The following is a 57,671-nucleotide window of genomic DNA, read 5'->3' as shown; positions in this document are numbered from 1 at the left end:
TGACGCGCACCGCACCGTCCGATGCCGGGCGGACGGACGCGAGTCGAACGGGCCTGGAATACCAAGGGCCGCGTTCCCGGCGCCCTTCCGTGTGAGGAAGAGCCCCAGGCACGCGGCCCTGAGGGCACTGCGGCGCGGCGGGAAGGCGCTTTAGGCCTGGCCCAGCGTCTTGGCGACCTCGGCGGCCAGGTCGTCCTTCTTCTTCTCGATGCCCTCACCCACCTCGTAGCGGACGAAGCGGCGCACGGAGACCTTCTCGCCAATCTTGGCGGCGCGCTCGTTGATCATCTCGCCGACCTTCTTCTTGTCGTCCTTCACCCAGAGCTGGTCCACCAAGCAGACGCCCTCGTAGTACTTCTCCATCTTGCCCACGAGGATCTTCTCCAGCATCGCCTCGGGCTTGCCCTGCTGCTTGAGCAGCTCGCGCTGGATCTCCTTCTCCTTGTCCATCGCGTCGGAGGGGACTTCCTCGCGGCGGACGTACTTGGGGTTGGCCGCGGCGATCTGCATCGCCACTTCCTTCGCCAGGTCCTGGAAGTCCGGGTTGCGCGCGACGAAGTCCGTCTCGCAGTTGACCTCCACGATGACGCCGATGCGGCCGCCGTGGATGTAGGAGGTCACGATGCCTTCGGCGGCGACGCGGCCGGCCTTGCCCTCGGCCTTGGAGATGCCCTTCTTGCGCAGCCACTCGGCGGCCTTCTCGAAGTCGCCACCGGACTCGGCCAGCGCCTTCTTGCAGTCCATCATGCCCGCGTTGGTGCGCTCGCGGAGGTCCTTCACCATCTGGGCAGTGATCTCAGCCATGTCGTATCTCTTTCTTCATCGGCTCCGAGCCTGGCGGCGTGCGCCGGGGGCGGAGGACTGGGGTTCTCTGGGTACTGATGCCTGGAACGTAGAAAACGGAGACGGCCGGACAGCGGGCCTTGAGAGGTGCCGCCCGGCCGAACTCCGGATACCGCGATGGGGAAGCGAAGAGGCGCGGGCGGTTACTCCGCCGGCGTGGCCTCGCCGCCACCCTCGGGCGCCTGCTCGGTGGAGGAGGCCGCGCCGCCCTTCATCTCCACGACGGGGCCGCGGCGGTCACCGCCACGGTCACCGCCGCCCCGGCGGTCGTCGCGGCGGTCGTCACGGCGGTCGCCACGGCGCGGGCCACGACGGTCGTCACGGCGGTCGCCGCGGTCGTCACGGCCCTCACGCTCCTCCTGCTCGTCGCGCTCGGCGGCGCCAGACGCACGGTAGCGCGCCGCACCCTCGAGGCACGCGTCCGCGATCTTGGACGTGAAGAGCTTGATGGAGCGGATGGCGTCGTCGTTGCCCGGGATGACGAAGTCGATGCCGTCCGGATCGCAGTTGGTGTCCACCAGGCCAATCACCGGGATGCCCAGGCGGGTGGCCTCGTGGATGGCGATGTGCTCCTTCTTCGGGTCGATGACGAACACGCAGCGGGGCAGCTTCGCCATGTTCTTCACGCCGCCCAGGTTCTTCTCCAGCTTCTCGCGCTCGCGCTCGAGCTGGGCGACTTCCTTCTTGGGCAGCACCTCGAAGGTGCCGTCCTCGGCCATCTTCTCCAGGGTCTTCAGGCGGTCGATGCCCTGCTTGATGGTCTTGAAGTTCGTCAGCGTGCCGCCCAGCCAGCGGCTGGTCACGAAGAACTGACCGGCGCGGCCGGCCTCCTCGTGGATGACGTCCTGGGCCTGCTTCTTGGTGCCCACGAAGAGCACGGACCCGCCGCGCGCCGTGATGTCCGCCACGAAGCGGAAGGCCGCGCGGGCCATGGTCACGGTCTTCTGCAGGTCGATGATGTAGATGCCGTTGCGGGCGCCGAAGATGTAGGGCTTCATCTTCGGGTTCCAGCGCTTGGTCTGGTGGCCGAAGTGAACGCCGGCCTCGAGGAGCTGGCGCATCGTGATGCCGCTCGCGGCGGCCATCGCCTGGGCCTGGGTCTGCGTATCCTGCTGGGTGTCCATGGTGCGTGTACCTTCCGGTTGTTCCGCCACGCGCGTTGAGAAAGCTGCCAGTCCTGGCCCTTCCACCGTGGAGGGGCACCGGGGACCGGTGACACGCGTGTGAGTAGTGGGTGTCGCGGACTGCCTCGGGCGGTGAAGCCCGGCCCCTCTACATAACGGGGCGCGGCGTCCTTAGCAGAACGCTTGAGAGGGGCGCAAGCTTCGGCACACCCTCCGTCCGGCTCCCACCGTCCCGGGGCCGCTCCCCTCCCCTCCAGCCGGCCAGGAAGGCGACCGGCGCGGCCCCCGCTCCCCTTTCCAGGGAGGGCGACCGCGCCGGAGGGCGCTTCCATCAGGTGTTCAGCGGCCTACGGGTTGGCTTCGTTGGCGCCGTGGCACTTCTTGTACTTGCGGCCGCTGCCGCAGGGGCAGGGCTCGTTGCGGCCCACGGGCTTGGGGCCGGCCGCGGCCTCGCGCTGGGCGACCGGGGTGGCGGTGGCCTCCTCGAGCTTCCCCTCCGCGTCCGCGCGGCCCTCCACGGCCTTCTTCTGCTGCTGGGCGAGCTGGCGCTGGATGCGGGCAGTCTCCTCCGCCGCGTTGGAGGCGGAGCGGGCCTGGACGCGCATCATCTGGCTGACGAACTGCGTCTTGATGGCGTCCAGCATCTGCATGAAGCCCGTGTAGCCTTCCTTCTTGTACTCCTGCTTCGGGTCCTTCTGGCCGTAGCCGCGCAGGCCGATGCCCTGGCGCAGGTGGTCCATGGCCAGCAGGTGGTCCTTCCACAACTGGTCGATGGTGGCCAGGTACCGGTACTGCAGGAAGCGCATGAAGTCTTCGCCGAACTCCTGCTCGCGGGCGGTGAAGACCTTCTCCGCCGCCGCGTAGATCTGCTCCTGGAGCTCGTCCCGGTTGCCGACGCCCTCGAAGGACATCTCCAGGTTGAGCGACTCCTTCACGGAGTTGGACAGCGAGGCGATGTCCCACGTGTCCGAGCTGCGCGTGGGGGCGTAGGTGTCCGTCAGGGACACGACGACGTCCTCCACGGCGTCCAGCACCATCTCCCGGAAGTCCGCCCAGGAGATGACGCGCTCGGAGCGCGTCTTCACGCGGGTCTTCAGGTCCTCCTCGTACTCCACGAGCGGGATGCCCGCGCCCGACGCGAGCACCTGGCGGCGCAGCTTGTAGATGGTGCGCCGCTGCTGGTTCATCACGTCGTCGTACTCGAGCAGGTTCTTGCGGATGTCGAAGTTGTGGCCTTCGACCCGCTTCTGCGCGCTCTCGATGGCGCGCGAGAGCCAGATGTGCTCGATGACCTCGCCCTCCTCCATGCCCAGGCGCTCCATCAGCATCTGGATGCGCTCCGACCCGAAGATGCGCATCAGGTCGTCTTCCAGGGACAGGAAGAAGCGGCTGGCGCCCGGGTCACCCTGGCGGCCGGCGCGGCCACGCAACTGGTTGTCCACGCGGCGGGACTCGTGGCGCTCCGTGCCGATGATGAAGAGGCCGCCGGCGGCCATGACCTCTTCACGCTCGCGCTTGGTGAGCGCCTCGTTGTTCGCCTTCGTCTCCGCGAAGCGCTTCTCGTAGTCCGCCAGCGCCGCCTGGTAGCCGGTGAGGTCCAGGGGCTGACCGTCCACCGCCTCGGGCGGCTCCGGCGGCGGGCCCATCTCGCCCTTGGTCATGACCTCCGCGTTGCCGCCCAGGAGGATGTCCGTGCCGCGGCCGGCCATGTTGGTGGAGATGGTGACCGCGCCCTTGCGGCCCGCCTGCGCGACGATGTCCGCCTCGCGCTGGTGCGCCTTGGCGTTGAGGACGCTGTGGGCCACGCCGCGCTTCTTGAGGAAGTTGGACACCACCTCGCTCTTGGCGATGGACACCGTGCCCACGAGCACCGGCTGACCGGCCTTGTGCAGCTCTTCAATCTGGGCGGCGACGGCCTCGAACTTCTCGCGCTCCGTCTTGTAGACCACGTCCTGCTCGTCGCGGCGCTGCGCCTGACGGTTGGTCGGGATGACGCGCACGTCCAGGTTGTAGATCTTCGCGAACTCCTCGGCCTCCGTGTCCGCGGTGCCCGTCATGCCGGACAGCTTGGAGTACATGCGGAAGTAGTTCTGGAACGAGACCGTGGCGAGCGTCTGGTTCTCGTTTTCAATCTTCACGCCCTCCTTGGCCTCGATGGCCTGGTGGAGGCCGTCGGACCAGCGGCGGCCCGGCATGAGGCGGCCGGTGAACTCGTCGACGATCTGCACCTCGCCGTCCTTCACCACGTAGTCCTTGTCGCGCTTGTAGAGCGTGTGCGCGCGCAGGGCCTGCTCGACGTGGTGGAGGGTCTCGATTTCGCCCGGGTCGTAGAGGTTGCCGACGTTGAGGCGCTTCTGGAGCTTGTCGATGCCGTCGTCGGTGAGGGCGACCGAGCGGTGCTTCTCATCCAGGGTGTAGTCCTGGTCCGGCACGAGGCCCGGGATGACCTGATCCACCCGGTAGTACTTGTCGGTGCTGTCCTCGGTGGGACCGGAGATGATGAGCGGCGTGCGGGCCTCGTCGATGAGGATGGAGTCCACCTCGTCGACGATGGCGTAGTTGAGCTCGCGCTGGACGTAGTCCTGCAGACGGAACTTCATGTTGTCGCGCAGGTAGTCGAAGCCGAACTCGTTGTTCTGGCCGTACGTGATGTCCGAGCGGTACGCCTCCTGGCGCTGCTTGTCGGACAGCTCGTGGAGCACGCAGCCCGTCGTCATGCCCAGGAACTTGTAGACCCGGCCCATCCACTCCGCGTCGCGGCGGGCGAGGTAGTCGTTCACGGTGACGACGTGGACGCCGCGGCCGGACAGGGCGTTGAGGTAGGAGGGCAGCGTCGCGGTGAGCGTCTTGCCTTCACCGGTGCGCATCTCCGCGATGCAGCCCTCGTGCAGGAACATGCCGCCGATGAGCTGCACGTCGTAGTGGCGCTGGCCGATGACCCGGCTCGCCGCTTCACGGGTGAGGGCGAAGGCCTCGAACAACAGGTCGTCGAGCGGCTTGCCGTTCGCGATCTCCTGCTTCATCCGGGCGGTTTCGCGCGCGAAGTCCTCGTCCTTGAGGGCCTTCATGCGGCCCTCCAGTTCGTTGATGCGGGCGACCTTCAGGCGGGCTTTCTTGAGCTCGCGCTCATTCTTGGTCCCGATGAGCTTCTTTAGCGTCCATTCAATCATGTTGGCTCTCTCGCCGGAGGATCCTCGAAGGAGCGCGGCGAGTGAAGGGAATTCCCAGGAGATGTAAGGGAGAACCAGACCAAAACCACGCGCGCCCCCCGAAACTTCCTCTCGGCTGGCCGCCCGGCGCGCGGTGGCCCAGAGTAAAGCGGAACCGAGTCCACGCAATGTCCCCTAAGCAGAATCACCGTCCCCGCGCCGCGAAGACTTCTTCCGGTCGCTCCTCCCCGGGCCCCCGCCGGCCAGGCGCCCCCTCCCGGCCCGGCAAGCCCGGCCATGCCGGTTCTCCCTCTGGTGGCAAGGGGGGCCCGAAGCCCGGCCCCCGCGCGGGCGGCAAGCCCGGCCCCCGTGCAGGAGGCAAGCCCGGCTCCAAGCCAGGCGCGAAGCCCGCCCCCACACCCCGTGCCGGTGGCCCCGGACGCTCCGCCCCAGCGCCCATCGCCTCTCCCGCGCCGCGCATCCCACCTCGGGCGCGGGTGCCGTCCATGCCCGCACAGACGCTGGCGGCCCAACCGGGCCGGTGGCTGTGGACGTGCCGGGAGGGCTTCGAGTCGCACCTGTTCGAGGAGCTGACCTGGGCGGGAGCGGGTCCCCGCCTCCTGGGCCCCGCCCTGGTGGAGTCCGAGCAGCGGCCGGAGGTCCCCCCTGCCTTTGGCCGGGCGGTGGAGAAGGTCGTCTCCACCTGGGCGCCCCCGGGTGGGGCGCAGGTGCCGGTGGAGGACATCGTGGCGGCGATGTCCGGGCTGCCCTCTCGCGTGCCCTGGCTCCTCAGGGCCTACACGCCGGACAGCGCGAAGGGCAACACGCAGGCGGGCCGCGCGGAGGCCCTGGAGGCGGCGGTGCGCGCCGCGCTCCCCGCGGGACGCGTGCTGGAGGACGACGGCCGGGCGCGCGAGGCGGGGGCCCTGCTGGTGGGCCTGTGCGTCACGCCGGACGGGGTGCTGAGCCTGGGCGCGGTGAGCGCCCGTGAGGCCCTGTCCCTGGCCCCGGGCGGGCGGCGGCGGATGAAGCGCGCGGGCGAGTCCCCCTCCCGCGCGGCCATGAAGCTGGAGGAGGCGCTGGACGGGCTGGCGCATGAGCCCGGGCGCGGCGACGTCTGCGTGGACCTGGGCGCGGCGCCGGGCGGCTGGACGCAGCGGCTGGTGGCGCGCGGGGCGCGGGTGGTGGCGGTGGACCCCGCGAAGCTGATGCCGGAGCTGGCGAAGAACCCGCGCGTCCAGCACGTGCAGGAGAGCGCCTTCGCCTACGCCCCCGAGGAGCCCGCGGACTGGCTCTTCTGCGACATGGCGTGGCGCCCCCTGGAGGTGGCGCAGTTGCTGGCCAAGTGGGGCCGGCGCCGCTGGGCGCGCAACCTGGTGGCCAACATCAAGCTGCCCATGAAGGACAAGAACCCGCTGCTGCTGCGGGTGCGCCAGATACTCGTGGACGACGGGGGCTGGGAGGGCCTCACCGTCCGCCAGCTCTACCATGACCGGGACGAGGTCACCGTGACGGCCCACCGGATGCGCTAGCGGGCGACGGAGCGGGCGCGGGGAGGAAGCTTTCCTGCGCCCGGGGCCGGTCCGCGCTACACACGCGGACACGATGCCCTACACACTCGACGACGCCACCGCCACCGCCCTCGTCGCCCTCCACCCCCGGGCCGCGCGCCCGGGGCACGCGCAGGAGGCGCCCCAGGCCGCCGCCCGGGAGCTCATCGCCGCCGAGCAGCGCCGGCGCGGCCAGCCGGACGCCACCGGGGCCCTGCACGTGCTGGCGCTCACCCAGGGCACGCTCCTCAAGGAGGAGTTCGACCTGTCCACGCACGCGCACCACGACGGCTGGCGCGTGGGGGCGCTGATGGTGGACGTGAAGGAGATGATCCACTTCAACGCGCGCTTCGGCTTCCCCGCCGGGGACGCGCTGCTCCAGGGCGTCGTGGCGTCGCTCGGCGCGCAGTACCCGGGCGCGCGCATCGTGCGCTTCCAGCCGGACGGCTTCGCGGTGCTGCTGCTGCCCACGTCCCAGCTCACCGTGCGCGAGGACAGCGCGGAGGCGACGCGCGCCAGGCTGGCGGAGGACCTGCGCCCCGCGCTGCCTCCGGGCGCCTCCGACACCGACGTGCCGGGCTTCACCGTGGCGCTGCTGGAGCTGACGGTGCACCAGCCGTCACACTGGCAGGTGCTGGGGCCGCTCCTATGGGCGGAGGTGGAGCGGGCCTACATCATGGAGCGCACCGGGCGGACGCACGGCCTGCAGCGGCGGCGCCTGCGCCTGGACGCGTTCCTCCCGGAGCCGGAAGGAACCTGACGGCGTCCCCTACTCCTCGAGGATGAACTTGCGCGGGTTCTGCGGCACGCCGTTCACGCGCACCTCGTAGTGCAGGTGCGGGCCGGTGGAGCGGCCGGTGTTGCCCACCGCCGCGATGGTCGCACCGCGCTTCACCCGGTCCCCGGCCTTCACGAGGATCTTGGACAGGTGGCCGTAGCGCGTCTTGATGCCGTAGCCGTGGTCGATGACGAGCACGTTGCCGTACCCGCCCTCCAGGCCCGCGAACACCACCGTGCCGTCAGACGGCGCGGTGACCTCCTTGCCGTGCGGCGCCGCGATGTCCAGGCCCGCGTGCGTCACGCGATCCGCCGTGTACGGGTCCAGGCGCTGACCGAAGTCGCTGGTCACCCAGCCGCGCGCCGGCCACACCGACGGCGTGGAGGCCAGGAGCGACTTCTGGTCCTGGAAGTAGGCCTGCAGGTCCTGGAGGCTCAGCTCCTGGCGGGTCGCCTCCGCGGAGAGCCGGTCCAGGCGGCCCAGCATCATCTTGGGCGTGTCCGTGGTGGTGAGCTGGGTGAACTGCGTGTCCGTCGCGGGCGCCGTGGTGCCGGCCTCCGGCTCCGTGGGGCCCATGGCCAGGTTGCGCTGCGGGTCCGACAGCAACGTCACCGCGCGCAGCTTCTGGTCGAAACGCTCCACGCGGTCCAGCGTCGAACCGATGTGCTCGATGCGCTCACGCACCGACTTGAGCTGCGAGCGCAGCGTGAGGTTCTCCTCACGCAGGATGCGGTTCTCCGACGCGTCCGCCGCCACCTGGAGGTAGTGGATGCTCGCACCGGCGCCCAGGCCCGCCACCAGCATCAGGCCCATGCCCACCTGAACGAGCCAGGAGCGCTGGATGGTGTAGCGCTTCACCGGAGCGTCGTGGTCCGGGATGACCATCAGCGTGAAGGACTTTTTGGCCACGGACCACTCCTGGGGAAACTCTTTCGCAACGTGGGACTTCCGGCGCCAGAAGCTAAGTCGCTCCCCGCGCTCGCAACACCTCCCCCACCCGCCGCCCCTCCCGCACCGTCACCCACTGGCGATTCTCAGTGGATGGAAAGGTTGGGGCAGCTATCATCCGCATTTGAAGAGTGTCAAGGTCAACAGACCCCGGGGCACGCCCCATCGCGCCCCGAGTCCGGGCCTTCTTCACCCGCCCTGCATGCGCACGACGATGACGCTGATGTTGTCGTCGCCGCCGCGCTCATTGGCCAGGTCGATGAGGTGCTTGGGCACCTCCTCCAGGCTCGCATGGCGCGCGACGGTGTCGTGGATCTCCCGGTCCTCGAGCATGTTGGCGAGGCCGTCCGAGCAGAGCAGGAACACGTCACCGGGCTCGGACACGAGCCCCATGACGTCCACCTGGACCTCCTCCTCGAAGCCGACGGAGCGGGTGATGATGTTCTTGTACCGGGAGTGCTTGGCCTCCTCCGGTGTGATCATCCCCGCTTTGATCTGCTCGTTGACCAGCGAGTGGTCCTCGGAGATCTGCTGGATGAGGTCCCCGCGGATGAGGTACGCGCGACTGTCGCCCACGTGGGCGAAGAAGGCGTGCTCGTCGCGGACCACCAGGGAGATGACCGTCGTGCCCATGCCGGACAGGCGCGCGTCATCCTGGGCGGTGAGGTAGATGGCCTGACAGGCCTTCTCCACCGCGCCCCGGAGCGCTTCCGGAATGGGCGAATCCTGGAGGTTGGGAACGCTGACGAAGGGGTTGTCCCGCCCTTCACGCGCGCGCCGCAGCTCCTTGTCGATGGTCTCGACGGCGATGCGCGACGCGGTACCGCCACCCGCGTGCCCACCCATGCCGTCCGCCACGACGTAGAGCTGGAGCTCATCGTCAATGAGGAAGCTGTCCTCGTTGTGATTGCGCTTGCGCCCGACGTCCGTCAGGCCAGCGGAGATGACTTTATGGCGGGGGGCCGCGGTCTGCCCTGCGGTGCTGGACACGCGCCGGATGCTATGTGAGCCCATAAGTCGGGGCAAGGACGCGCACGAAAACTCGCGGTGCGTCATGCCCCTCCCCCTGGGTCACCCCTACCTTGTAGGCCCCCATTTCAGGCCGTCCGGCGCAGCCGGCCCCGGGGGCTGCCCTCCGGTCCGGACTCCCGGCGCGCCCGGGGCGTGGCCCGGTGGGCCGAGCGCACCAGCGCCTCCGCCGCGCCCAGCGCCTCCCGGGTGACCTCCACGCCGGACATCATGCGCGCCAGCTCCTGGGTGCGCTCGGCGCCCGCCGAGAGCGGCAGCACCTGGGACACGGTGCGCTCGCCCTTCACGCTCTTCCTGATGAGCAGGTGCGCGTCCGCGTAGGCGGCCACCTGGGGCAGGTGCGTGATGCACAGCACCTGGCGGTGGGTGCTGACCTCCCGAATCATCCGGCCCACCACGTCCGCGATGGCGCCGCTGACGCCCGCGTCGGCCTCGTCCAGGATGTAACACCCGCACGCGTCACTGTCCGCCAGTGCACGTTTGAGCGCGAGCAGGAGCCGGCTCGCCTCACCGCCCGAGGCCACCTTGGCCAGGGGCCGCGCCGGTTCACCCGGGTTGGCGCTGAAGAAGAACTCCACTTCATCCAGGCCGTCCGGACGCAGCGCCTCTCCGGCGGTGACGCGCACCTCGAAGGCGGCCTTGCCCATGGCCAGCCCGCCCAGACCGTCACGCACCTGCTGGGAGAAGGCCCCCGCGGAGGCCTTCCGGGCGCGGGACAGCGCCAGCGCCGCCTTGCGCGCCCGCTCCTCCACGCGTTTGCGCTCCTGGTTGAGCTCCTCCAGGATTTCGCGCCGGTTCTCCAGCGTGCCCAGCTCCGTCTCCAGCTCGCCGCGCTTCTTGAGGACGCCGTCCAGCGTCGTGCCGTGCTTGCGGCACAGCCGCTTGAGCGCGTCCAGCCGCTCCTCCACCTCGCCCAGCCGCCCGGGGTCGGACTCCAGCCCCTCCACGTAGCGGTTGAGCCGGCGCGCGGCCTCCTCCAGCTCCGACAGCGCCGTGGAGAGCGACTGCGCTACCGGCGCGAGCGTCGCGTCGCACTTGACGCCCTCGTGCACGAGCCCCAGCGCGCGCCCCACGATTTCGACCGCGGACGGGGCCTCGCCCGCCACCAGCAGCTCGGCCTCCGCGCCCTGGCGCTTGAGCTTCTGCGCGCTGCCCAGCCGCCGGCGCTCCGCGTCCAGCTTCACGTCCTCGCCGGACTCCGGGTCCAGGCGCGTGATTTCGTCCAGTTGGAAGCGCAGGAACTCCGCGCGCTCGCGCACCTTGGCGTCGTCCCCGCCCAGCGCGTCCATGCGCGAATCCACCTCGCGCAGGTTCGCCCACTCGCGGCCGTACGCGGCCAGCGTCTCCTCCAGGCCGCCGTACTTGTCCAGGAGCACCCGGTGCAGGCCGGAGTCGAAGAGGCTCACGTGCTCATGCTGGCCGGCGATGTCCACCGCGCCCCGGGTGAGCTTCCCCAGCACGCCCAGCGTCACCAGCGCGCCGTTGACGTAGACCTTGCCGCGCCCGGTGCGCCCGAGCACGCGGCGCACGAGCACCTCCTCTCCCAGGTCCGGGAGGCCCAGTTCCTCCAGGCGCGCGGCCAGCACCGGTGTCCGGGCGAACACGCCCTCCACCGCCGCGTCCTCGCAGCCCGCACGGATGACGTCCGCATCCGCCCTGCCCCCGAGCAGCAGGCCCAGCGCGTCCACCAGAATGGACTTGCCGGCCCCCGTCTCACCCGTGAGGACGGTGAGGCCCGCGCCGAACGCGACCTCCACCTCCTCAATCACCGCTACGTTCGAAATCCGAAGACCCAGCAGCACGCGCGCCCTCCGCGGTCCGTACGACGCCCCAACACCTGAACACCCTAGCAGGTCTTGGCGACACTGCACAGGTGTTCGGGTCGGGCGGACGGTGGGAGGGCGAGTGGGAGGGCGTGGCCTGTTGGCGCCACAACCATCTCCCACCCTTCCCGCTGGCTTCAGATTTCGGTGAACAGCTCCTGGATGTCCTGTTCCGTGAGGGTGCGGCCCATGTCGTCCCCGTCCGTGCCCAGCACGCCGGCGGCGAGGTCGCGCTTGCGGCGCTGGAGGCTGAGGATCTTCTCCTCCACCGTGCCGCGGGTGATCAGCTTGTAGCTGATGACCGCGCGCGTCTGGCCGATGCGGTGCGTACGGTCCGTGGCCTGGTCCTCCACGGCGGGGTTCCACCACGGGTCGAAGTGGATGACGTAGTCCGCGGCGGTGAGGTTCAAGCCGGTGCCGCCCGCCTTGAGGCTGATGAAGAAGAGCGGCGGGCCGTCAGGGCGGTTGTACTCGTCCACCTTGCCCATGCGGTCCTTGGTGCGGCCGTCCAGGTAGAGGTAGCGCAGGCCGCGTTTGTCGGCCTCCTGCTTGAGCAGCTCCAGCATCTCCGTGAACTGGCTGAAGACGAGGGCGCGGTGGCCCTCGGACACCAGGTCATCCACCAGTTGCATGAAGCGCTCGAGCTTCGCGCTGGACGGCAGCAGCGTGCCGGGCGGCATCTTGAGCAGGCGCGGGTCGCAGCACACCTGACGCAGGCGCATCAGCGCGGCGAGGATGGAGACGCGGCTGCGCTTGAAGCCCACCTTCTCGATGGACTCGTTCACCTTGCGGCGGCTCTCCTCCAGCACCTCGCGGTAGAGCGCGGCCTGGCCGGGCTCCATCTCGCACCACGCGACGCTCTCCGTCTTCGGCGGCAGGTCCTTGGCCACCTCTGTCTTGAGGCGGCGCATGATGAAGGGCTGGATGCGGCGGCGCAGCCGGTCCTTCGCGGTGGCGTCGTTGGCCACCTGGATGGGCTGCTCGTAGCGGTCGCTGAAGCCCTCCGCGCTGCCCAGGAAGCCGGGCATCAGGAAGTCGAAGATGCTCCAGAGCTCCGACAGGCGGTTCTCCAGCGGCGTACCGGTGAGCGCCAGGCGCGTCTCGCTGGGCAGCGACTTGCACGCCTGCGCGGTGGCGCTGTCCGCGTTCTTGATGTTCTGCGCCTCGTCCAGGATGACGTAGCGGAAGCCCACCTGGGACAGTTGCTCCAGGTCGCGGCGCACCAGCGCGTACGACGTGAGCACCAGGTCCATGTCCTTCAGGTCCTCCGCGCGCTCGCGGCGGTCCTGCCCGTGCCACACCATGGCCTTGAGGCCCGGCGTGAAGCGCTCCGCCTCGCGCTCCCAGTTGGCGAGCACGCTCGTGGGCGCGACCACCAGGGACGGCTTGCGGCCCTCGTCGTTGGCCACCTTCTGCATCAGGCTCAGGGACTGGATGGTCTTTCCCAAGCCCATGTCGTCCGCGAGGATGCCGGACAGCCCGTGGCGCCGGAGGAACCAGAGCCAGGACAGGCCCGCCTCCTGATAGTGGCGCAGCGTGGCCTGGAGTCCTTCCGGCACGGCCACCTTCGGCACGCCCGCGGACTCGCGCAGCGCGAGCATGGCCTGACGGGCCTTGGCCTCCACCTCGGTGAACTCGCCCAGGTCCGCGAGCAGGTCCAGGGCGACGGCCTGGTGCAGCGGCAACCGCGTGCGCGTGCGGCCCGGCATGGCGCCGGCCTCCTCCAGGAGGTCCGCCACGCGCTTGATCTCCGCGACGTCCGCCTCCGCGAAGGAGCCGTCCTTCAGCGGCACGAACTTGCGGCCGGAGTCCAGCCACATGCGCACGGCGCCCAGGTCCACGGCCTGATCGTCGGTGACGAACTCCGCGTCCAGGTCGAACCACTGCACGCCGCTCATGCCCACGCGGATGCGCGGCTTGAGCTTCGGGCGCAGCCGCACCTTGGGCGCCTGCACGCCGTAGCGCTCCCACTCCTCGGGCAGGCTCGCCAGGCCCCGCGCCCAGAACTCCAGGGCCACGTCGCCCGTCGCGTCGAACGCCTGCGCGGCCTGATCGAAGCGCAGCCCCAGGTCGAGCAGCAGCTTGCCCGCGGCGCGCTCCACCTCGTCGCGGCGGCGGTAGAGCTTGCGCGCGTCCTCGCCCACGCCGCTGGCATAGCCCAGGTGCGTGGCCGTGGGGGACACCGCCACCGTCGTCTGGCCGTACCGCGCGGCGAGCTGCACCTTCACGCGCTCGGCGGCGCCTTCCAGGGTGAGGACGAAGCGCGGCTCGACCGTCTCGTCCACTTCGATGTCGTCCGCCTTCAACGACATGCGGAAGCGCGGCAGGTGCGCGGCGAAGAACGTCAGCACCCGGTCCAGTTGCCCGGACGGGAAGGCCATGGACGGCTCCAGCAGCCACTTGCGCAGCAAGCGCGGCGGGAAGTCCGGCTCCACGGCGTGGAGGTTCTGCGCCTGGATGACGTACGTGCGCCGGCCCGCGAGCACGATGACGTCCTTGAGCGGGTAGCCCACGCCGTCCGGGAACAGCAGTTCAATCTGCGCGGTGGCGCCGTCCGGACGCGACTCCAGGTGGATCTGCGGCCGCACGGGCTGGTCCATGTAGACGAGCGGCGTGCCCCGGTAGATGACCCGGCGCTGGCGCAAGAGCTCCAGCACCTCGCACAGGTCCTCGTCGGAGAGGACGATGCGCGAGTCGTAGCGGTGCTCGTGGCGCGACAGCACCATGAAGATGCGCTCGTCCGCGGGCGCGATGCGGCTGCCCGCCTGGAGCAGGCGCTTGACGTGCACGGGGCCCTTGGTCTGCGCGTCCTGGCGGCGCACGTCCACGACCCAGTGGCGGTTGTTGGTGCCGCCCGGCCCCGAGCTCGCGGGGGTAAGCCGGTAGAGGAACTCGTAGTCGGGCAGTGAGGACAGGCCCAGCCAGCTCTCCACCTTGGCGAGCGCGGGCAGGCTGACGCCTTCCATCCCCGGCGCTCCGCCTCCGGGGACCTCCACCTCGTCGTCCGGTCCCAGGTCCTCGGGTTCGGGCGGCGGAGGCGGCGGCGCCGCGGCTTTCTGCGGCGGGGGCGGCGGCCGGAAGCGGGCTGCGTAGATGAGTGCCACGGCGACCACGTGCTCGCAATGCGGGCCCGTGGTGTTCCACACCGGGCAGGTGCAGGAGGAAACGACTTTTCCCTCTCCTGGGACCAGGGCCACTTCGTAGCGCTCACCGGACGGAGCCGCGACCTGCGCGCGGATGCGTTCGGGTTCACGCGTGAGGCCAAAGACGCGGCGGCCTTCGGCCACCTCGCGGCCTTTCTTGAACGTGGCGGGCTCGACCTCGGCCTTGAGGGCGCGGAGCCAGAGTCCGTCCTGGGGGGAGAGAGGGTCTCGGGTGTCAGCGGTGGTTTGCACGGCTTGCAAGGGCCCCAGACTCCTTGGTCGGGGGGAACCGCCTCGCTTAACACAGTGAGGGGATCCCCGCGCGTGGGAAAAAATACGGCGTCCGCCAGCCGATGCGGCTCAAGCGGCGCGAAGCTGTGAGATCATCAACGTCCGCCATGCCCCGGTCCCGTCCCAGTCCGCCCATCCTCCGGCCGTTGGCCCTGGGACCCCGCGTCCGGGGGCCCGCCAGCCCGGCTGTCACCGGGGCCGGGTACCCTGGGTTCCGGTTCCACCCCGGGTGTCATCCCCCGGGCTGAACGCCGCCGTCCTCTCTCGGAGCTCCACCCCCATGTCCCTCGACCCCACGCTCGTCTCCGACCTCCAGGCCGTCCTGCGGGACGTGCCGGACTTCCCCAAGCCCGGCATCGTCTTCAAGGACATCACCCCCATGCTGGCGGACCCGCGCCTCTTCGGCCGGGTGGTCAACGCCATGGCCGCCCCCTTCCGGGGCCAGCACATCACCAAGGTGGTGGGCGTGGAGTCTCGTGGCTTCCTGCTCGGCGCCCCCCTGGCGCTGGCCCTGGAGGCGGGCTTCGTGCCGGCGCGCAAGCCCGGCAAGCTCCCCCACAAGCGCATCGTGGAGCGCTACTCGCTGGAGTACGGGGCGGACGGCGTGGAGATGCACGAGGACGCCATCCTCAAGGACGAGCGGGTCCTCGTGGTGGATGACGTGCTCGCCACCGGCGGCACCGCCGACGCCACGGGCCGCCTCGTCAGCCGGCTGGGCGGCCAGATTGTCGGCTACAGCTTCCTCATCACGCTCGACTTCCTGGAGGGCGCGAAGCGGCTGGGGCCGGACAAGGTGACGTCCCTCCTCCGCTTCTAGCGCCCCGCCCGGCGTCACCGGCCCCCACGTCCGGTTGACGCCCGCGCCGGCCCTGTTTATAAGTTGGTCACACAACCTAGAAACAAGACCGCGCCATGCCCCGTCCCTCCAACACCGAAGCGCGCCGGGAACAGATTGTCGCCGGGCTGCTCAAGGCCATGGCCGAGCGCGGCTACGAGGGCGCGTCCGTGGCGGAGATCGCCCGGGCGGCGGGCCTGAGCGCGGGTCTGGTGCACTACCACTTCGAGGACAAGCAGGAGATCCTCCTGACCCTGGTGCGCTCGCTGGCGGCGCGTGCCCGGCAGCGCTTCGCCACCCGGGCTGCGAAGCTCGCGGCGGACGACGCGCGCGGGCGGGTGGAGGCGTTCGTGGACGCGTTCCTCGCCACCGGGCCGGACGCGGACGTGGCGGCGGTGGCGGGCTGGGTCACCATCAGCGCGGAGGCCATCCGGCAGCCGGAGGTGCGCGCCGCCTACGAAGAGGTGGTGCGCGCGGACCTGGAGCAGTTGGAGGCGCTGGTCGCGGCGGTGGTGGGCAAGCGCCGCGCGCGTCCGCTGGCCGCGGGCCTGTTCGCCTCCATCCAGGGGTACTTCGTGCTGTCCGCGGGCGCGCCCGGGCTCGTGCCCGCGGGCTCGGCGGCGGGCACCGTGAAGCGCATGGCGGCGGGCCTGCTGGACGCGGCGGCTTCTTCCTCGTCGGACCGTGAGGTGTCGTGATGACCATCGCCCTCTACGCAGGCAGCTTCGACCCCGTGACGGCGGGACACCTGTCGGTGGTGCGGCAGGCGGCGCGCCTCTTCAGCCACGTCGTGGTGGTGGTCGCGGTCAACCCGAACAAGCGCACGCTGCTCACCGCGGAGGAGCGCATGGCGCTCATCCGGGAGGCCGTGGCGAAGCACCCCAACGTCTCCGTCACCTCCACAGAAGGGCTCATCGTGGAGCTGGCGCGGGAGATTGGCGCGAGCGTCCTCTTGCGCGGCGTGCGCGGCGCCACCGATGCGCAGTTCGAGACGGAGCTGGCGCAGATGAACCGCGCGCTCGCGCCGGAGCTGTCCACCCTGTTCCTGCCCGCGGAGGCGCACCTGGCGGAGGTGTCCAGCAGCGCCCTGAAGGAGCGCCTCACGCGCGGCGAGGACGTGTCCGCCTACTGCCCTCCCGCCGTCGCCGCGAAGCTGCGCGAGCGGCTGTCCCCTTCCCTCCGGAGCCACCCATGAGCCTGTCCTTCATCCCCCTGGGCGTCGGTGACGCCTTCTCCGCGCTCTACTACTCGTCGTGCCTGGCGCTGGAGGCGGAAGGCCAGGTGCTGCTCATCGACTGTCCGCACCCCATCCGCAAGATGATGCGCGAGGCGTCCGAGTCCTCCGGCGTGCACCTGGACGTGGAGCGCGTCAGCGCCGTGGCCCTCACGCACCTGCACGCGGACCACGCCTCCGGGCTGGAGAGCCTGGCGTACTTCTCCTTCTTCGTGCTGCAGCGGAAGATGGAGCTGCTCGCGCACCCGAGCGTCACGCGCCGGCTCTGGGAGGGCCACCTGGCCGCGGGCATGGAGTGCCTCATCGAGCAGCAGGGCGCGGGCCCCAGCCACAAGCACTTCGAGGACTACTTCACGCACACGCCGCTGCACCTGGAGCGCGCGGTGAAGCACGGCCCGTTCGAAATCGAGTGCCGCTTCACCTACCACCACGTGCCCACCACCGCGTTCCGCATCCGCGCCGGGGGCCGGTGCCTGGGCTACAGCGCGGACACCGCCTTCGACGAGGGGCTCATCTCCTGGCTGTCCGAGGCGGACCTGGTCATCCACGAGACGAACTACGGCGTGCACACGCCCTACGAGAAGCTGGCGGAGCTGCCGGAGGCGACTCGCGCGAAGATGCGCCTCATCCACTACCCGGACCTGTTCGACGCGAGCGGCAGCGTCATCGAGCCGCTGGCGCAGGGGCGGCGCTACACCGTCTGAGGTGGGAGCGCACGGCGGGCCGGATGCCCTTCATCCTCCGGGAAGAAGGGTTTGGGGCTTGCGCGTTGCGCCATGTCCGGCCCGCTCGCCTTCACGCGCCGAGTGCGCTAGGCCGAGACGGGTTGGCGCTCCCCCCGTGCCCCCGCAAGAGAACGACTTCCCGATGATGAAGAAGACCGTGAGCACCTGGGCGGTGCTGCTGCCGCTCGCGATGGTGCTGGCCACCCGTTCCGCCGGGGCCGCCGGGCCGACGCCTCCCGCCGACACCGTCCGCCTCACGGTCCTCCACCTCAACGACGTCTACCAGTTCCAGCCCACCGCCCGGAACCGGGGCGGCCTGTCGCGCGTGGCCACGCTCAAGCAGCAGGCGCTGAAGGAGTCGCCGCACGTCCTCACGCTGCTGGCGGGCGACACGCTCTCTCCCTCCGTGGAGTCGTCCGCGGAGGTGGCGGGCGAGGCGCTCAAGGGCAAGCAGATGATCGACGCGTGGAACGCGCTCGGCCTGGACTACGCCACGGTGGGCAACCACGAGTTCGACTTCGGGGACGACGTGCTGCGCGCGCGCCTCCAGCAGTCGCGCTTCCCGTGGCTGGGCGCCAACGTGATGAGCGTGAAGTCGGGGCAGGTGTTCGACGGGCTCAAGGCGTGGGACCTGCGCGACGTGGGCGGCGTGAAGGTGGGCATCTTCGGCGTGGTGCTGCCGGGGACGCAGACGTCCTCCAAGCCGGGCAAGGACACGCGCATCACGCCGTTCTGCGAGGCGGCGAAGCGCGCCGTGGACGAGCTGCGGGCCGCGGGCGCGCAGTTCGTGCTGGGGCTCACGCACCTGGCGGTGGCCCAGGACCGGGAGCTTGCGAGGTGCGTGCGCGTGGACCTCATCATCGGCGGGCATGACCACGACCGCGTGGAGGAGACCGTCGCGGGCACGCCCATCCTCAAGCTGGACGAGGACGCCATCGACCTGGGCCGCGTCACGCTGGACCTGGACGCGAAGACGGGCGCGGTGAAGAAGCTCGCGTGGAAGGTCATCCCCATCACCGCGAAGACGCCGGACGACGCGGCGTTCGACGAACAGATGAAGCCCTACGCGCCGCTGCTGGCCACGCTGGCGGAGCGCGTGGGCCGCTCGCCGGTGGCGCTGGATGCGCGCAGCGCGCAGAGCCGGCTGGGAGAGACGAACCTGGGCTCGTTCCTGGCGGACGCGTTCCGCGAGGCGACGGGCGCGGACGTGGCGCTCGTGAACGGGGGCGCCATCCGCGCGGACCGGGTGCTGCCCGCGGGGACGATGACCCGGCGCGAGCTGTACTCGCTCATGCCCTACCGCAACGAGCTGGTGGTGCTGGAGGTGACGGGGGCGACGCTGCGCGCGGCGCTGGAGAACGGCGTCAGCCTGAGCAGCGTGGACGGCAAGCCGCCCGGCCGCTTCCCGCAGGTGTCCGGCCTGCGCTTCACCTACGACCTGCGCAAGGCGCCGGGCGCGCGGGTGACGAAGGTGGACGTGAAGGGCAAGCCGCTGGACGACGCGGCGAAGTACCGGCTGGCCACGCTCAGCTTCGTGGCGCAGGGCAACGACGGCTACGCGATGCTCAAGGACGTGCCCGTGCTGCCCGCGAGCCAGGGGCTCCCGTCGCCGTGGGACGCGCTCAGCAAGGCCTTCAGCAACGGCAGGCCCGCGCCCCGCGCGAAGCCCCAGGGCCGCATCACGGTCACCGGCGCGCCCCAGGGCGGCCTGCGCGCGCCCCAGTCCATGAAGTAGCGGAAGGCCTACCGCCAGGGCGCGGTCCAGCCTCGCGCCCGGTAGACGACCCGCCCCGCCAGTTCGCGCAGCATGTCCGTGCTCTGGTTGAGCGCCCCCGAGCGCGGCAGCCAGCTCAGCTTCGAGGGGGGAATCGTCGAGGAGCGCAGGTCCACCGCGAGCGTGTCCGCCTTCAGCCCCACCGCCGCGAAGCAGCCCGCCGCGCGGGGCAGGTGCGCGGCGCTGGTCACCAGGAGCAGTGACTTCCAGCCGTGCGCGCGCACCAGCGGCTCCGACTCCAGCGCGTTCTCGCGGGTGTTGCGGCTGCGCCCCTCCTTCACGATGCGCTCGGGCGCGATGCCCCAGTGCTCCAACTGCGCGGCCAGCACGTCCGCCTCCACCACCGCCTCCGGCCTCGCGTCCAGGTTGCCGGCGGTGATGAGCACCTGCCGCGCAAGGCCGTCGTGCAGCAGCTCGAAGGTGCGCATCATCCGCTCCGGCGCGGCGTTGTACTCCGGCTGCCCCGAGCGCTCCGTGGCCGCCGCGTCCAGCCCTCCGCCCAGCAGGATGACCGCGTCGTAGACGACCTCCGGCCGGTACGTGCTCACCGCGTCCGCCTCCGTCGCGCGCGTCAGCAGCGCCACCGTCGGCTCGATGGAGAACACGTACAGAACGACCAGGGCCAGGAGCTGGGACGCCAGCGACAGGCGCCTCCACCGGCGCAGCACCACGCCCCCCACGCCCAGGATGAGCGCCCAGGTGAGCGGGGACAGCAGCAGGTCCAACACCTTCGAGAGGAAGAGGAACATCGTCCGTTCGCTTCGACTACCGCGCCGTCTTCGCGTGGAGGTACTTGCGCGCCTCGGTGGCCGCGACGCCTCTGGGACGCAGCTCCAGGTAGCGCTGGTATCCCTCGCGGGCCATCGAGTCCCGGTCCGTCAGCACGCCCACCCGGCCCAGGCCCAGGTGGCACTCCGCGGCCGTCTCCTTCAGCTCCAGGCACTTCCAGAACTTCTCCCCCGCCTGCAGCGCGCTGCCCGACGCCAGCAGCTCCTGCCCCAGCGTGTACGCGGCGCCCGCGTCCGGAGCACCCGCCATCCAATCCGAGGCCTCGCGCGATTCACCCCGGGCGATCGCCATGCTCCGCCTGCGGGGCGCTCCTTCCGGCGGCGACTCCTTGTCCTTCACACGCGCGTCCACCACCGGCTCTGGCGGAGGCGGCGGGGGCGGCAGCCGCTCCAGCGTCACCTGCACGCGCTCCGGCACGGCGGCCTGCGACACGGTGGTCGCCCACGCCTGGTAGCCCACGAACCGGAGCTCCAGTTGGTGCGAGTCCTCGCCCGTGGCGACGTTCAGCACCGCCGGCGTCATCCCGACCTGCTTGCCGTCCCAGCGCACCTCCGCGCCCGGGGGCACGGAGACCACCTGGAGCTTGCGCGAGCCGGGCTCCGACAGGTCGGGCATCACCGCCCGCCCCACGAAGAACACCACCGCCGCGGCGATGACGGCCGCCCAGACCCAGCCGGGCACGCCCGCGCCCATGTCCGCCGCGGGGCCACCGCCCACCAGCGCCCCGGGCACGTGCTCCTCCGGGAACGCCCGGGCGTGCGCGCGGTGCACCGCGGAGGCCCGCTCCGGCTCGTCCGTCTCCGCCGCGCCGCCCTCCCCCGTCCACACCGCCACCTGGCGCAGGAAGGACTCCGGGATCCGCGGCGGCTGGCCCGCGAGCTTCAGCTCCTCCTCGAAGAGCCAGCCCATCAGGTGGCGCAGCGTGGACGCGGGGAACAGCGGCGCCCGGTACGCGAGCCACTCCGCCAGCGCGCGCTGGAAGTCCTCCGCGCTCGTGAAGCGGTCCTCCCGCCGCAGCGCCAGCGCCCGCGACACCAGCGCCCCCAGCGACGGATCCAGGTCCGGGACGTACGCCTGCGGAGGCGTCACGTCCCCCGTGGCGATGCGCTCCATCACCGAGCCCTGGTCCCCCTCCACGGGCCTGCGGCCGGTGAGCAGTTCGAAGAGCACCACGCCGGCCGTGTACACGTCCGAGCGCGCGTCCAGCGCCTCTGCCCGCGTCTGCTCCGGGGACAGGTAGAGGAACTTGCCGCGCACCACGCCCGCGTCCGTCTCCTGCCGCCCGGCCCACTGCGCCTTCGCGATGCCGAAGTCCGTGAGCTTCACCTCGCCCTCGTAGCTCACCAGGACGTTGTCCGGAGACACGTCGCGGTGCACCAGCCCCAGCGGGCGGCCCTGCTCGTCGCGGCGCGTGTGCGCGTGGTGAAGGCCCTTGCAGACGTCCGCCATCAACTGCACGGCCAGCGGCGCCGGCAGGTGCGCCATGCCCTTCAGCTTCAGGCGCTTGAGCACCTTGGACAGGGGCTGCCCGTCCACCCACTCCATGGCGAGGAAGTACTCCCCCGCCTCCTGCCCGAAGTCGAAGACCTGGACGATGTTGCCGTGCGACAGCCCCATGGAGATGCGCGCTTCGTTGAGAAACATCTGCACGAAGGCGGGGTCCTGCGCGTACGGGTCCCTCACGCGCTTGATGACCACGGACCGGGACACGCCCTCCGCCACGGTGTAGCGCGCGCGGTGCACCACGGCCATGCCGCCCGCGCCCAGGCGCTCCTGCAGCTCGTACTTGCCGAAACGCGTCGTGTGCGCACCCGTCGTCACGGGCCGGACGCTACCCCACCGCTCACCTCCGAGGGGAGCCCCACCCCCGGCTCCGGAGGCTCAGCGCTCACCCCAGTGGAGCTTCTGGCGGAGGATGGTGAAGAAGGCCACGCGCGGGTTGCGCACCAGGCCCACGCGGTTGGGCGAGCGCACCACTTCGATGCAGTCCCCGCCCTGGAGCGAGTGGCCCGTCTGTCCGTCCAGCGTGAGGTACGTGTCCGCGGTCTCGCTCTTCAGCGTGACGCGGATGGTGCGGTCCGCGGGCACCACGATGGCCCGCTGGGTCAGCGCGTGCGAGCAGATGGGCGACAGGATGGTGCAGTCCACCGACGGGTGCACGATGGGGCCGCCCGCGGACAGCGAGTACGCCGTGGAGCCCGTGGGCGTGGCCAGGATGACGCCGTCCGACTTGTACGTCGTGATGGGCACCCCCTCGATGGACGTCTCGTGGTCCGCGATGCGCGCGAGCGCGCCCTTGTTGATGACCACGTCGTTGAGGATTTCGTCCTCGATGAGGACCTTGCCGCCCCTCAAGAGCCGGCAGGAGAGCTTCATGCGCGAGTCCACGTGGAAGTTCCCCGCCAGCACGTCATCCAGCCGGCTGAAGAGCTCCTCCACGGGTACCTCCGTCATGAAGCCCAGGCTGCCCAGGTTCACGCCGATGATGGGCACGTTGCGTCCGCCCAACAGGCGCGCCGCGTAGATGAGCGTGCCGTCACCGCCCAGCACCACCACCAGGTCCGCGCGGGCCGCCAGCTCGCGGTCCTCGATGCGCGGCCAGTTCAGCGCATGCGCCAGGGCGCGGTCCGCCAGCACCGTCAGGTTCGGGTGGCGCTGGTGGATCTCCGCCGCCAGGGCGACGGCCTGCGGGGTGTCTCGCTTCGCGACGATGACGAGGGTCTGCACGCCCCCCGGGTTCTAGTCCAGCCGGCCAACCGTCCTCCCCAGGAAAATGACGCACCTGCTCGGCCCCGGACATCACAAGGGTGCGCGACGGGGCGGACAGGGCGCTAGGTTTGGAGGCCCCATGGACCTCTTCGACCACGCCAGCCAGAAGGAACAGGCCGTCCTGGCGCCGCTCGCCGAGCGCATGCGCCCCACCTCGCTCAGCGAGTACCTGGGACAGGAGCACCTCACCGGCGAGGGCCGCTTCCTGCGCCGCGCGCTGGAGAGCGACCAGGTGCCCAGCCTCATCCTCTGGGGCCCGCCGGGCACCGGCAAGACGACGCTGGCCCAGCTCATCGCGCGCTCCACCGGGGCCGCCTTTGAGACGATGTCCGCCGTGCTCGCGGGCGTGAAGGACATCCGCGAGACGGTGGCCCGCGCGCAGGACCGCTGGAAGCTGAACCGCCAGCGCACGCTGCTCTTCATCGATGAAATCCACCGCTTCAACAAGTCGCAGCAGGACGCGCTCCTGCCCCACGTGGAGAAGGGCACCGTCACGCTGATCGGCGCCACCACGGAGAACCCGTCCTTTGAAGTGAACGCCGCGCTCCTGTCACGCTGCCGCGTCATCACCCTGCGCGGGCTGGAGCAGGAGGAGCTCATCGCCGTCATGCGCCACGCCGTCGCGGACCCACGGGGCCTGGGCGGCAAGGTGGCCGTGGACGACGCGGCGCTGGAGTTCATCGCGGACGCGGCGGGCGGAGACGCGCGCAAGGCGCTCACCGCGCTGGAGGCCGCGGCGGCGTACGGCGGCAAGGCGGTGGACCGCAAGGTGGCGGAGGAGGCGCTCCAGCAGAAGATGCTGCTCTACGACAAGGGCGGCGAGGAGCACTACAACGTCGTCAGCGCGTTCATCAAATCCATGCGCGGCAGCGACGTGGACGCCGCGCTGTACTGGATGACGCGCATGCTGGAGGCGGGCGAGGACCCCGTCTTCATCTTCCGCCGCATGGTCATCTTCGCGTCGGAGGACGTGGGCAACGCGGACCCGAGGGCGCTGGGCGTGGCGGTGGACGCGCTGAGGGCCTTCCAGCTCATGGGCCTGCCGGAGGGCACCCTGCCCCTCACCCAGGCCGTGACGTACCTGGCGCTCGCGCCCAAGTCGAACGCGGTCATCGCCGCGTACGCCGCCGTGCGCGAGGCCGTGACGAAGGAGGGCGCGCTGCCGGTGCCCATGCACCTGCGCAACGCGCCCACGAAGCTGATGAAGTCGCTGGGGTACGGCGGCGGGTACAAGTACCCGCACAACTTCGAGGGCAACTACGTCCCGGAGGACTACCTGCCCGAGGCGCTGCGCTCCCGCTGCTTCTACACCCCGACGCGCAACGGCTTCGAGGCGGAGCTGTCCGAGCGCTACGAGGCCATCCAGCAGCAGCTCGCCGCGCGCAGGAGCGAGCGCGAGCCCGGGGAGGACGGCTGAAGCGCCGTCACTCCCCGAGGGGCCCCGTCAGGACACCGCTTCCAGGACGGGGCCCGGGCCGCTGTCCGAGTCCGGGCCCTTGGGCGAGCGCGGCTTCATGCTGCGGCCGGCGACCTCGTACTGCTTGAGCAGGCGGCGGAAGTTGGAGCGGTCCACGCCGGCCGCGCGCGCCGCGCTGGACACGTTGTGGTTGTTCTTCTCCAGGAGCGCGGACAGATAGCGGCGCTCGAAGGCGCGCATGGCCAGGCGCTTGGCCTGGGCGTACGGCAGGTGCGCCAGGCTGAACACCTCCACCGCCGAGTCGGCCTGGGGCGCGGCCTGGAAGCCGGGCGGCAGGTCCTCCACGTCGATGGCGTCGTTGGCCGTCAGCACCACCGCGCGCTCGATGACGTTCTCCAGCTCGCGCACGTTGCCCGTCCACCGGTTGCAGGTGAGTGCCTCCATGGCGCGCGGGCTGATGCCGGTGACCTTCTTGTCCGCCTTGGCGGCGTAGACCTTGAGGAAGTGGTGCGCGAGCAGCGGCACGTCCTCCGGGCGGTCGCGCAGGGGCGGCAGGTCGATGGTGATGACGTTGAGGCGATAGAAGAGGTCCTCGCGGAACTTGCCCTGCTCCTTCGCGCGGGACAGGTCCACGTGCGTGGCGGCGATGACGCGCACGTCCACCTTCACGGGCTCGTTGGCGCCCACGCGCTTCACTTCCCCCTCCTGCAGGACGCGCAAGAGGCGCACCTGGGTGGCCGGGGGCACGTCGCCAATCTCGTCCAGGAAGATGGTGCCGCCGTCGGCCGCCTCGAAGAGGCCCTTCTTGTTGCCGGTGGCGCCGGTGAAGCTGCCCTTCACGTGGCCGAAGAGCTCGCTCTCCAGCAGCGTCTCCGTCAGGGCCGAACAGTTGACGGCGACGAAGGGCTTGTCGCGGCGCGCGCTGCGGTAGTGGATGGCGCGGGCGACCAGCTCCTTGCCCGTGCCGCTCTCACCCTGGATGAGGACCGTGGCGGTGGAGTGGCTGACGGTCTCCACCAGCTTGAACACGGCGCGCATCTGCGAGGACTGACCGATGAGGTCCTCGAACTGGCTGCGCGCGGTGAGCGCCTCCTCCAGCGCGCGGGTGCGGTCCTTCAGCGCCTTGCGCTCGGCGGCCTTGGCCACCGTGAGGCTGACCTCGTCGATGTTCTCGAAGGGCTTGGTGAGGTAGTCGTACGCGCCCGCCTTCACCGCCTCCACCGCCGTCTCCACGGTGGCGAAGGCCGTCATCATGATGACCTCCACGTCCGGGCGGTCCGCCTTGATGGCGCGCAAGAGGTCCATGCCGGACAGGTGCGGCATCTTGATGTCGAGCACGACCACGTCGATGGACGGGTCCTTCGCCGCCGCGAGCCCTTCCACCGCGTCATCGATGGCGACGACCGGGTGGCCTTCCCGCTGGAGGATCTGGGTGACGGCCTTGAGGACGACGGAGTCGTCATCCACAACGAGGACCTTGGCGCGCTTGACTTGGTTCACGGCAACCTCTCGAGCTGCAGGGGAATAGGCAGGTAGACGGTGAAGCGGGAGCCCTGACCCACGTGGGTATCCACCTGGAAGGTGCCCCCGTGGTCCTGGACGATGCGATAGGCGATGGACAGCCCCAGGCCGGTGCCCTCGCCGGGCGGCTTGGTGGTGAAGGACGGCTCGAAGATGCGCGGCAGGTGACGCTCTTCGATGCCCGAGCCGGTGTCCGTCACCGCGAAGAAGGTCCGGTCGCCCTCGCGCCCCGTCTCCAGGGACAGGCGCCCGTCCGCGTTGGGGAGGGCCTGGAGGCCGTTCTGCAGCAGGTTGAGCACCACCTGCGCGAGCGTGCCGGGGTCGCCGTACACCTTGGGCAGCCCGTCCTTGAGGCCCAGCGTCAGCTCCACCTTGGGCATGGACTTGAGCTGCGCGCGGAAGAGCACCGCGGCGTCCTCCACGCACTTGGACAAATCAAAGAGGCGGCGGTCCTCCACGCGGCTGTGCCGGCTGAACTTCAGCAGGCTCTCCACGATGCGCTTGCAGCGCAGCGCGCTCTCTTCAATCAGCTTCAGCGACTCCAGGTCGCTCTCGCTGCGGCCCGCGTCGCGGGACATCAACTGCGCGAAGGCGAGGATGCCGCCCAGCGGGTTGTTGATTTCGTGCGCCACGCCGCCCGCGAGCTGGCCCACCGCGGCCATCTTCTCCGTCTCGATGAGCCGGCGCGTCATCGCCTGCTCCTCCGTGACGTCGCGGTAGGTGCACACCGCGCGGTCATCCCCCGCGAACGGGTACGCGGCCACCACGTAGCTGCGCCCGCCCTGCTGCACCTCTCCTCGCGCGCCCTTGCCCGTCTCCATGGCGGAGGGCAGCGGGCAGCCCTGGCACGGCGTGTCCCGGCCGAAGAGGTACTGGTGGCAGGGGACGTCCGAAGGGACCTCCTCGATGGAGCGGCGGGCCACCTGCGCGTAGGCCACGTTGGCCCGGCGCACCGCGAAGTCCCGCGCGCGCACCACCGCGAGCGGCGTCTCCATGCAGTCGAAGGACAGCTCCCACTCGCGCTTGGCCGTGGAGAGCAGGCGCGTGCGCAGCGCGACGCGCTCCTCCAGGTCCGCGTTGAGGTGCTTGAGCTCCGCGTTCTGCTCCTGGGTGACGCGGTAGAGCCGGTCGTTCTCCGCGTGGAGCGCGTACTGCTCGAAGGCGCTCTTCACCGTGAGGACCAGGTGGCTGTCGTTCCAGGGCTTGGAGATGAAGCGGAAGATTTCGGAGCGGTTGATGGCCTCTTCGATGGCCTGCTGATCCGCCTGCCCCGTCAGCATGATGCGCTGGGCGCGCGGCGCCTGGAGCTTCACCTGGGTGAGGAACTCCACCCCGTTCATCCCCGGCATGCGGAAGTCGGAGATGACGACCTCCGGCTGGAAGCGCTCCAGCGTGCGCAGGCCGGCCTCCGCGTCCGTCGCGGTCTCAATCTCCCACTCACCCCGGCGCAGCACCCGCCGGATGGACTTGAGGATGTTCTCCTCGTCGTCCACGAGCAGCAGCCGGCCGCGGGTGACCGGGTCCTGCGCCTGCGCTTGAGCTCCCAGGGTTCCCATGGACTTTCCGGAGTCCGACATTTGCAATGGCCTTGCCAAACCGGAGATTTGGATAAACCCCGGCAATCACGTCATTTTTCAGCGACATGACAAAAAGGGGCAAGGTCATCATAGACCCATGGGGACCAATGGGGTCAAACACGACTCAGGGTGTTTGACCCTCTGGGTCACCCAGCCCGGGAGGGTGGCGCGGAGAACAGGGGGGCGGGAGGGTGGAGGCAGATGCGGTCGCGGCCCTCGCGCTTGGCGCGGTAGAGGGCCTCGTCGGCGGTGAGCAGCAACTGCTCCGGGGTGAGGATGGCGCGGTGGGGGAAGCTGGAGACGCCCAGGGAGGCGGTGACGCGCAGGGCGCCCTCCGGGCCCGCGTGCAACTCGTTGATTCCCTTGCGGATTCGCTCCGCCACGGTGAGGGCGCCGGGCAGGTGGGTGCAGGGCAGGAGGATGGCGAACTCCTCACCGCCGTAGCGGGCCACCAGGTCCGTCTCGCGCACGCTGTGCTGGAGGGAGGCGGCCACCTCCCGCAGGACGCGGTCCCCGGCGCCGTGGCCGTGGGCGTCGTTGATGTTCTTGAAGTGGTCCAGGTCCATGAGGATGAGCGACAGGCTCTCGTCGTAGCGCTGCGAGCGGCGGAACTCCTCGCGCAGGCGCTCCTGGAAGTAGCGGTGGTTGTGCACCTGGGTCAGGCCGTCCGTCACCGCCAGGCGCCGCAGCTCCTCCACCTGGGAGTGAAGAGACTTCAACCGGGAGTGCGCCTCCAGGCTCCGGTAGAGCCTCAAACGCAGCTCTTCGTCGTCCCATGGGGTCAAAATCACCTCAGCCCCCCTGCGCAGCGCGGCCAGGCGCAGGGCCCGGTCCTCCGGAGGTGCCAGGACCACCATGGCGGGTCGGGGGGCTGGGGGCGGTGGGGTGAGGGCCTCCAGGAGCGCCTGGGCCTGCGCCTCGCCTGGGCCGCCGGAGCAGAGCAGGACGCCGTCTACCTCCTGGGTCAGCCCCAGCGCCTCCGGCCCGGACCGGGCCACACGCAGCGCGAAGTCCTCCGGGCCGAGCGTGCGCACCAGCTTGGGGAGCAGTGCCTGCGAATCATCCACGACCAGAAGCGTGTAGGGCTGGGTTTTCACCGTGTCCCCGTAAAATAATGACTACGCGGTACTATAAGGGTTTCCCACCAGAAGGGCCAAGAGGTTTGCCAGCGAGGGGGCCCTCTGCTAGCGAGCGCGCGTTTCCTTCCTGACGGAACGCGCGCGACATGACGACCGTGGCCAAGTACCCGAGCATCAGCCTCTTCTTCCCCGCCTGGAACGAAGAGGACTACGTGGAGCGCGCGGTGAGCCGCGCACTGGAGGTGCTGCCGAAGCTCACGGACGACTTCGAGATCATCGTCGTCAATGACGCCTCCACGGACCGGACCCAGGAGGTCTGCGACGCACTGGCAGCGAAGGTGCCGCAGCTACGGGTCATCACCCACCCGGTGAACCTGAAGCTGGGCGGGGCGATGCGCACGGGGCTGGCGGCGAGCTCGAAGGACCTGGTGCTGTACTCGGACATCGACCTGCCGTGGGACATGCGCGAGCTGGAGCGGGCGCTGCACCTGATGGACTACCTGGAGGCGGACATGATCTGCGCCTTCCGGTTCGACCGCACGAGCGAGGGCGCCAAGCGCATCGTGTACTCGTTCGTCTACAACGTGCTCATCCGGGCGCTGTTCGACATCCAGATCAAGGACGTGAACTTCAGCTTCAAGCTGATGCGCCGGCAGGTGCTGGAGTCCATGGAACTCAAGAGCCAGGGCTCGTTCATCGACGCGGAGCTGGTGGTGAAGGCCATCCGCAAGGGCTTCCGCGTGTTCCAGATGGGCGTGGACTACTTCCCGCGCACGCGCGGCGTCTCCACGCTGGCCTCTCCGTCCGTCATCATGAAGATGGTGAAGGAGCTGGTGGCGCTCTACCCGGAGACGCGCTCGCCGCCGCCGCCGGGCAAGCCGGTGCGCCTGCCGCCGTCGGTGCAGCAGTTGCGCCCGGTGCCGGGCCACGCGGGGCGCGGGTAGGACGGGCATGGCGTTTCGCACCCGCCTCATCGTCAACGCGGACGACCTGGGCCTGCATCCGTCGCTGGACGCGGGCATCCTCAAGGCGCACCGCGAGGGCATCGTGACCAGCGCGACGCTGCTGGCCATGGGCCCTTGCGCGGCGGAGGCCGTGGGCCTGGCGAAGGCGCAGGGGCTGGCGGTGGGCGTGCACCTGGCGCTGTCCACGCGGCTGCCCTGCGCGGCCCCCGCGGAGTCCGTGCGGACGGTGGCGCCGGGGGGACGGCTCCGGGGCAACTGGGCGGAGTTCGCGAAGGCGTGGGTGACGGGGCGGGTGCGGAGAGAGGAGCTGGAGCGGGAGCTGTCCGCGCAGCTCGCCCGCGCGCGGGAGCTGGGCGCGCGGGTGGACCACCTGGACGGGCACCAGCACCTGCACCTGTTGCCGGGGGTGCTGCCGGTGGTGGAGGGACTCGCCGCGCGCGAGGGCCTGCCCCTGCGGTGGCCGGATGCGCTGCCGCGCGCGTCGTGGCTGCGGGCTCCCGGGCCGGCGTTGAAGACGACGGTGCTGGCGGTGCTCGCGCGCACGGCGCCCCGGGCCCGGCCGGGCGTGCGGCGGGTGAGCGCGGGCGGGGTGTTCGAGGCGGGCCGGCTGGATGAGCCGGCGCTGCTCGCGCTGCTGGACTCGCTGCCGGAGGGGGACTTCGAGCTGGGGTGCCACCCGGGTGAGGGGGCTCCGCGGGTGCCGGAGGATCCGGCGTGGACCTATGGCTGGGAGGCGGAGCTGGCCGCGCTCACCAGCCCCCGCGTGAAGGCGAAGCTCGTGGAGCGGGGCATCGCGCTCGCGAACTACGGCGAGCTTCAGCGGGCCTCGGCGTCGTAGAGCAGGTGCGGCGTGGTGTAGCCCTGCCCCAGGCCCACCACTTCGCGCACCTCGAAGCCCGCGTCGCGCAGGAGCCGCACGCCGTCGACTCGCGGTTTGAGCACCATGCCGCCGCTGGCCTTGGTGCGTCCGAGCAGCGACACCATCACCCACTCCTGCGCGAGCGCCTTGGCGTGCTTCCAGGAGCGGTCGCCCTCCACTTCCTTCAGGAGGAAGCGGCCTCCGGGCTTGAGCAGGCCGCGCACGGACTGGAGGAAGCCGGGCCACTTCTCCTCGGGCAGCAGGTACAGCACGTCGCAGACCACCACCGCGTCCAGGGCGTGCGGCTGCGCCCTCGCGAGCTCCTCCACGGAGCCCACGTCGAGCGTCACGTTGGGCAGCCCGGACAGGGCCTGCTTCGCCCAGCGCACCTTGCGCTCGTCCAGGTCCACTCCGAGCACCCGTCGCTCCGGCGCCGCGAGCGCCATCACCGCGGACAGGAGGCCGTGCCCGCAGCCGATGTCCGCCACCGTCCCGGAGGGCACGCGCGACGCCACCGCGAGCAGCGGGGCCGAGGAGGCCCGCGCGTGCACGTGGAAGCGCTCGCTCGCGGGCAGGTGCCCGTACAGCTCCAGCGCCTGGGACATGAGCCCGCTCATGACACGTACTCCGCGGCTCCGTAGGCCGCCGCCAGCGCCAGCATCACGCAGGCGCTGGTCGCGAGCACGCCCCACCTCAGGCGGGGACGCTCGCGCAGCAGCAGCGCCAGGGTGAGGAACAGCGGGAAGGCGGCCAGCAGGTAGCGCCCCATGCCCATGAAGTCCTTGCTGGACAGGGCGGGCAGTCCCACGATGGCCAGCGTGTACACGCCATAGCCCCACCCCAGCCGCTTCGCCGTGGGCCACACCAGCGCGAGCGCCCCCAGCGTGACGGCCGCGTGCCCCACCAGCCTCAAGCCGTCCGACAGCGACATCTCCCGGCTGAAGCCCTGGAACCAGCGCAGCTTCGCCCACGTGCGCCAGCCCGGCTTCTGGTCCCACCCCGGCGCGGACTGCACCTTCACGAACGCGAACGGTTCGCCAAACGCCTTCCACTGGTAGAGCACGTACAGCACGAAGCCCGCCGCCGCGAACACCGGCAGCAGGTCCATCAGGCTCCACTTCAGGCCGCGCTCGTGCTTCCACTCCAGCCGCCGCGCCAGCAGGCCCACCACCAGCGCGGGCGCCACCGGCCGCGCCGCCGTGGCCACCGCCGCGAGCAGCACCGCCCACCCCAGCCGCCCCCGCTCCATCAGCAGGAACGCGCCGATGATGAGCAAGAGGAACAGCGCGTCCGAATACATCGCCCCGTAGAGGAAGAACGCGAACGGATAGAACGCCAGCAGGAGCCCCGCGTTCCTCGCCGCCTCCTCATCCGCCCGCGTGCGCGCCCACAGCGTGAAGACGTACAGCGCGCCCAGGCCGCACAACATGGTGACGAGCACGCCCGCGAGGAACGTGTCCAGGTGCAGGAGGCCCAGGCCTCGCAGCACCAGGGGATACAGCGGGAAGAACGCCACCGGGCTCTGCTGGCCGGGCGTGTAGCTGTAGCCCACCTTCGCGATGTGCGCGTACCAGCCGGCGTCGAAGTGCGTCCAGCCCAGCAGGATGGGAGCGCCCGGCCACGTCAACCGCGCGGGGCTGTAGCCCTGCGGGAACGCCACCGCGGACAGCGTCACCAGCGCGGTGCACAGCGCCAGGGCGGCGAGCCCGGCGGTCAGGACAACACGAGGAGCGGAACGGACCATGTGGGCCATGCCCCTTGGTCCAGAACCGCCCCTCGCGTCAAGTCAGGCCCGGAAACAGGGAGAGCGCCGTGAAGCGGCATCTCCCCTGCCCCGGTGCGTCATGCGCTCAGGACTCGTAGAAGCCCTTGCCGGCGCGCACCTTCTCCACCAGCAGCGGCGCGGGCGTGAAGCGCTCGCCGTACTTGTCCTGGTAGTGCTCCAGCTTGCGCAGCAGGTGGGCCGGGCCCAGGGCGTCCGCGTACCGGAACGGGCCGCCCAGGAACGGCGGGAAGCCCAGGCCGAAGATGGCGCCCACGTCGCCGTCGCGCGCGCTGCGCAGGATGCCTTCACCCAGGCAGCGGATGGCCTCGTTCACCATCTGCAGCGCGACGCGCTCGGCCATCTCCGCGGCGTCCAGGGACTTGCGGTCCTTGCCGTGCGGCAGGAGCAGGTAGACCTGCGGGTCCACCTCCTTCTTCTTCCCGTTCTCGTACAGGTAGAAGCCCTTGTTCGTCTTGCGGCCCAGGCGGCCGTCGGACACCACGCCCTCCAGCGCCTTGGGCGCCGCCATGCGCTTGCCGAACGCGGCCTCCATGATGGGCCCCACCTTCTGGGCCACGTCGATGCCCACCTCGTCCAGCAGCGTGATGGGCCCCACCGGGAAGCCGAAGTCCACCAGCGCCTTGTCCAACTGGACGATGTCCGCGCCCTCCGCCAGCAGGTACGCCGCCTCGTTCATGTACGGCGCGAGGATGCGCGACGTGTAGAAGCCCGGCCCGTCGTTGACGACGATGACCGTCTTGCCCTGCTTCTTGCCCACGTCCACGCAGGTGGCCGTCACCCACTCCGCCGTGCCCGGGTGCGTGATGATCTCCAGCAGCGGCATCTTGTGGACCGGGCTGAAGTAGTGCATGCCAATCACCTGCGAGGGGCGCTTGCTGCCCTTCGCCAGCTCGCCAATGGGCAGGCTGGAGGTGTTGGACGCGAAGATGGTATTCTCGCCGGTGACGGCCTCCACCTCCGCGATGACCTGGTGCTTGAGCTTCAGGTCCTCGAACACGGCTTCGATGACCAGGTCCACCGACTTGAAGCCGCTGTAGTCCGTGCCCGCGGTGATGTTGGACAGCTTCGCGTTGGACTCCAGCCGCGTGAGCGAGCGGCGCTTCACGCGCTCATCCAGAACGGTCTGCACCTGCTTGAGCGCGCGGCCCGCGCCCGCGTCGTCCCGGTCCTTCACGCGCACCGGCACGCCCTGGAGCACGCCGGCCACGTAGGCGATGCCGCCGCCCATGAGGCCGCCGCCCAGCACGCCCACCTTCTTCACCTCGCGCGGCTTGAGGTTGGGGTTGGCGGTGCCGTTCTCCTTCTTCAGCGCCGTGGTGGCGAAGAAGATTTCGACCAGGCGCCGCGACACGTCCGTGAACACCAGCTCGCCGAAGGCCTTCGCTTCGGCCTCCAGGCCCGCCTTGCGGCCGGACTCCAGGCCCACGCGGATGACCTGCAGCGCCTTCTCCTGCGCGGGGTACTTGCCGCGCGTCTTCTTCAGGAGCTGCTTCCTGGCCTGGTCGAACATCACCTTGCGGCCGAGCGGGTTGTCCTCCAGCGCCGCCTCCTTCCACAGGTCCTTGTTGATGAGCCCCTGGAAGATGCCGGCGATGCCCTTCTTCTTGCCGCTCTGGGCCACGGCCTTGAAGCCCTGGTGCGAGCGCTCCACCTTGAGCGTGCCCGCCGCCAGCTCCGCCGCGCGCTTGAGCGCGAGGTCCTTGAGCATGGGCACCGGGACGACTTCATCCACGATGCCCAGCTTCTTCGCCTTGGACGGCTTGACGTTCTTGCCGGTGAGGATGAGGTCCAGCGCGGCCTCCGCGCCAATCAGCGCGGGCAGCCGCTGCGTGCCGCCGGCGCCGGGGATGAGGCCCAACTGCGTCTCCGGCAGGCCCACCACCGACTTGGGGCTGTCCGTGACGATGCGGTAGTGGCACGCGAGCACCCACTCCAGGCCGCCGCCCAGGCACGCGCCGTGGATGGCCGCGACCACCGGCTTGGAGAAGGCCTCCAGCCGGTCGAACTGCTCGTGCGCGCCGCGGCTGATGGCCTCCACGTCCGCGGGCGTCTTCAGGGTCTGGAGGAAGTCGATGTTCGCGCCGGCGACGAAGTTGTCCTTCTTGCCGGAGATGAAGACGACGGCCTTCACCTCCGGGTCCCGCTCCGCCTGGAGGAGCAGGTCGGAGAACGCGGTGCCCACGTCCGGGGACAGCGTGTTCACCGGCGCGCCCGGCTGGTCCACGGTGATGACCGCGACGCCGCTCGTGACGTCGTAGCTCAAGCCCTGCTTCGCTTCGACTGCCTCTTGCTTGGTCGCCATCACGCACGCTCCAGGATGACCGCGGCGCCCAGGCCACCCGCGGCGCAGACGGTGCACAACACCGTGTTCTTGTTCCGACGCTTCAGCTCATTCAGGGCCTGCGTGATGATGCGCGCGCCCGTGGCACCGAAGGGGTGCCCGATGGAGATGGAGCCGCCCGTCACGTTCAGCCGCGAGCGGTCCACCTCGCCGACCGGCGCGTTGAAGCCCGCCTTCTTCGCGAACTCCTTGGACGCCAGCGCCTGGAGGTTGCTCGCCACCTGCGCGGCGAAGGCCTCGTGCATCTCCACCAGGTCGATGTCCGAAAGCTTCATCCCCGCGCGCTTGAGCGCCACGGGCGCCGCGTACGCCGGGCCCTGGAGCAACTGGTCTCCGGGGTCCGTGGCCGCGAAGGCGTGCGAGCGCAGGAAGCCCAGCGGCTCGTAGCCCAGCGCCTTCGCCTTCTCCTCGCTCATGAGCAGGAGCGCCGCGGCGCCGTCCGTCAGCGGGGACGCGTTGCCGGCGGTGACGCTGCCATAGCGGCGGTCGAACACCGGCTTGAGCTTGGACAGCGCCTCCAGGCTGGTGTCCTCGCGCACGATGTTGTCCTTCGTGGCGGTCTGCTCGTACTTCGGCGGCACGGTGACGTGCATCACCTCGCCGTCGAACAGGCCCTCCTTCCAGGCGCGGGCCGCGTTCTGGTGCGAGTTGAACGCGATGAGGTCCTGCTCCTCGCGGGTGATGCCGTTCTCCTTGGCCATCTTCTCCGCGCTCTCGCCCATGGTCTCGCCGGTGGAGTACTCGGCGATGGCGGGGGGCACGGGGATGAGGTCCTTGGCCTTGAGCTTCTGGAAGGGCTTGAGCTTGTCCGGCAGGCTCTTGCCCTTGGACGACGCGGCCAGCGCGTGCGCCAGCGGGCGGCTGGTGAAGATGGGCGCGTCCGACAGGGACTCCGTGCCACCGGCGATGACGACGTCCGCGTCGCCCAGCGCGATGGCGTTGGCTCCCGCCACCATGGACTGGATGGACGTGGCGCAGGCGCGCGCCACCGTGAAGGCGTCAATGCGCTTGGGCAGGCCCGCCGCCAGCACCACTTCACGCGCGATGGAGGGCGCGGTCAGCGTGGGGATGACCTGTCCGAAGACGACCTGGTTGATTTCGTGGGGGTCCAGGTCGCTGCGCTGCACCAGCTCCTGGACCACCATGCGGCCCAGGTCCAGCGCCGTCAGGTTCGCGAAGACGGTGCCCGCCTTCGCGAACGGCGTCCGCAGCCCCCGGACGATGGCCACCCGCCGGTGGCCGTTGCGCTTCTCGCTTGCCATGTGTGCCTCACCCTCTGTGAACCGAGTGAGGCGCTTCTAACGGCGGGCAATGCACCGCGTCAACGCTGGATTGATTCTTGAGTCAACTGCTCGCCAGATGGCCGGGCAGGGACCTGTTCAGTCGAGCGTGCCCTGGCGGAGGGCGGCGCCGTGCTTGTGGACGGCGTCCACGAGGAACTTCGCGGCGTCCGGGTCGGTGGGCGGGAGGATGCCGTGGCCCAGGTTGAAGATGTGCCCGGTGGGGCCGGCGCGGCGGAGGATGTCCTTCACGCGGCCGTCCAGCTCTTCCCGGGGGAGGAAGAGGTGGAGCGGATCCAGGTTGCCCTGGGTGGCCACGTCCGGCCCGAGGATGCGGCGGCCCTCGTCCACGGGGCAGCGCCAGTCCAGGCCGATGACGTCCGCGCCGGTGCGCTTCAGGAGCGGCAGGTGCGGGGTCATGTTCACGCCGAAGAGGATGACGGGGACGCCGGTGGCCTTGAGCTCCGTGACCATGCGGGTGAGGTACGGGAGGCTGAAGCGCTCGAAGTCCCAGGGGGACAGCTCGCCGCCCCAGGAGTCGAAGATCTGGACAATCTTGGCGCCGGCCTCCACCTGCATCTTGAGGTACGGGATGAGGGTGTCGGTGAGCTTCTGGAAGAGGCGGTGGGCGACCTCCGGCTGCTCGAAGAGGAGGCGCTTGATCTGGATGTAGCTCTTGGAGCCGCCGCCCTCGACCATGTACGCGGCCAGGGTGAAGGGCGCGCCCGCGAAGCCGATGACGGGCACGGAGTCATTGAGGGCCTTGCGCGTGCGGCGGATGGCCTCCGCGACGAAGCCGGTGCCTTCGACGGGGTCGGGGACGCCGAGCTTGTCGATGTCCGCGGGCGTGCGCAGGGGGTTGGGGAAGTGGGGGCCCTTGTCGCCCAGCTCCAGGTGGATGCCCATGGCCTCCACGGGGATGAGGATGTCGGAGAAGATGATGGCCGCGTCCACGCCCAGGCGGGTGATGGGCTGGACGGTGACTTCGGCGGCCAGGTCCGGGTCCTTGCAGAGGTCCAGGAACGCGATGTTGCCGCGGATGGCGCGGTACTCGGGCAGGTAGCGGCCCGCCTGACGCATCAGCCACACGGGGGTGGTGTCGGTGGGCTGGCGGCGCGCCGTGCGCAGGAGTCGGTCGTTCACGTCGTCACCTTCGAGGGGCAAGGAGGAGGTCGGGACCCCGCCTATTTACGGGAAACGCGGGCGAATGGGCCCAGAACATTGCGACCCGGGCCCCTTCCCTGCTCAGCCGCCGTCCCGGCCGCCGTGGTCGTCGCTGCCGCCGTCATCGTCCCCGCCGCCGTCGTCGTCCGCGGGCAGCGTGATGGGCTGCACGCGCTCCTCGCCTTCCCGGACGCAGACCTCCGTCTCCACGTCCTCCAGGTCGTCGGCCTTGACCTCCAGCGCGTAGCAGCCCGCGGGCAGCGGCCCCAGGCGCACCTCGCCGCTGCTCGTGTCCACCTTCGCGCGGTCTTCTCCCGTGCCTCGCAGCTCCACCTCGACGTCCGGCGGGATGGCGCCCTGCTCGTCCCGCACCCTCACCGTCAGGAAGGCACCGGGCTTCCCCTGGATGTCCCCCACGTCGGTGACCCGGGCGCCCTGTGCCATCACGGTCGTCCTCGCGGCTTGCGTGCGGGAGGCGACCACGAACAGCTCCAGGGCTCTCGCCGGCACGCCAGCCAGCTCGAAGCGGCCGTCCGAACCGACCGTCGCGCGCAGCTCCGAGTCGCCCATCACGTTGACGCGCGCGACGCCGGACTCCGCGCCCAGCACGCGGCCCCGCACGACGCCCGTGCGCAGGTCCCCGTTGTCGAATCCGCCGCAGCCCACGAGCGCCAGCACCAGCGCTCCGCCGCATGTCCTGGCTCGCATCAGAAGCGGTACCCTCCGGCCAGCATCAGGCCTCCAAAGCCCACCGTGCGCGTCTGCCCGTCCACCGGGACGTAGGCCCACAACGCCTGCGCGCGCGCCTCCACCATCCACACCGGGCTGAAGCGGAACGACAGCGCGGCCATCCAGCCCGGCCAGGCCGTCACGTACTGCTCGTTCCGGTCCAACAACTCCAACTGGAAGGAGCGCTGCAACCACAATCCGGCCACGCGCGGCCCGGTGGACAGCCCCAGCCGGCCCCACGTCCACGTGGGCCCCACCGCCACGCCCACGAGCAACGAGCGGTGCCGCACCGGCACGTCGCCGCCCGGGTCCAACCGCAGCGACTGACTTCCCTGCCCCGCCGCCACGTCCACCCAGAGGTCCAGCTTCCCGTCCAGGAGCACGCCCTCCCAGCCCAGCCCCACGCCCGCCTGCGCCGACGCCGGCAGCACCTGCTCGCGGCTCTGTCCATCCAGGAAGCCGAGCACGCCTCCACCCAGCGTCACCGTCCGCCTGGGCCCGTCCGCCCTGGGGCGCAGGAAGGCCTCCAGCTCACGCCGCTCGCCGGAGCGCAGCGCCACGGTGTCCTCCCACAACACCTGGCCTCCCTTGCGCAGCTCCAGCTTCCGCCGGCCCTCGGGCACCACCACGCCTCCGGGCAGCTCGCCCGCGTCGCGGCCGTCCACCTTGAGCGTGAAGCCCTCCAGCCTCGCGCTGTAGGAGAAGACCTCCGGCTGCCCCGGCCGCTGCAAGGAGCCGGAGAGCAGCACCGGATCCGCGCCCACCTCCAATATCTGCGCGCTGGGACGCTGCCGCCCTTCCGTATAGGCCCAGGTGTTGCGGCGGGCCCAGTCGTGGGCCTCGGTGGCGCTCACCGCGCCGTCCCGGTTGCGGTCGCCGCTTCCGTCCAGCGCCTGGATGAGGAAGTGCGTGTAGATGTCGTTGGCCAGCGCGTCGTCCTCGCGCGCGGCCTCGCCCCAGTCACTGGCGGACAGCACCAGCGAGGCGCGGCTCGCGGCCTCCAGCGGCTGCGGGAGGAAGGACGCCTTGGTGTGCGCGAGCTCGTCGCGGACCTCCGGCGGCAGCAGCGACTTGCCCGTGCCGCTGTGACAGGTGGCCAGCACCAGCACGCGCCGCCGCGACCCCAGCCGCTCCAGCGACTGCTCCAGCGTGGCCATGTCCAGGCCCGTGCCCGCCACGTCCCGGTAGCGGGTGTCGGACGTCACCAGGTAGCGCTGCAGTTCGCCCCTCACGTCGCGCGCCAGCGAGCCGTGCCCGGACACGTACACGACCACCGTGTCCTGCGGCCGCCACGGACGCGCCTCCAGCGCCTGGAGCGCCGCGAGCACCGACGTGCGCGTCGTCTGCTCGGGCCGCGTGAGCACCGTCACGGAGCGGAAGCCTCCGCGCACCGGATCCGCCAGCACGCGGCCCAGGTCGTCCGCGTCCTTCGCCGCGTAGCGCAGCGCGTTCCAGGCAGGGTCCGTGTACGCGGAGATGCCGATGAGCAGCGCGTGCCGCTCGCCCTCCTGCGCCGACGCCAGCACGCCCTCCTCCAGGCGCACCCGCACCGCGCGGCCCTTCTCCCGTGGCTCCACGGAGCGGCACGCGCCGAGCGCCACCAGCGCCAGCACCAGGGGGATGAACAGCAGGCGGGACACGCGCGGCTCCTCAGGGAGCAGCATGCCCCGACTCCACCCTCAAGCGAAGGCGGGCCTGGGCCGCGTCGGGTGGCACCTGTCCGCTGACACGCACCGCCTCCAGCGCCGGGCTCTCCTGCTCACCTTGCGGCCAGGCGACCAGCACCAGCGTCACGGGTCCACGCTCGTCCTCCAGGGACACGCCCGCCAGGTCCTCGCCGTCGCGGAGGTCGTGCGTGCCCGGCGTCAGCACATGGCGGCCCAGCACCTGCGGCGGCACGCCAGGGGCTTCGCGCACCAGCAGGGCGTCCGCGGATTCGCTGGCGTGGTAGCGCAGGACCACCACGGCTTCGGGCGGGAGCACCGCGTCCTCGGAGACGGCGCGCACCTCACCGCCGGGCATCTGCGCCGCCGCCGTGAGCTCCAGCGCGAGCGGCGCCGTGCCCTTGATGCGCTGGGAGGGAGGCTCCACGCTGCCCGGCCCTCCGGTCCCCGGGCGCACCAGGAGCGCCAGGAGGACCGCCGCGGCCACCGCGCCCAGTCCTCCGGTCAGCCACACCCGCTGGGGCGCACCCAGCTTCCGGCGCACCCGCGCCCAACCGACCGCGTCCTCCCGCACGGGACGGCCCGAGGCCGCGACGAGCGCTTCGTCCGCCAGGGCATCCAGCCCCGGGAACCCGTCAGGCTCCGCTTCGTCGCGGGCGAGGAACGCCTCGCACGTCTCACAGGGCCGCGAGAGGTGCTCGGCGAAGTAGCGCACCGCTTCGGGCTCGCGCCGTTCGAGCTGCTTCGCGGACTCCACGTCCAGGTGTCTGTCGCTCGCGCCCATGGTTCAGCCCACCTCCGCGGCCAGCAGCCGCGCCAGCAGCTCGCGCTTCACGCGGGCCCGGAAGCGCTCCAGCCGCATCGTCACCGCGCTCTTGCCCAGCCCCAGCCGGTCGGCGATCTCCCGCGCGCTCAGCTCGCCCTCCAGATAGAAGAGGCGGGCCGTCTCCTTCTCCGGGCCCTCGGGCAGCCCTTCGATGAGCTGGCGCACCACGGCCACGCGGCGCTCCAGCGTCAATGACGGAGGCAGCGCGGGCGCGGTGGTGTCCAGCTCTCGCGCCAGGTCCTCCTCCACGCGGGCCCGGGCCTTCACGCCCCGGCTGAGCGCGTAGGCGTGATGCCGCGCGATGGTCAGCAGCCAGCCGCTGAACGCGCGCGGGTGCTGGAGCCGGGGCAGCTCGCGGAAGGCGCGCACGAACGTCTCCTGCACCGCGTCCTCCACCTCCGCCGTGCCCAGGACTCCCGAGCCCTGGGCCACGCGGCGCACCGCCCCGTGGAAGCGCTGGTAGAGCTGACCGCACGCGGCCTGCTCTCCGCGCGCCGCCCTGCGGATGCAGTCCGCCAGTTCCTGTTCCGTCATGGCGCCCTCCCCGTCCCCACGCGCACGCGCGACGAGCGCGGGCTGGGACACCCCGCCGAGGGCGATGCCGGTCCAGGTGAGGGAGTGCAAGCCATGACCCCTGTTCAGTACTCCGTGCGAGGGGAAGGAGTCACGGGGGGCTTTTCCGGCCACGCCCGTCCGGTCGAGGTCCCCGGAAAATGGCCCGGGAAAATCCGTCCCGTGGCCGTTTTTCGCGGCCGGACTCCTTTCCTTCAGCGGAAGGGATGGCGGGCGGCATCGCACGGCCGGTGCGAGGCCACGGGCCCGGCGTCCCCCACCGGAACCAGGAGACACACGTCATGCGTCGTTTCATCGGTCTGTTCGCGTCCCTCATGTGGCTGTCCGCGTGCGGCAACAGCACGTCCTCGGTGGGGTTGAGCACGCGGATGGGAGGCGCGGTCACGGGTTCGGCCCTGACGCGCACGTCCAGCCAGCGGCTGCAGCTCTCCAATGGCATCACCGTGGATCGGGTGCGGCTGTCCGTGCGCGAGCTGGAGCTCAAGCGCGAGGGCCACCATGACGACGTCTCCGACGACTCCGACGCCGGGAGCGACGACGACAAGACCGAGTTCAAGCGGCGCACGGGGCCCTTCCTCATCGACCTGTCCGGCGCGGCGCTGGAAGGACAGTTGGTGCGCCTGCAGGACATCACCGTGGACGTCGGCATCTACGACGAGATCGAATTCGACATCGGCAAGGTCGACCCGGAGAAGGCCACGGGCGGCCTGAAGGAGCTGGCGGACCAGGACGCGTCCATCATCATCGACGGCCACATCGACGGCGAGCCCTTCCAGTTTGTCACCAGCGTCGGCGTGGAGCAGGAGCGCGAGGTGCGCTTCGAGATCGCCGAGGGTGACGACCAGAACGTGACCTTCAACATCGACCCGAGCGGCTGGTTCACCGACAAGGACGGCAAGCGGCTCGACCCGCGCGAGTCCAGCGCCCGGTCGGAGCTGGAGAACAACCTCCAGAAGTCCATCGACGCCTTCGATGACCACGACCGCGACGGCGGCGAGGACCACGACGACGACGACGGCAGCCACCATGACGGCAAGGACGACTGAGCGAGCCGTCCCGGCCTAAGTCACCCGAGCACCCGCGCCAGATAGGGCGCGGTGCGGCTCTGCTTCACCTTCGCCACCTGCGCCGGAGTGCCCTGCGCCACCACGCGGCCTCCGGCGTTGCCCGCGCCGGGCCCCACGTCGATGACGTGGTCACTGGCGGCGATGACGCGCAGGTCGTGCTCCACGACGATGACCGTGTTGCCCGCGTCCACCAGTCCCTCCAACTGCGCCATCAGCTTGTCCACGTCCGCCGGGTGCAGGCCGGTGGTGGGCTCATCCAGCACGTAGAGCGTGTCGCCGTGCTGGGTGCGCTGGAGCTCCGTGGCCAGCTTGATGCGCTGGGCCTCGCCTCCGGACAGCTCCGTCGCGGGCTGGCCCAGGCGCAGGTAGCCCAGGCCCACGTCGCGCAGCACCTTGAGCGCGCGCTGGAGCGGCGGCTCCTCGGTGAAGAAGTCGAAGGCGCCGTCCACCGTCAGCCCCAGCACGTCCGCGATGTTCTTCTCGCGGTAGCGCACCTCCAGCGTCTTCGCGTTGTAGCGGGTGCCGTGGCACGTGGGGCACGGCGCGTACACGCTGGGCAGGAAGAGCAGCTCCACGCTCACGAAGCCCTCGCCCTCGCACGTGTCGCAGCGGCCTCCCGCGGTGTTGAAGGAGAAGCGCCCCGCGCCGTACTTGCGCGACCTCGCCAGCGGCGTCGCCGCGAACAGCTTGCGCACGTGGTCGAAGAGGCCGGTGTACGTCGCCAGGTTGGAGCGTGGCGTGCGGCCGATGGGCTTCTGGTCCACCGTCACCAGCCGGCGGATGGCCTCCATCCCCTCCTTTATATATCCCTCGCTCGCCACCACCGGCTCGCGGTCCAGCGGCTCGCCCTCCTCCTCCTCCGGCGCCAGCGTCTGGCCCAGCCTCGCCGCCACCAGCTCCACCAGTGCCTGGCTCACCAGGCTGGACTTGCCGGAGCCGGACACGCCCGTCACCGTGGTGAAGACGCCCAGCGGGAAGTCCACGTCCAGCCCGTGCAGGTTGTTGCGCGTCACGCCCTCCAGGCGCAGCCGCCCCGTGGGCTTCCGGGGCTCGCGGCGGCGCAGGGTCTCCTCCTCGAAGAGGTAGCGCCGCGTCCGGGACGCCTCCACCTTCGCGAGTCCCTCCGGCGTGCCGCTGTAGAGCACGCGCCCGCCGTGCTCACCGGCGGCGGGGCCCACGTCGACGATCCAATCCGCGTGGCGGATGACGTCCACCTCGTGCTCCACCACGAACAGCGAGTTGCCCGCCTCCTTCAGCCGGTCCAGCGCCGTGAGCAGCGCCTCCGTGTCCGCGGGGTGCAGGCCGGCGGAGGGCTCGTCCATCACGTACACCACGCCGAAGAGGTTGGAGCGCACCTGCGTGGCCAGCCGCAGCCGCTGCAGCTCCCCCGGTGACAGCGTGGGCGTGCTGCGCTCCAGCGACAGGTAGCCCAGGCCCAGGTCCGTCAGCACCTGGATGCGCGCGAGCAGGTCCTTGGTGATGCGCTGGGCGACGATGAGCTTCTCCGGGTGCTCGCGGGCCATGGCGTCCGCGTCCCTCCCCTTCCCTTCCGCCGTGGGCCGGATGAGCTCCGCGACCTGCTCCAGCGGCAGGCGGGACAGGTCTCCGATGTCGCGGCCCGCGAACGTGACGGACAGGGATTCGCGCTTCAGGCGCTTGCCCTCGCACAGCGCGCAGTCGCTGGCGACCATGTAGCGGGCGACGCGCTTCTTCATCATCGCGCTCTGGGTGGTCGCGAAGGTGGTCATCACGTAGCGCTTCGCACCCGTGAAGGTGCCCATGTAGCTGGGCGTCTCCTTGCGGGCCATGGCCCGCTTCACCTCCGCGGACGTGAAGCCCGCGTAGACGGGGACGGTGGGCTGCTCGTCCGTGAAGAGGATCCACTGGCGGTCCTTCTTCGGCAGGTCGCGCCAGGGCTTGTCGATGTCGTACCCGAGCGTCACCAGGATGTCGCGCAGGTTCTGGCCGTGCCATGCGGGCGGCCACGCGGCGACGGCGCGCTCGCGGATGCTCAGGGAGTCATCCGGCACCATGGAGCGCTCGGTCACCTCGAACACACGGCCGATGCCGTGGCACTTCGGGCACGCGCCCGCGGGCGTGTTCGGGGAGAACGCGTCCGAGTCCAGCCGCTCCAGCTTCGGCGGGTACGTGCCCGCGCGCGAGTACAGCATGCGCACGGAGTTCGACAGCGTCGTCACGCTGCCCACCGACGAGCGGGACGTGGGCGCGCCCCGGTGCTGCTGGAGCGCCACCGCCGGGGGCAGCCCGTCGATGGCGTCCACCTCCGGCACGCCCACCTGATCAATCAGGCGCCGGGCATACGGGGCCACGGATTCGAAGTAGCGCCGCTGCGCCTCCGCGTACAGCGTCCCGAACGCCAGCGACGACTTGCCGGAGCCGGACACGCCGGTGAAGACCACCAGCGCGTCGCGAGGGATGTCCACGTCCACGTGCTTCAGGTTGTGTTCGCGCGCGCCCCGGACGCGGACGAAGCCGGAGGGGTCGGAGCTCTTGCGGGTGCGAGGTGCTTTCGGAGGTGCCATGCCACGGCGGACGTTGCCCACCCGTCAGCGCGCGGTCATCCAAGAAGCGCACCGTCCCGTCTGAATCCGGATGGGGCCCGGGCGGTCACCGTCGGACGGACGACACGAGCCCGTCCCGAGCCCCCGGCCGCTCCAGCCCGAGCGCCGCCGGCAGCACGTACTGTCCGAACAGGACCAGGGGGAGCGCCGAGCCCGCATCATTATAATGGCTGCCGGTGAAGGCCGCGGTGACGCCCAGCGAAGGCGCGACGAAGACGTACTGCCCTCCGTTGCCCCGCGCGAAGGACACCTCCACCGGGGTGCCGTTGATGACGAAGCGGGTGCTCCACCACAGGAGCCCGTAGCCCGCGTCGCCCAGCGGCCCCAGCGCCTTGCGGGACTCCGCCACCCACGCCTCGGAGACCCGGCGCTCGCCGTGCCACGCGCCACCGTCGAGCATGAGCTGCCCCACCTTGAGGAAGTCACGCGGACGCAGGCGCAGGTGGCCGCCGGTGTCCGTGCCCTGCTTGCCCGCGGGCTGCCAGGTGACGTCCTGGACCTGCATGGGGGTGAACAGCCATTCGCGCGACAGGTCCGGGATGGAGCGGCCGCTGACGTGCTCCAGCACCGCGCCCAGCAGCACCACGCCGCCCGTGCAGTAGCGCGTCACGGTGCCGGGCTCGTCCCGCATGGGCACGTCCACGATGAAGCGGGCCCAGTCGTCCGTGTCGTACATCCGCTCTTCGTTGCCGGGGGACTTGGGGTCCCAGTCATCGCACGACAGTCCGGAGCGCATCTGGAGCAGGTGGCGCAGCGTGATGCGCTCCTTGCGCGGATCCGCGTTCTTCACCGGCGACAGGTGTGGCAGCAGCGGGAGCACCGGCGCGTCCAGGTCCGGCAGGAGCCCGCGCTCGTGCGCCATGCCCACCAGCAGCGACGTGACGCTCTTCGTGGCGGACCTCAGGTCGTGCGCCTGCTCCCGCGTGAAGTCGTTCCAGTAGCGCTCGTAGACGAGTTGGCCTCCCTTCGCGACGAGCACCGCGTCTGGCGTCTCCACCGTGCCCTCGGACACGTCGTGCTCCAGCGCGTCGAACCACGGGCGCTGCATGGCCGTGTCCTCGAAGGAGGCCACGTCCCAGCCGTCGTCCACCCGGTCCGGCGGCGAGCCCGGCCCCGTGGCCACCCGCTTGCCTCCGCACGCCATGAGACACACCGCGCACACCAGCACCAGCCGCTGGAACATCGCTGCACCTGCCTTCACTCCGGCCCCGGGAGCGCGGCAGTCTATGTCACGCGGAGGCGCCATCGCGGCACTAGCGGCTGTTCTTCGCGCCCTGCTCCCGGATGCGGGCTTCCTGCGCCCGCAGCTCGGGCGTGAACTCGGCGCCGAAGTCGTCGTCCTCGAAGACCTGGCGCAGCTCCAGCTCCACGTTGCCGCCCGCGTCGATGGACGGCCAGCGCTGGAGCCACGCCAGCGCCTCCTCCCGCGACTTCACCTGGATGAGGGTGAAGCCGGCGATGAGCTCCTTCGTCTCCGTGAAGGGACCGTCGATGATGGCCGGCTTGCCGTTCGTGAACTTCACGCGGGCGCCCTTGCTGCTCGGATGCAGGCCCTCGCCCTGGAGCATCACGCCCGCCTTCACCATCTCCTCGTTGTAGGCGCCCATGGCGGCCAGCAGCTTCTCGTCCGGAAGCACGCCGGCCTCCGTGTCCTTGTCCGCCCTGCGGATGATCATGAATCGCACGGTCGTGTCTCCTGCCGCGCGCCTTCGGGCCGCGGGGGGTGTCCTTCTTCCTGCCTTCAGGGACGCAACGAATGGGCCCGGGGAGAATCGACACGGCTCTTTTATTTTCCGCCGCGTCCTCCAAACCCTCGCAATCACGGGCCTTCCCATGTCCCGGCGGCGAGTGTGACAGTGCCCCCCATGCGCGCGGGCGTGACATCCACCGGGGCGAAGCCCTTTCCGGCCAGCGGCCTCTTGCATCCGGCGGTGCTCCTGGCCGTGGTGCTGCTCGTGCTGAACGACCACGTGTTCAAGGCGCGCTGGCCGTCGTGGTGGACGGGGAAGCTCTCCGACGTCGCCGGGCTCGCGATGTTCCCGCTGCTCCTCCAGGCGCTGTGGGAGCAGGCGTTCCAGCGGCGCGTGCGGGAATTCTACCCGTCGTTCCCGGTGCTCGTGGGCGCGGTGGTGCTGACGGGGCTGTGCTTCGGCGCCACGAAGCTCTCCTCCGACGCCGGGGATGCGTGGCGCTGGGCGCTGGGCGCGCTGCAGTGGCCCTTCTACGCGCTGCGCGCGGGGCTCGCGGGCGCGCGCATTCCCGCGGTCCGGCCCACGATGCACACGGTGGACGTCACGGATCTGCTCACGCTGCCTTCGCTATGCATTCCCCTGTGGCTGGGATGGCGGCGTGCTCGCGTGGCTCGTGAAGAGGGCGCGCGCATTCCCGCGCACGAGCAATCTTCACCGCCTCCTTGATTGCTGTGAGCTGTGCGCGTCGCTTCGCGGCACGTGTCAGACCCCCATTTACAGTCGGCCCCCGTCACGCATTGAACCGACAGGGGCCATCATGTCCGCGCGTTCTTCCCAATCCCATACATCCACGCCTTCGAACATCCTGGAGCAGGTGCGGCAGTGCGCCGCGTCCGTCACGCGGTATCCGCTCGACATCCTGACGGAGCATGCGCAGCTCGAGGACGAGCTGGGCATCGACTCCGTGAAGCTCGCGGAGATCGCCGCGGTCATCGCTCGGGAGTTCCAGTTGCCGCCGGACCGGCTGCCGCGGAACGGGAAGGCGCGCACGCTCGGCGCCATCGCGGGAGCGGTGAAGGAGGCGCTGGGAACGGCCCCGTCGCCCGTCGTCACGTCCGCGCCGCCTCCGGTGGCGTCCGCCGTGAGCGCTGGCGTCGAGGCGCGTGCTGGAACCCACGCTCCGGATCTCCTGACTCGCGTGCGCGCCGTGTTCGCGCGCGTGACGCGCTACCCGGAGGAGCTGCTCACGCCGCACGCGGACCTGGAGGACGAGCTGGGCATCGACTCCGTGAAGCAGGCGGAGGTGATGGCCGTGCTCATGAAGGAGCTGGGGCTGGGCGACGCGCCGAAGCCGTCGCAGCGCCTGCGCACGATGGCCGCCATCGCCGACGCGGCCCGTGCGCTGCTGCCGGCCGCGCCGCCCGTGGTGGAAACCAGGCCTCGCGCGCCCATCCTCGCTGCGCCCGCGCCTGTTCCGTTGCGCACGGAGCTGCCGTTCGCGGGGAAGGTCGCGCTCGTCACGGGTTCGGGGAAGGGCATTGGCCGGGTCATCGCGACGCGGCTGGCGCGCGCGGGGGCGACGGTGGTGGTCAACTCGTTCCACTCGCGTGAGGACGGAGAGAGGACGGCGCGGGACATCGTCGACGCGGGCGGCAGGGCGGTCCACCTGTGGGGCTCCGTCGCGCAGGAGGAGCACCTGGAGCGGATGTTCGCGGCGATCCGCGAGCAGTTGGGCGGGCTCGACCTGCTCGTGTGCAACGCGTCCAACGGGCTCATCGGTCCGTTCGACCGCATCGCGCCCCGGGACTGGGACAAGGCGTTCCGCACCTGCATCACCGGCACCTACGAGTGCGCGATGCGCGCCCGTCCGCTGATGGCCGCGCGTGGGGGCGGGAGCATCGTCACCATGTCCACGTCCATGTCCCAACGGTACATGCACGACCTGGGCTGCCAGGGCGTGGTGAAGGCGGGCGTGGAGTCGCTCACGCGCTACCTGGCCGCGGAGCTGGCGCCGGATGGCATCCGCACCAACTGCGTGTCCGCGGGGCCCGTGCACGGGGAGCTGCTGGGCATGTTCCCGGACGCCCCGGAGCGCGTGGCGCGCTGGGAGTCCGCGACGCCCGGAGGACGGCTGTGCACCGCGGACGACGTCGCGGACGTGACCGAGCTGCTGCTGGGGCCGAAGACCCAGCGCGTGAATGGCGCCATCTGGGTGGTGGACGCCGGCCTTTCCGGGACCGTGGACGGCCTGCTGCCGGCCGCGCGCGCGTCCTGACCCGTCACCTTCCAGGAGCCACCACCATGGACTTCTTCGCCGTCCCGTACGACATCCACTTCGATGACACGATGGCCTACGGGAGCCATCACTTCCTCACCAACTTCAAGTTCCAGTGCGCCGGCCGGGAGCACCTGCTCTTCAGCCCGCACGCCTTCGAGGAGCCCGAGTTCCGGCGCGACTTCGACCAGGTGCTCCTGCTCACCTACGAGGGCTATTCGCGAAACCTGGCCCCGGCGGTGCTGGGAGACCGGCTGATCATCCTGACGTCCCTGGAGGAGCGAGGCGAGGTGTCCCTGCGCTTCTGCTTCCGCACGCTGAAGGGCGACGGCACGCCGGTGGCCTGCGGCTACCAGACCGTGCTCTGCGCGGACCGGCAGGGCGTGCTGCGCGCGTTCCCGAAGTCCTTCCAGCGCAGCTTTGAGTCGCTGGCGGCACTGCACGAGCCCACGGGTCCGAAGAGCTTCCGCGACCTCGCCCTGCAGGGAGGCGCAGGCGTCCAGGCCTTGTTCCCGGAGGCCGTGCGCGAGCTGGCGCGGACGCTGCTGGCGGACACGGCCCCGCGCGGCGTTTCGCGGACGGTGCGTCTTCCGGAGCCGGTGCCCACGTCCGGACTTGCGTTGCCGGCCAACGCCACCGCGTTCCTGTTCGCCGGACAGGGCACGTTCGAGCCCGCCCTCTTCCTCCAGTTGAAGGCGCTCCAGCCGGAGCTGCGTGACGAGCTGCTGGCGGTGTCGGAGGCCTGCCGTTCGCAGGGCATCGACGTGGGTCCACTGCTCGCGGCGGAGGACGTGGCCCAGGTGGACCGGGCGCTGGACGCGGCGCCGCTGTTGGATCAGCTCGGCATCTTCCTGTCCGGCGTGCTGGGGGCGCGGTGGATGGAGCGTCAGGGCACCCGGCCGGACGTGTTCGTGGGGCACAGCTTCGGGGAGATCGCGGCGATGACCGCGGCGGGAGCCATGGACCTGCGCACGGGCGCGGAGGTGGTGTGCCGTCGCATCCGGTCGCTCCAGACGGTGCCGGACGACCTGGGCACGCTCGCGGCGGTCGCCTTGTCGGAGCCGGAGACCGTCGGGGCAATAGCGCACAGCGGGGCCAGGACGCTGGAGGTCGCGGGCCGCAATCACTCGCGGCAGACCGTGGTCGCGGGGCCTCGTGAGGAGCTGGAGCGGTTGCGCGCGTTCCTGGAGCGGCAGGGCAAGGGCTTCACGTTCATCTCCAGCCGCTACCCGTTCCACCACCCGAGCCTGTCGCCCGCGGTCACCGCGTTCCGCGCGAGCCTCGCGGGCCTGTCCGTGCATCCGGCGCGGGGGCCCATCTATTCGCCCATCGAGCGGCGGGTGTACGGACGTGGCGGGTCCGAGCTGGCGGGGGCGCTCGCGTCCCACCTGGTGCGGCCCTTCGACTTCCCGGGCGCGGTGGAGACGTTGGTGGGCGCGGGCTGCGCGCGGTTCGTGGACTGCGGCACCGGGGGGCGGCTCACGCGCATGGTCCAGCGGATCCTGCCGAAGGACGCATCCGTGGCGCTGACGTCCGTGGACCATTCGCTGCCCGTGGCCCCTGCGGCCGTGACGCCGGTGGCTCCGGCCATCGCGGTGGTGTCGCTGGGCTGCATGCTCCCGGGCGGCGCGAAGGATCCGGAGACGTACTGGCGGAACATCCAGCGGGGCATCAGCGGCATCGTCGACACGGGTGTGAGCCATCCGGATCAGGTCGTGGACTTCGTGGGTCCGGCGGTGACTCCGGACCGCACGTACACGCTGCTCTCCGGGCGGGTCCTGGACAGCGACCTCGCGCCGCCTCCGGGAATCGCGCCGGAGCGCTTCCTGCGCTATGGCCGAGAGCAGCGCTTGCTGGCCATTGCGCTCAGCCAGGCGATGGAGCCCTTGCGGTCCACCGCGCCGGGACGCATCCAGTGCCTGCTCGGCTCCACCGCGGACGGTTCGCCCGAGTACGACGAAGCGCTGTGCGTGGAAGCGGGAGAGGCCCTGCTGCGCGCACGGGGAGAGACGGCGCGGGACTTCTCCGCGCTGATGCGTGAGGCGCTGGGCGTCACCGCGACGTCCTCCGAGCTGGCGCCGCACCCCACCCTCCAGGCGGTGGTGACGGACGTGGTGGGCCCGAGCGTATCCACGGTGCTGCTGGACGCGGCGTGTGCCTCGTCGCTCTACGCCATCGCGCTGGGGATGAAGGCGCTGGAGCGCGGCGAGGCCGACCTGGTGCTCGCGGGCGGGGTGTTCTCACCGGGGCCGGGCAACAGTTGTCTGTTCTCCCAGTTCAAGGGGCTCTCCGCGACGGGGAGCCGGCCGTTCGACGAGCGCGCGGATGGCGTCATCTTCGGAGAGGGCGCGGGAGTGGTCGGCCTGATGCGCCTGGAGGACGCCGTCTCCGCGGGGCTGCGGGTGCACGCGGTCATCCGTGGCGCGGGGCTGTCCAGCGACGGGCGCAGCAGCTCCGCGAACGTCCCGAGAGCGGACGGACAGGTGGCCGCGATGGAGGCGTGCTACGCGGCGGCGGGCGTTGAACCGGCGTCCATCCAGTACCTCGAAGCGCACGGAACGGCCACGCCGGCCGGAGACACCACCGAGCTGCAGTCGATTGGCCGCGTCTTCGGCGGCAAGCGCAAGGGACTCCAGCTCGCGAGCGTGAAGGCGTTGATCGGCCATGTCGGGTGGGCCGCGGGCGCGGCTTCGGTCATCAAGCTGTGCAAGGCGCTGGAGCACCGGAGCATCCCGCCACAGTCCCACTTCGACCGTCCAGGCGCGGGGCTGCGAGCGCTCGGGCCGGACTTCGAGGTGAGCACGCGGGAGCAGCCGTGGCCGGAGAACGGGGAGCATCCGCGCCGGGCGGCCACGAACGGATTCGGCTTTGGCGGCACGAACGCGCACCTGGTGTTGGAGGAGTACCGGGGAGGCGCGCTCGCGCCGCGCGCCAGGGCCGTGCACTCCAAGAGTGAAGAGCTGGTGGTGGTGGCCGCAGAGGGGATGTTCCCGGAGGTACGCTTCGACGCGAAGGGGATGCGGCTGCCCGCGTCCGTGCGGCTGTTGCCGGACATCACCGAGGACATGGACCTCACGCAGCACCTGGGGCTCATCGTCGCGAGCGACGCCGTGAAGAAGCTGGGGGCGTTCGATTCGTTGCGGACGGGGACGGCCATCGTCCTGGGGTTGGAGGGCAAGACGCGCCGGGGCGTGGAGGCCACGCAGCGGGTGCTGGCGGACTCCACACGGCGCAGGCTGCGCGAGCACATCCAGCGGACTCCGGACGCCGCGCGGCTGTTGTCGCTGGTGGACCGGCTCCACGCTGCGGTGAGCGCGCTGCGGCCGTCCGGGCCGTACACGCTCCAGGGGATGATGCCCAACGTCACGCCGGGGCGGGTGGCGGGGGTGCTCGACACCAAGGGTCCGAACTTCGTGGTGGACGCGGGGGCCAGCACGTTGGCCGCGTCGCTGCGGGCATCCAGGGCCCTGTTGGACAGCGGCTTCGAGCTGGTGCTGGTGGGCAGCGCTCACGTGAAGAGGCCCGGGGAAGGCCCCGCCGCATCCGCGCCCGAAGAGGGCATGACGATGTTGGCGGTGACCACGGCCGCGATGGCGGAAGCGAAGGGCCTGAAGCCGCTGTGCCATTTGCGGATGTCCGAAGCCACGGGCTCCAGCTCAGGACCGGGCCTCACGTTGCCGCCCCACTCCGCCCGGGAGGCACAAGAGGTGCTGAGCGCGGTGCGGGCCGCCGCCGAAGGACAGGCCGTCACGCTGCGATTCCATCCGGATGCCGCGACCGGCACACGGCTGGTGCTCCAGCTTCATCCTGGCCTCGGCGCCCGGCCTGGAGCCCCGGAGGAACAATCGGTGACGGAGAGGTCTCCCTCCGCGGAGCGCAGAGCTTCAGCGACGGCCGCCACGCCCTCGGGCATGCCTTCAGTTCCCGGTGCTGAGAATCGAGACTTCGAAGGTACCGCCCTGCCGGCGGCGAACCGCACGAACCTGTCCGACAGTCGGACAGGTTTGGACAGCCAGGGAGGACCGACCCGAGCGGACGCAAGCGAGCTGCCGCGCCGCTCCAGTCTCTCGGCATCACCTGAGATGGCTCGGACGCAGCCGCGCCACCCGAACACCGGAAACCTGTCGGACAGTCGGACAGGTTTGGACCATGCCGGGCCGGAAGGGCTGCTGTTCCAACCGGGCCACGGGAACCTGTCGGACAGTCGGACAGGTTTGCAGAACCACGGCAGCAAGGAGCTGCCGCCCCAGTCGGACCACAGGAACTTGTCGGACAGTCGGACAGGTTTGGACGACCGCAGCCGCGAGGGGCTTCCGCCCCAGTCGGACCACAGGAACCTGTCCGACAGTCGGACAGGTTTGGACGACCGCGGCCGCGAGGGGCTGCCGCCCCAGCCGGGAAGCGGGAACCTGTCGGACAGTCGGACAACAGGTTTGGCCAACCACGGTCGCGAGGGGCTGCCGGGCCGAGAAAACCTGTCGGACAGTCGGACAGGTTTGGGCAACTTCGGTCGCGAGGGGCTGCCGCCCCAGTCGAACTACGGGAACTTGTCCGACAGTCGGACAGGTTTGGGCCGCTCCGCGCCGGGGGCGGGCAGCTTGGAGGCCCGTGGGAATGGCGCTCCGTTTGCATCAGGCGCCATCGCGCCGCTCCCTGCGCGGCCCGACTCCGAGGCGACCGCCACCGGGGCCGTGCAGGCGCGGGCGGACTCGGCTCGCTTGGGGGAGGCTCGTTCGCTGTCGACCTCCGCTCCCAGCTCGGAGGCCGCTGAGGGCTTCGACCACTCGGCTCCCATCCGCTACCACGCGCCTGTGCTCGTCGAGCGCCCGGCCCTGACGACCGGCGCATCACGGCTCCGTGGCCGTCGGGTGCTGTTCATCGCTCAGGACGAGGCCGTGGCCCGTGAACTTTCGGCCCAGGCACACGACGTCTGCGGCCCTGAGTTCCGCATCATCCACTCGGGTGCCTCCGATGCGGGGGCGCGGCTCCACGGCATCGACCTGACTCGCGAGGAGACCGCGGAGGCGGGCCTGGATGCGCTCGGCTTCGAGCCTCAGGTCATCATCGCGGTGTGCCGGCTCCCTTCGCAGGAGAACGAGTCCTCCGTCGTCGCGGACACGGCCCTTCGCCATGAAGCGCTGGAGCTGCTCTTCCTGTCCGCCCGCCGCGCCTATGAGGCACTGTCCTCCGGCAACGTGACGCTGGCGAGCCTGTGCATCGGCGGCGTCGGCGCGCGCCGGACGCTGCACCCCGTCACCGGCCTCTTCGCCGGCCTGCTCAAGTCCCTGGGCCGCGAGGTCCCCTCGCGTGGCATCCGCGCCATCGCCACGGGTCCGCTTCCGCTCCGCATGGCGCTCGACCACGTCGCGTCCGAGCTGGGCTCCGGTGACGACACCGCTCCGGTGGAGGTCTGCTTCGACGGCTCCGTCCGCTGCGTCCGGCTGCTCCAGCCCACGGACGTCCCGGCTCGGCCCGCCGTCACGCTCGACTCCCACTCGGTGGTCCTGCTCACGGGCGGGGGACGCGGCGTGACGGCCGTCCTCGCCGGAGCGCTGCTCAAGCGGTACGGCTGCAAGGTCGTCCTCCTGGGCCGCAGCGACCCTTCCGACGCTCCCGAGCGCGTGCTCCAGGCGCGCGACGAGGAACTGGGCGCCGTGGAGCGCGAGTTCTATGCCTCAGAGCTCGCCCGCGACAGCTCCGTGCGCATGCCCGCGCTGCGAGCACGCTTCGAGCGCCACCTGGCCGTGCGCGAGCTGCGGACCACGCTCGATGGGCTCATGCGGCTTCCCGGCCAGATGACCTACCGCGCCGCGGACGTCACCCGTCCCGAGGACGTGGACCGCGTGGTGGCGGAGCTGCTCCGCGAACACGGACGGCTCGACCTGGTGGTCCATGGCGCGGGCACGCAGGTGTCCAAGAAGCTCCACCGCCGCCGGCTCACGGAGCTGCGCGGCACGCTGGACACCAAGCTGCTGGGACTGCGCAACCTGCGCGAGGCCTGCGCTCGCCACCTCCCGGTCCCCGTGCCCTTCCACGTCCTGACCTCCGCGTTCAGCTACATCGGCAACGACGGACAGGCGGACTACGGCGCGGCGAACGAAGCGCTGGACCGGCTCTGCGCCTGGGTCAGTGACGCGCGCCAGGACGTGCAGTGGTGCAGCGTGGGCTGGCTCGCCTGGGACGGCATCGGCATGACGCGCGGCTCGGAGTACCGCGTGCTCGGAGCCAGCCGCCGGCTGCGCGGCATCCGCGCGGAGGAGGGCGAGGCGCTCTTCCTCCAACTGGTGGACGGCCAGCCCGTCCAACCCATCAACGTCCAGCTCACCGAGAGCGAGCGCGCCTTCTACCACCTGGAGGTCCTCGCCCCGCCCGCGCCCACGCCGGAGCCTCCGCGTCCCACGCGAAGGCCGCTCACCGTCGACGCGGCGAGCGTCCCGTGCCTGGAGGACCACCTCGTCCGGGGCACGCCCACCCTGCCCGGCGCCTGGGCCCTGGACCTGATGTTCCAGGCGGCCCTGGACGACGCACGCCCCGAGCTGCGCACCGTCACCATCGAGGACGTCCGCTTCTCCCGCTTCATCCGCGTGAAGCCCGGCGGCCAGCAGTCCCTGCGCGCCGAGTGCACGCCCCTCACCGATGCCCCGGGCGAGCACAGCGTGCGGGTGAAGCTCACGGGGGACATCGTCCATGCCTCCGGCGTGGTGCTGGAGCGCGACCTCGTCTACGCCGAGGCCCGCTTCACGCTGACGGCGGAGCCCCCCCGGCCCCCACCCCGGCTGGAGGCCGCCCGCGCCTCGGGCCACGGCCTGCCCGTGCACGACCCGCACTGCGCCACGGGCTCCCCCATCGAGCTGCGCAGGATGTTCGACTGCCTGGAGGAGATCCGCCTGGAGGAGGACGCCCGCTTCGCGCGGCTCGGGCTGCCGGAGACTCCGCGGCAGGCGGGCCACGGCGTGCCGGCGCTCGTGCTGGACGCGGCCCTGCGCCTCAGCGCGATGCACGTGGACGGCGTGTCCAATGACGTGTTCGCGCCCGTGGGCGTCCAGCGGGCCACGTTCGACCGCGACCTGGTGGCGCACGACTCCCGGGCTCCCCGCCGCCTCACGCTGAAGTCGCTCGCCCCTCGCGTGGAGGGCGACCTGCTCCAGTGCGGCACCGTGGCGGCGCATGACGAAGCCGGCCGCCTGCGGATGCTCGTCGAAGGCGGCATCGCCCGTCCCATGGCCTGACAACCCCTTCTCCCGTCCAGGCAACCGCCATGACTGATTCCACTTCTTCCATCCCCCTGTCCCCGGATGACGCCAAGCGGCTCCGCTCGGAGCTGCGCCGCGTGCTGCCTCCGGAGGCCTTCGAACGACAACCCCTGCGAGGCATCGTGGCGCTGTGCCTGGTGCCGCTGGAGGCGGCGCTCATCTGGGTGCTCGGCACCTGGACGCTGCCCCACTGGGCCTGTCTGCTCATCGCGTTCGCGCTGGGCCAGCTCATCACCGCCGTGGGGCTCGCCGCGCATGAGGCCCTGCACCACTCGGTGTTCCACGGCCGCAAGTGGGAGAGCCTGCTGGGCTGGGTGGGCTTCGCGCCCTTCCTGGTGACGCCGGGCAACTGGAGGGCCTGGCACGTCCAGGCCCACCACGGCGCCGCCAACGTCCTGGTGAGGGATCCGGACATCCTCCCGCGCAGGACGGACTGGCACACCCAGGGGTTCGCGAAGCTGTTCCACGCGATGTCCCCCGGCTCCGGACACTGGCTGAGCTTCATCAGCTTCAGCGTCTTCTTCACCGCGCAGGGACAGGCCTTCCTCTGGCACCACTGCCGGCTGCCCGCGTTCCAGCACGTGCACCTGCACCGGACCCGGGAGCGCGTGCTCACGGTGCTCGTCACCGCGGGCTGGGTGGCGCTCGGGTGGGTCCTGGGGCCCCGGGCCGCGTTCTACGCGCTGGTGCTGCCGCTGCTCATCGGGAACGTCACGCTGATGATCTACATCGCCACCAACCACTGGATGCAGCCCGCGGCGGAGGAGACGGACAACCCCTTCGTGAACACCGCCAGCGTGGAGACCCACCCGCTGATGAACTGGCTGCACTTCAACTTCAGCTACCACCAGGAGCACCACATCTTCCCGGCGCAGAGCCCCAGGTATGCCCCCCTGCTGCGCAAGCACCTGCGCGAGCTGAGCCCCCGGGCCTCCATCGTCTACCCGCACCTGCACGCCCTGCGCACATTGTACCGGCGTCCAGCGCTCTACTCCGAGGATGGACAGACGCTGATGGACCGGGGCGGCACGCAGGAGGTCAGCACCACGGAGCTGCGCCGCCGGCTCGAAGCCACCTGAGCGGCCCCAGCCGCCCGGACGCCCGCCCGGTGGGTGGGCGTCCGGGTTGGCCCCGCTCCGACAGGCGAGGGCTCACCACGCGCCGCGGCATCCCCACCCTTCCGCCAACGGAGGAAACGGATGTGCACGGAGTCTGTGACAGGCGGTCCCCGGGTGGAGGGCTCTTCACGGGCGGAGGCGCTTCACGAGGCGAAGGTCGAAGCCATCAGCCAGCAATTGAGGCAACGTAAGGGCCAGGGGCCCGCGTCCTTCAAGAAGAAGTCCCCACCCCACAGCGTCCCCAAGCGGTTCGATGCGCGGCGCCGCGATGAGAAGGTGGACCTGGGCGACCTGGACGCCATCCTCGACATCGATCCCGTGGGGATGACCTGCACCGCCGAGCCCGCGGCCACCTTCGACGCGGTGGTGCGCGCGACCCTGCCGCACGGGCTCATCCCGTTCATCGTCCCCGAGCACAAGACCATCACGCTCGGGGGCGCCATCGCGGGGTGCTCCATCGAGTCCATGTCCTTCCGCCAGGGCGGCTTCCACGACACGTGCCTGGAGTACGAGGTCATCACCGCGAAGGGAGACGTGCTGCGCTGCTCCCCGACGCAGGAGCCGCTCCTCTTCCAGATGATGCACGGCTCGTTCGGGACGCTGGGCATCCTGTCCAAGGTGCGCTTCAGGCTCACGCGCTGCGCGCCCTACGTGCGGGTGACGAACGAGACGCACACCACCCTGGAGTCCTTCCAGCAGGGCATCTGGCACCACTTCCAGGACCCGGGCGCGGACTACCTGGACGGGCAGATCTTCTCTCCCACGAAGCACGTGCTGTGCGTGGGCCACTTCGTGGACCGGGCCCCGTACGTCCACCGCTACGACTGGCTCACGGCCTACTGCGAGAGCATCCCGCGCCGGAGCGAGGACTACCTGACGACGTATGACTACCTCTTCCGCTACAACCGGGGCGTCACGCACGTCAGACCGAAGAACCTCCTCGCGCGGGCGCTGTTCGGAAGGCTCATCCACTCCGACAGCGTGCTGAGGACGGCCAACCGCTTCACCCGGCTGCTGCCGAAGAAGGACCCGCCCGTCATCGTGGACGTGTTCGTCCCCTTCTCCGGCACGGCCGCGTTCATGGACTGGTACCACCGCGA

The 57,671-nt window shown here is 70.8% G+C and carries 41 protein-coding genes (1 of these 41 running past the window's edge); 16 read left to right on the top strand and 25 right to left on the bottom strand.

The window, feature by feature from the left end:
• Window positions 1–150: 150 nt before the first annotated feature.
• The 3 genes from tsf to secA all read right to left on the bottom strand — a co-directional run bounded on the left by tsf (window position 151) and on the right by secA (window position 5,137).
• On the bottom strand, window positions 151–804 hold the full coding sequence (gene tsf, locus K8612_RS07960; RefSeq protein WP_223738689.1) for a translation elongation factor Ts: 654 nt from the start codon (window positions 802–804) through the stop codon (window positions 151–153).
• A gap of 182 nt (window positions 805–986) precedes the next feature.
• Window positions 987–1,967 (bottom strand): 30S ribosomal protein S2, encoded by a 981-nt coding sequence (gene rpsB / locus K8612_RS07955; RefSeq protein WP_223761843.1) that lies wholly within the window; start codon window positions 1,965–1,967, stop codon window positions 987–989.
• 347 nt (window positions 1,968–2,314) lie between these two features.
• Window positions 2,315–5,137: a preprotein translocase subunit SecA gene (gene secA, locus K8612_RS07950; protein WP_223738687.1), complete on the bottom strand. Its 2,823-nt coding sequence runs from the start codon at window positions 5,135–5,137 to the stop codon at window positions 2,315–2,317.
• 485 nt (window positions 5,138–5,622) lie between these two features.
• Between secA and rlmM the strand changes: the two genes are divergently transcribed.
• Together rlmM and K8612_RS07940 are read left to right on the top strand one after the other, a co-directional pair.
• Window positions 5,623–6,648, top strand: a complete 1,026-nt coding sequence (gene rlmM, locus K8612_RS07945; protein ID WP_223761842.1) for a 23S rRNA (cytidine(2498)-2'-O)-methyltransferase RlmM — start codon at window positions 5,623–5,625, stop codon at window positions 6,646–6,648.
• A gap of 73 nt (window positions 6,649–6,721) precedes the next feature.
• Window positions 6,722–7,426: a diguanylate cyclase domain-containing protein gene (locus tag K8612_RS07940; protein ID WP_223738685.1), complete on the top strand. Its 705-nt coding sequence runs from the start codon at window positions 6,722–6,724 to the stop codon at window positions 7,424–7,426.
• Between the two features lie 9 nt (window positions 7,427–7,435).
• Here the strand turns inward: K8612_RS07940 and K8612_RS07935 are convergent, their stop codons facing one another.
• The 4 genes from K8612_RS07935 to K8612_RS07920 form a co-directional block, all read right to left on the bottom strand.
• Entirely contained in the window at window positions 7,436–8,353 is a 918-nt protein-coding gene (locus tag K8612_RS07935) for a M23 family metallopeptidase (protein ID WP_223738684.1), read from the bottom strand.
• A gap of 228 nt (window positions 8,354–8,581) precedes the next feature.
• Window positions 8,582–9,382: a Stp1/IreP family PP2C-type Ser/Thr phosphatase gene (locus K8612_RS07930; protein ID WP_043322847.1), complete on the bottom strand. Its 801-nt coding sequence runs from the start codon at window positions 9,380–9,382 to the stop codon at window positions 8,582–8,584.
• A gap of 107 nt (window positions 9,383–9,489) precedes the next feature.
• Window positions 9,490–11,223, bottom strand: coding sequence for a DNA repair protein RecN (recN, locus tag K8612_RS07925; protein ID WP_223761841.1), 1,734 nt, complete (start codon window positions 11,221–11,223; stop codon window positions 9,490–9,492).
• Window positions 11,224–11,381: 158 nt separating this feature from the next.
• Complete coding sequence (locus K8612_RS07920) at window positions 11,382–14,648, bottom strand: DEAD/DEAH box helicase (protein ID WP_223738682.1); 3,267 nt, start codon at window positions 14,646–14,648, stop codon at window positions 11,382–11,384.
• 310 nt (window positions 14,649–14,958) lie between these two features.
• Between K8612_RS07920 and K8612_RS07915 the strand changes: the two genes are divergently transcribed.
• From K8612_RS07915 to K8612_RS07895, 5 genes are all read left to right on the top strand, one after another.
• On the top strand, window positions 14,959–15,495 hold the full coding sequence (locus tag K8612_RS07915; protein WP_223738681.1) for an adenine phosphoribosyltransferase: 537 nt from the start codon (window positions 14,959–14,961) through the stop codon (window positions 15,493–15,495).
• 95 nt (window positions 15,496–15,590) lie between these two features.
• Window positions 15,591–16,211: a TetR family transcriptional regulator gene (locus tag K8612_RS07910; RefSeq protein ID WP_223761840.1), complete on the top strand. Its 621-nt coding sequence runs from the start codon at window positions 15,591–15,593 to the stop codon at window positions 16,209–16,211.
• Window positions 16,211–16,708 carry a pantetheine-phosphate adenylyltransferase gene (coaD, locus tag K8612_RS07905; protein WP_223761839.1) on the top strand — a complete coding sequence of 166 codons (498 nt, stop codon included), beginning with the start codon at window positions 16,211–16,213 and terminating at the stop codon, window positions 16,706–16,708. Before K8612_RS07910 ends, coaD begins: the two co-directional genes overlap by 1 nt.
• Window positions 16,705–17,451, top strand: a complete 747-nt coding sequence (locus tag K8612_RS07900; RefSeq protein ID WP_223738678.1) for an MBL fold metallo-hydrolase — start codon at window positions 16,705–16,707, stop codon at window positions 17,449–17,451. The genes coaD and K8612_RS07900 overlap by 4 nt, the downstream gene beginning before the upstream one ends.
• Before the next feature lie 163 nt (window positions 17,452–17,614).
• The gene (locus K8612_RS07895) at window positions 17,615–19,207 is read left to right on the top strand and encodes a bifunctional UDP-sugar hydrolase/5'-nucleotidase (RefSeq protein WP_223761838.1); all 1,593 of its coding nucleotides are present in this window, start codon (window positions 17,615–17,617) and stop codon (window positions 19,205–19,207) included.
• A gap of 8 nt (window positions 19,208–19,215) precedes the next feature.
• Here K8612_RS07895 and K8612_RS07890 read toward each other — a convergent pair whose 3' ends face one another.
• From K8612_RS07890 to K8612_RS07880, 3 genes are read right to left on the bottom strand one after another with little or no spacing between them, the layout of a single operon-like run.
• Window positions 19,216–19,995: a YdcF family protein gene (locus tag K8612_RS07890; RefSeq protein WP_223761837.1), complete on the bottom strand. Its 780-nt coding sequence runs from the start codon at window positions 19,993–19,995 to the stop codon at window positions 19,216–19,218.
• Window positions 19,996–20,011: 16 nt separating this feature from the next.
• The gene (locus tag K8612_RS07885) at window positions 20,012–21,856 is read right to left on the bottom strand and encodes a serine/threonine-protein kinase (RefSeq protein WP_223761836.1); all 1,845 of its coding nucleotides are present in this window, start codon (window positions 21,854–21,856) and stop codon (window positions 20,012–20,014) included.
• Between the two features lie 60 nt (window positions 21,857–21,916).
• Complete coding sequence (locus tag K8612_RS07880) at window positions 21,917–22,762, bottom strand: NAD(+)/NADH kinase (protein WP_223738674.1); 846 nt, start codon at window positions 22,760–22,762, stop codon at window positions 21,917–21,919.
• Between the two features lie 121 nt (window positions 22,763–22,883).
• Here K8612_RS07880 and K8612_RS07875 point away from each other — a divergent pair, with 121 nt between their 5' ends.
• On the top strand, window positions 22,884–24,221 hold the full coding sequence (locus K8612_RS07875) for a replication-associated recombination protein A (protein ID WP_223738673.1): 1,338 nt from the start codon (window positions 22,884–22,886) through the stop codon (window positions 24,219–24,221).
• A 27-nt stretch (window positions 24,222–24,248) separates the two neighbouring features.
• On the opposite strand, the gene K8612_RS07870 is transcribed toward K8612_RS07875, so the two are convergent.
• From K8612_RS07870 to K8612_RS07860, 3 genes are all read right to left on the bottom strand, one after another.
• Window positions 24,249–25,721 (bottom strand): sigma-54 dependent transcriptional regulator, encoded by a 1,473-nt coding sequence (locus K8612_RS07870; RefSeq protein ID WP_206798313.1) that lies wholly within the window; start codon window positions 25,719–25,721, stop codon window positions 24,249–24,251.
• Window positions 25,718–27,298 carry an ATP-binding protein gene (locus K8612_RS07865; RefSeq protein WP_223738672.1) on the bottom strand — a complete coding sequence of 527 codons (1,581 nt, stop codon included), beginning with the start codon at window positions 27,296–27,298 and terminating at the stop codon, window positions 25,718–25,720. The genes K8612_RS07870 and K8612_RS07865 overlap by 4 nt, the downstream gene beginning before the upstream one ends.
• Window positions 27,299–27,465: 167 nt before the next feature.
• Window positions 27,466–28,416, bottom strand: a complete 951-nt coding sequence (locus K8612_RS07860; RefSeq protein ID WP_223761835.1) for a diguanylate cyclase — start codon at window positions 28,414–28,416, stop codon at window positions 27,466–27,468.
• Between the two features lie 137 nt (window positions 28,417–28,553).
• Here K8612_RS07860 and K8612_RS07855 point away from each other — a divergent pair, with 137 nt between their 5' ends.
• Both K8612_RS07855 and K8612_RS07850 read left to right on the top strand, forming a co-directional pair.
• Window positions 28,554–29,342: a glycosyltransferase family 2 protein gene (locus K8612_RS07855; RefSeq protein WP_223738822.1), complete on the top strand. Its 789-nt coding sequence runs from the start codon at window positions 28,554–28,556 to the stop codon at window positions 29,340–29,342.
• 7 nt (window positions 29,343–29,349) lie between these two features.
• Window positions 29,350–30,201, top strand: a complete 852-nt coding sequence (locus tag K8612_RS07850; protein ID WP_223761834.1) for a ChbG/HpnK family deacetylase — start codon at window positions 29,350–29,352, stop codon at window positions 30,199–30,201.
• Here K8612_RS07850 and K8612_RS07845 read toward each other — a convergent pair.
• From K8612_RS07845 to K8612_RS07805, 9 genes are all read right to left on the bottom strand, one after another.
• Entirely contained in the window at window positions 30,180–30,839 is a 660-nt protein-coding gene (locus K8612_RS07845) for a class I SAM-dependent methyltransferase (RefSeq protein ID WP_223761833.1), read from the bottom strand. The genes K8612_RS07850 and K8612_RS07845 overlap by 22 nt on opposite strands.
• Complete coding sequence (locus tag K8612_RS07840) at window positions 30,836–31,966, bottom strand: mannosyltransferase family protein (protein WP_223761832.1); 1,131 nt, start codon at window positions 31,964–31,966, stop codon at window positions 30,836–30,838. Before K8612_RS07840 ends, K8612_RS07845 begins: the two co-directional genes overlap by 4 nt.
• 106 nt (window positions 31,967–32,072) lie before the next feature.
• Window positions 32,073–34,310, bottom strand: coding sequence for a fatty acid oxidation complex subunit alpha FadJ (gene fadJ / locus K8612_RS07835; protein ID WP_223761831.1), 2,238 nt, complete (start codon window positions 34,308–34,310; stop codon window positions 32,073–32,075).
• Window positions 34,310–35,611, bottom strand: a complete 1,302-nt coding sequence (fadI, locus tag K8612_RS07830; protein WP_223761830.1) for an acetyl-CoA C-acyltransferase FadI — start codon at window positions 35,609–35,611, stop codon at window positions 34,310–34,312. Before fadI ends, fadJ begins: the two co-directional genes overlap by 1 nt.
• Before the next feature lie 117 nt (window positions 35,612–35,728).
• Window positions 35,729–36,772, bottom strand: a complete 1,044-nt coding sequence (hemE, locus tag K8612_RS07825) for a uroporphyrinogen decarboxylase (RefSeq protein WP_223738665.1) — start codon at window positions 36,770–36,772, stop codon at window positions 35,729–35,731.
• 102 nt (window positions 36,773–36,874) lie between these two features.
• Window positions 36,875–37,501, bottom strand: a complete 627-nt coding sequence (locus tag K8612_RS07820) for a carboxypeptidase-like regulatory domain-containing protein (protein WP_223761829.1) — start codon at window positions 37,499–37,501, stop codon at window positions 36,875–36,877.
• Entirely contained in the window at window positions 37,501–39,186 is a 1,686-nt protein-coding gene (locus tag K8612_RS07815; protein ID WP_223761828.1) for a caspase family protein, read from the bottom strand. Before K8612_RS07815 ends, K8612_RS07820 begins: the two co-directional genes overlap by 1 nt.
• A complete protein-coding gene (locus tag K8612_RS07810) occupies window positions 39,173–39,970 on the bottom strand; it encodes a hypothetical protein (protein ID WP_223761827.1) in 798 nt (265 codons plus the stop codon). Before K8612_RS07810 ends, K8612_RS07815 begins: the two co-directional genes overlap by 14 nt.
• 3 nt (window positions 39,971–39,973) lie before the next feature.
• Window positions 39,974–40,546: an RNA polymerase sigma factor gene (locus tag K8612_RS07805; protein WP_223738654.1), complete on the bottom strand. Its 573-nt coding sequence runs from the start codon at window positions 40,544–40,546 to the stop codon at window positions 39,974–39,976.
• Window positions 40,547–40,866: 320 nt separating this feature from the next.
• On the opposite strand from K8612_RS07805, the gene K8612_RS07800 reads away from it, so the two are divergent.
• Entirely contained in the window at window positions 40,867–41,631 is a 765-nt protein-coding gene (locus tag K8612_RS07800) for a hypothetical protein (RefSeq protein WP_223761826.1), read from the top strand.
• Window positions 41,632–41,651: 20 nt separating this feature from the next.
• Here the strand turns inward: K8612_RS07800 and uvrA are convergent, their stop codons facing one another.
• The 3 genes from uvrA to K8612_RS07785 form a co-directional block, all read right to left on the bottom strand.
• Entirely contained in the window at window positions 41,652–44,195 is a 2,544-nt protein-coding gene (gene uvrA, locus K8612_RS07795) for an excinuclease ABC subunit UvrA (protein WP_223761825.1), read from the bottom strand.
• Window positions 44,196–44,280: 85 nt separating this feature from the next.
• On the bottom strand, window positions 44,281–45,417 hold the full coding sequence (locus K8612_RS07790) for a serine hydrolase (protein WP_223761824.1): 1,137 nt from the start codon (window positions 45,415–45,417) through the stop codon (window positions 44,281–44,283).
• 70 nt (window positions 45,418–45,487) lie between these two features.
• Complete coding sequence (locus K8612_RS07785; protein ID WP_223738650.1) at window positions 45,488–45,919, bottom strand: YciI family protein; 432 nt, start codon at window positions 45,917–45,919, stop codon at window positions 45,488–45,490.
• Window positions 45,920–46,111: 192 nt separating this feature from the next.
• Between K8612_RS07785 and K8612_RS07780 the strand changes: the two genes are divergently transcribed.
• From K8612_RS07780 to K8612_RS07760, 5 genes are all read left to right on the top strand, one after another.
• Window positions 46,112–46,651, top strand: a complete 540-nt coding sequence (locus tag K8612_RS07780; RefSeq protein ID WP_223761823.1) for a hypothetical protein — start codon at window positions 46,112–46,114, stop codon at window positions 46,649–46,651.
• A 91-nt stretch (window positions 46,652–46,742) separates the two neighbouring features.
• Window positions 46,743–48,200, top strand: a complete 1,458-nt coding sequence (locus tag K8612_RS07775; protein WP_223761822.1) for an SDR family oxidoreductase — start codon at window positions 46,743–46,745, stop codon at window positions 48,198–48,200.
• A 26-nt stretch (window positions 48,201–48,226) separates the two neighbouring features.
• The gene (locus K8612_RS07770; protein ID WP_223761821.1) at window positions 48,227–55,429 is read left to right on the top strand and encodes a type I polyketide synthase; all 7,203 of its coding nucleotides are present in this window, start codon (window positions 48,227–48,229) and stop codon (window positions 55,427–55,429) included.
• A gap of 29 nt (window positions 55,430–55,458) precedes the next feature.
• Window positions 55,459–56,532 (top strand): fatty acid desaturase, encoded by a 1,074-nt coding sequence (locus K8612_RS07765; RefSeq protein WP_223761820.1) that lies wholly within the window; start codon window positions 55,459–55,461, stop codon window positions 56,530–56,532.
• Window positions 56,533–56,685: 153 nt separating this feature from the next.
• Window positions 56,686–57,671, top strand: the 5' portion of a protein-coding gene (locus tag K8612_RS07760) for an FAD-binding oxidoreductase (protein ID WP_223761819.1). 343 nt of this gene lie beyond the right edge of the window; only the first 986 of its 1,329 coding nucleotides appear in the window; it begins with the start codon at window positions 56,686–56,688; its stop codon lies off the right edge, out of view.

The sequence above is a fragment of the Corallococcus sp. AS-1-6 genome (genome assembly GCF_020037015.1).
GTDB lineage: Bacteria > Myxococcota > Myxococcia > Myxococcales > Myxococcaceae > Corallococcus.
Note: the sequence above shows the minus strand (reverse complement) of the source record. Positions and strands in the feature narration are given on the sequence as shown.

Coding starts and splice junctions, on each gene's coding strand:
- tsf (WP_223738689.1), bottom strand. CDS start 804: ATGGCTGAGATCACTGCCCAGATGGTGAAGGACCTCCGCGAGCGCACC.
- rpsB (WP_223761843.1), bottom strand. CDS start 1,967: ATGGACACCCAGCAGGATACGCAGACCCAGGCCCAGGCGATGGCCGCC.
- secA (WP_223738687.1), bottom strand. CDS start 5,137: ATGATTGAATGGACGCTAAAGAAGCTCATCGGGACCAAGAATGAGCGC.
- rlmM (WP_223761842.1), top strand. CDS start 5,623: ATGCCCGCACAGACGCTGGCGGCCCAACCGGGCCGGTGGCTGTGGACG.
- K8612_RS07940 (WP_223738685.1), top strand. CDS start 6,722: ATGCCCTACACACTCGACGACGCCACCGCCACCGCCCTCGTCGCCCTC.
- K8612_RS07915 (WP_223738681.1), top strand. CDS start 14,959: ATGTCCCTCGACCCCACGCTCGTCTCCGACCTCCAGGCCGTCCTGCGG.
- K8612_RS07910 (WP_223761840.1), top strand. CDS start 15,591: ATGCCCCGTCCCTCCAACACCGAAGCGCGCCGGGAACAGATTGTCGCC.
- coaD (WP_223761839.1), top strand. CDS start 16,211: ATGACCATCGCCCTCTACGCAGGCAGCTTCGACCCCGTGACGGCGGGA.
- K8612_RS07900 (WP_223738678.1), top strand. CDS start 16,705: ATGAGCCTGTCCTTCATCCCCCTGGGCGTCGGTGACGCCTTCTCCGCG.
- K8612_RS07895 (WP_223761838.1), top strand. CDS start 17,615: ATGATGAAGAAGACCGTGAGCACCTGGGCGGTGCTGCTGCCGCTCGCG.
- K8612_RS07890 (WP_223761837.1), bottom strand. CDS start 19,995: ATGTTCCTCTTCCTCTCGAAGGTGTTGGACCTGCTGCTGTCCCCGCTC.
- K8612_RS07875 (WP_223738673.1), top strand. CDS start 22,884: ATGGACCTCTTCGACCACGCCAGCCAGAAGGAACAGGCCGTCCTGGCG.
- K8612_RS07865 (WP_223738672.1), bottom strand. CDS start 27,298: ATGGGAACCCTGGGAGCTCAAGCGCAGGCGCAGGACCCGGTCACCCGC.
- K8612_RS07850 (WP_223761834.1), top strand. CDS start 29,350: ATGGCGTTTCGCACCCGCCTCATCGTCAACGCGGACGACCTGGGCCTG.
- K8612_RS07845 (WP_223761833.1), bottom strand. CDS start 30,839: ATGAGCGGGCTCATGTCCCAGGCGCTGGAGCTGTACGGGCACCTGCCC.
- K8612_RS07840 (WP_223761832.1), bottom strand. CDS start 31,966: ATGGTCCGTTCCGCTCCTCGTGTTGTCCTGACCGCCGGGCTCGCCGCC.
- fadJ (WP_223761831.1), bottom strand. CDS start 34,310: ATGGCGACCAAGCAAGAGGCAGTCGAAGCGAAGCAGGGCTTGAGCTAC.
- fadI (WP_223761830.1), bottom strand. CDS start 35,611: ATGGCAAGCGAGAAGCGCAACGGCCACCGGCGGGTGGCCATCGTCCGG.
- K8612_RS07820 (WP_223761829.1), bottom strand. CDS start 37,501: ATGCGAGCCAGGACATGCGGCGGAGCGCTGGTGCTGGCGCTCGTGGGC.
- K8612_RS07815 (WP_223761828.1), bottom strand. CDS start 39,186: ATGCTGCTCCCTGAGGAGCCGCGCGTGTCCCGCCTGCTGTTCATCCCC.
- K8612_RS07810 (WP_223761827.1), bottom strand. CDS start 39,970: ATGGGCGCGAGCGACAGACACCTGGACGTGGAGTCCGCGAAGCAGCTC.
- K8612_RS07805 (WP_223738654.1), bottom strand. CDS start 40,546: ATGACGGAACAGGAACTGGCGGACTGCATCCGCAGGGCGGCGCGCGGA.
- K8612_RS07800 (WP_223761826.1), top strand. CDS start 40,867: ATGCGTCGTTTCATCGGTCTGTTCGCGTCCCTCATGTGGCTGTCCGCG.
- uvrA (WP_223761825.1), bottom strand. CDS start 44,195: ATGGCACCTCCGAAAGCACCTCGCACCCGCAAGAGCTCCGACCCCTCC.
- K8612_RS07790 (WP_223761824.1), bottom strand. CDS start 45,417: ATGTTCCAGCGGCTGGTGCTGGTGTGCGCGGTGTGTCTCATGGCGTGC.
- K8612_RS07775 (WP_223761822.1), top strand. CDS start 46,743: ATGTCCGCGCGTTCTTCCCAATCCCATACATCCACGCCTTCGAACATC.
- K8612_RS07770 (WP_223761821.1), top strand. CDS start 48,227: ATGGACTTCTTCGCCGTCCCGTACGACATCCACTTCGATGACACGATG.
- K8612_RS07765 (WP_223761820.1), top strand. CDS start 55,459: ATGACTGATTCCACTTCTTCCATCCCCCTGTCCCCGGATGACGCCAAG.